The 41,905-nt window shown below is 59.7% G+C and carries 33 protein-coding genes and 6 pseudogenes; 15 read left to right on the forward strand and 24 right to left on the reverse strand.

Annotated elements, in window-relative coordinates:
* Positions 1–232 (forward strand): annotated as a pseudogene (locus HHL24_RS39225) (IS6 family transposase); the annotation flags it as partial.
* Between the two features lie 68 nt (positions 233–300).
* Here the strand turns inward: HHL24_RS39225 and HHL24_RS39230 are convergent.
* From HHL24_RS39230 to HHL24_RS39245, 4 genes and pseudogenes are all read right to left on the reverse strand, one after another.
* Positions 301–926 (reverse strand): annotated as a pseudogene (locus tag HHL24_RS39230) (CaiB/BaiF CoA transferase family protein); the annotation flags it as partial.
* A gap of 762 nt (positions 927–1,688) precedes the next feature.
* Complete coding sequence (locus HHL24_RS39235) at positions 1,689–3,005, reverse strand: MFS transporter (RefSeq protein WP_268966777.1); 1,317 nt, start codon at positions 3,003–3,005, stop codon at positions 1,689–1,691.
* Between the two features lie 289 nt (positions 3,006–3,294).
* On the reverse strand, positions 3,295–4,458 hold the full coding sequence (locus HHL24_RS39240; RefSeq protein ID WP_329606816.1) for a porin: 1,164 nt from the start codon (positions 4,456–4,458) through the stop codon (positions 3,295–3,297).
* A 518-nt stretch (positions 4,459–4,976) separates the two neighbouring features.
* Positions 4,977–5,936 carry a LysR family transcriptional regulator gene (locus HHL24_RS39245; RefSeq protein ID WP_169490672.1) on the reverse strand — a complete coding sequence of 320 codons (960 nt, stop codon included), beginning with the start codon at positions 5,934–5,936 and terminating at the stop codon, positions 4,977–4,979.
* A gap of 103 nt (positions 5,937–6,039) precedes the next feature.
* Between HHL24_RS39245 and HHL24_RS39250 the strand changes: the two genes are divergently transcribed.
* From HHL24_RS39250 to HHL24_RS39270, 5 genes are read left to right on the forward strand one after another with little or no spacing between them, the layout of a single operon-like run.
* Positions 6,040–6,939, forward strand: coding sequence for an SMP-30/gluconolactonase/LRE family protein (locus tag HHL24_RS39250; RefSeq protein ID WP_169490673.1), 900 nt, complete (start codon positions 6,040–6,042; stop codon positions 6,937–6,939).
* A gap of 33 nt (positions 6,940–6,972) precedes the next feature.
* Positions 6,973–8,625: an AMP-binding protein gene (locus tag HHL24_RS39255; RefSeq protein ID WP_169490674.1), complete on the forward strand. Its 1,653-nt coding sequence runs from the start codon at positions 6,973–6,975 to the stop codon at positions 8,623–8,625.
* Positions 8,622–9,761 carry a thiolase family protein gene (locus tag HHL24_RS39260; protein WP_169490675.1) on the forward strand — a complete coding sequence of 380 codons (1,140 nt, stop codon included), beginning with the start codon at positions 8,622–8,624 and terminating at the stop codon, positions 9,759–9,761. The genes HHL24_RS39255 and HHL24_RS39260 overlap by 4 nt, the downstream gene beginning before the upstream one ends.
* The gene (locus HHL24_RS39265) at positions 9,761–10,858 is read left to right on the forward strand and encodes a quinone oxidoreductase family protein (RefSeq protein WP_169490676.1); all 1,098 of its coding nucleotides are present in this window, start codon (positions 9,761–9,763) and stop codon (positions 10,856–10,858) included. The genes HHL24_RS39260 and HHL24_RS39265 overlap by 1 nt, the downstream gene beginning before the upstream one ends.
* Positions 10,818–11,858 (forward strand): zinc-dependent alcohol dehydrogenase family protein, encoded by a 1,041-nt coding sequence (locus HHL24_RS39270; RefSeq protein WP_230417759.1) that lies wholly within the window; start codon positions 10,818–10,820, stop codon positions 11,856–11,858. The genes HHL24_RS39265 and HHL24_RS39270 overlap by 41 nt, the downstream gene beginning before the upstream one ends.
* Before the next feature lie 22 nt (positions 11,859–11,880).
* Here the strand turns inward: HHL24_RS39270 and HHL24_RS39275 are convergent, their stop codons facing one another.
* The 9 genes and pseudogenes from HHL24_RS39275 to HHL24_RS39315 form a co-directional block, all read right to left on the reverse strand.
* Positions 11,881–12,771 carry an SMP-30/gluconolactonase/LRE family protein gene (locus HHL24_RS39275; RefSeq protein WP_169490678.1) on the reverse strand — a complete coding sequence of 297 codons (891 nt, stop codon included), beginning with the start codon at positions 12,769–12,771 and terminating at the stop codon, positions 11,881–11,883.
* Positions 12,772–12,835: 64 nt separating this feature from the next.
* On the reverse strand, positions 12,836–14,026 hold the full coding sequence (locus HHL24_RS39280) for a thiolase C-terminal domain-containing protein (protein WP_169490679.1): 1,191 nt from the start codon (positions 14,024–14,026) through the stop codon (positions 12,836–12,838).
* Positions 14,023–14,475 carry a Zn-ribbon domain-containing OB-fold protein gene (locus HHL24_RS39285; protein ID WP_169490680.1) on the reverse strand — a complete coding sequence of 151 codons (453 nt, stop codon included), beginning with the start codon at positions 14,473–14,475 and terminating at the stop codon, positions 14,023–14,025. The genes HHL24_RS39280 and HHL24_RS39285 overlap by 4 nt, the downstream gene beginning before the upstream one ends.
* 23 nt (positions 14,476–14,498) lie before the next feature.
* A complete protein-coding gene (locus HHL24_RS39290; protein WP_169490681.1) occupies positions 14,499–15,311 on the reverse strand; it encodes an HpcH/HpaI aldolase/citrate lyase family protein in 813 nt (270 codons plus the stop codon).
* 120 nt (positions 15,312–15,431) lie between these two features.
* Positions 15,432–16,595 (reverse strand): acyl-CoA dehydrogenase family protein, encoded by a 1,164-nt coding sequence (locus HHL24_RS39295; RefSeq protein WP_169490682.1) that lies wholly within the window; start codon positions 16,593–16,595, stop codon positions 15,432–15,434.
* A gap of 31 nt (positions 16,596–16,626) precedes the next feature.
* Positions 16,627–17,469: an FAS1-like dehydratase domain-containing protein gene (locus HHL24_RS39300; RefSeq protein WP_169490683.1), complete on the reverse strand. Its 843-nt coding sequence runs from the start codon at positions 17,467–17,469 to the stop codon at positions 16,627–16,629.
* A 94-nt stretch (positions 17,470–17,563) separates the two neighbouring features.
* Positions 17,564–17,977: a Zn-ribbon domain-containing OB-fold protein gene (locus tag HHL24_RS39305; protein WP_169490684.1), complete on the reverse strand. Its 414-nt coding sequence runs from the start codon at positions 17,975–17,977 to the stop codon at positions 17,564–17,566.
* A gap of 344 nt (positions 17,978–18,321) precedes the next feature.
* Positions 18,322–18,987, reverse strand: a pseudogene (locus HHL24_RS39310) (AAA family ATPase); the annotation flags it as partial.
* 154 nt (positions 18,988–19,141) lie between these two features.
* Complete coding sequence (locus tag HHL24_RS39315) at positions 19,142–20,614, reverse strand: Mu transposase C-terminal domain-containing protein (RefSeq protein ID WP_169490685.1); 1,473 nt, start codon at positions 20,612–20,614, stop codon at positions 19,142–19,144.
* Between the two features lie 174 nt (positions 20,615–20,788).
* On the opposite strand from HHL24_RS39315, the gene HHL24_RS39320 reads away from it, so the two are divergent.
* Positions 20,789–21,370 carry a recombinase family protein gene (locus HHL24_RS39320; RefSeq protein ID WP_169490686.1) on the forward strand — a complete coding sequence of 194 codons (582 nt, stop codon included), beginning with the start codon at positions 20,789–20,791 and terminating at the stop codon, positions 21,368–21,370.
* Positions 21,371–21,856: 486 nt separating this feature from the next.
* Here the strand turns inward: HHL24_RS39320 and HHL24_RS39325 are convergent, their stop codons facing one another.
* From HHL24_RS39325 to HHL24_RS39350, 6 genes are all read right to left on the reverse strand, one after another.
* Positions 21,857–23,203, reverse strand: a complete 1,347-nt coding sequence (locus HHL24_RS39325) for a PQQ-dependent sugar dehydrogenase (protein WP_169490687.1) — start codon at positions 23,201–23,203, stop codon at positions 21,857–21,859.
* A gap of 289 nt (positions 23,204–23,492) precedes the next feature.
* Complete coding sequence (locus HHL24_RS39330; protein ID WP_329606817.1) at positions 23,493–24,371, reverse strand: DUF748 domain-containing protein; 879 nt, start codon at positions 24,369–24,371, stop codon at positions 23,493–23,495.
* 485 nt (positions 24,372–24,856) lie between these two features.
* A complete protein-coding gene (locus HHL24_RS39335) occupies positions 24,857–25,996 on the reverse strand; it encodes a sensor histidine kinase (protein ID WP_206003217.1) in 1,140 nt (379 codons plus the stop codon).
* Between the two features lie 492 nt (positions 25,997–26,488).
* Complete coding sequence (locus tag HHL24_RS39340; protein ID WP_169490688.1) at positions 26,489–26,818, reverse strand: hypothetical protein; 330 nt, start codon at positions 26,816–26,818, stop codon at positions 26,489–26,491.
* An 849-nt stretch (positions 26,819–27,667) separates the two neighbouring features.
* Positions 27,668–27,862, reverse strand: coding sequence for a hypothetical protein (locus HHL24_RS39345; protein WP_169490689.1), 195 nt, complete (start codon positions 27,860–27,862; stop codon positions 27,668–27,670).
* The gene (locus HHL24_RS39350) at positions 27,859–28,674 is read right to left on the reverse strand and encodes a hypothetical protein (RefSeq protein ID WP_169490698.1); all 816 of its coding nucleotides are present in this window, start codon (positions 28,672–28,674) and stop codon (positions 27,859–27,861) included. The genes HHL24_RS39345 and HHL24_RS39350 overlap by 4 nt, the downstream gene beginning before the upstream one ends.
* A 1,446-nt stretch (positions 28,675–30,120) precedes the next feature.
* Here HHL24_RS39350 and HHL24_RS45225 point away from each other — a divergent pair.
* Positions 30,121–30,561, forward strand: coding sequence for an Abi family protein (locus HHL24_RS45225; protein ID WP_407947552.1), 441 nt, complete (start codon positions 30,121–30,123; stop codon positions 30,559–30,561).
* Here HHL24_RS45225 and HHL24_RS39360 read toward each other — a convergent pair.
* The 3 genes and pseudogenes from HHL24_RS39360 to HHL24_RS39370 form a co-directional block, all read right to left on the reverse strand.
* Positions 30,562–31,185: pseudogene (locus HHL24_RS39360) on the reverse strand (MFS transporter); the annotation flags it as partial.
* Positions 31,186–31,261: 76 nt separating this feature from the next.
* On the reverse strand, positions 31,262–32,449 hold the full coding sequence (locus HHL24_RS39365) for a porin (RefSeq protein WP_169490691.1): 1,188 nt from the start codon (positions 32,447–32,449) through the stop codon (positions 31,262–31,264).
* A gap of 38 nt (positions 32,450–32,487) precedes the next feature.
* The gene (locus HHL24_RS39370) at positions 32,488–33,627 is read right to left on the reverse strand and encodes a M20 aminoacylase family protein (protein ID WP_169490700.1); all 1,140 of its coding nucleotides are present in this window, start codon (positions 33,625–33,627) and stop codon (positions 32,488–32,490) included.
* A 193-nt stretch (positions 33,628–33,820) separates the two neighbouring features.
* On the opposite strand from HHL24_RS39370, the gene HHL24_RS39375 reads away from it, so the two are divergent.
* From HHL24_RS39375 to HHL24_RS39405, 7 genes and pseudogenes are all read left to right on the forward strand, one after another.
* Entirely contained in the window at positions 33,821–34,711 is an 891-nt protein-coding gene (locus tag HHL24_RS39375) for a LysR substrate-binding domain-containing protein (protein WP_169490692.1), read from the forward strand.
* Between the two features lie 254 nt (positions 34,712–34,965).
* Positions 34,966–35,322 (forward strand): annotated as a pseudogene (locus tag HHL24_RS39380) (IS110 family transposase); the annotation flags it as partial.
* Positions 35,323–35,752: 430 nt separating this feature from the next.
* Positions 35,753–36,388, forward strand: a complete 636-nt coding sequence (locus HHL24_RS39385; protein WP_120311689.1) for a hypothetical protein — start codon at positions 35,753–35,755, stop codon at positions 36,386–36,388.
* Positions 36,385–38,388, forward strand: a complete 2,004-nt coding sequence (locus HHL24_RS39390; RefSeq protein ID WP_169490693.1) for a helix-turn-helix domain-containing protein — start codon at positions 36,385–36,387, stop codon at positions 38,386–38,388. The genes HHL24_RS39385 and HHL24_RS39390 overlap by 4 nt, the downstream gene beginning before the upstream one ends.
* Positions 38,389–38,412: 24 nt before the next feature.
* Positions 38,413–39,390, forward strand: coding sequence for an ATP-binding protein (locus HHL24_RS39395; protein WP_097275960.1), 978 nt, complete (start codon positions 38,413–38,415; stop codon positions 39,388–39,390).
* Positions 39,377–40,081, forward strand: coding sequence for a hypothetical protein (locus tag HHL24_RS39400; protein WP_206003218.1), 705 nt, complete (start codon positions 39,377–39,379; stop codon positions 40,079–40,081). Before HHL24_RS39395 ends, HHL24_RS39400 begins: the two co-directional genes overlap by 14 nt.
* A 116-nt stretch (positions 40,082–40,197) precedes the next feature.
* Positions 40,198–40,452 (forward strand): annotated as a pseudogene (locus tag HHL24_RS39405) (ATP-binding protein); the annotation flags it as partial.
* 303 nt (positions 40,453–40,755) lie between these two features.
* Here the strand turns inward: HHL24_RS39405 and HHL24_RS39410 are convergent.
* Positions 40,756–41,217: a reverse transcriptase family protein gene (locus HHL24_RS39410; protein WP_230417764.1), complete on the reverse strand. Its 462-nt coding sequence runs from the start codon at positions 41,215–41,217 to the stop codon at positions 40,756–40,758.
* A gap of 385 nt (positions 41,218–41,602) precedes the next feature.
* A partial coding sequence (locus HHL24_RS39415) for a porin (protein WP_169490694.1) occupies positions 41,603–41,905 on the reverse strand: 303 nt, incomplete at its 5' end.

Raw genomic sequence — 41,905 nt, forward strand, 5'->3', positions numbered from 1 at the left:
ACGTGTGAACAACCGTGCCGAGAACAGCCACCAGCCGACCCGCAGGCGCGAACGCCAGATGTGCGGCTTTCGCGATGCGCGTCGCACGCAGGCATTCCTCTCATGCTTCGGCCCAATCCGGCAGCACTTCGCGTTGCCCAGACATCAAATGAACGCGGCATGTCATCGTGCCGTACTCAAAGAACGCTTCGCCACATGGCATGGTTGGACTGTTACTGCCGCAGTCAAGTAAGCTATCTGATAAGGATAACTACGCTTTAGCTACGCAGGTAGTCTACGCCCGCCAAGTTGACAGAGCCGGCCGCAGTCATCGAGCGCCATTTCGATTGAACGGCCACGACCGGGATTCGCCGCTGATACAGCGCTGCCAGAATGGCCTGTGCGGAGTACATACCGGTAAACAGATCGACCACGGCTACGCCAAACTTCAGCGGCGGCTGACCCGCTTCGCCGTTCATGCCCATCAGGCCTGTTTCGCCTTGCACAACCAGGTCGTAGCCGGGCCGCGTTGCCTCCGGTCCCGTTGGGTCGTAGCCGGAGATCGAGCAGTAGATCAGGTCGTCGCGACCGGCGCTCAGATCGCTGTAAGCCAGGCCGAGCCTGGCCGCGCCGCCGACCTTGAAATTCTGGATCACGACGTCGCATTTGCTGGCGAGGGCCCGGGCGATTTCTGCCCCTTCGGGCGATTGCAGATCCACGCCGACGGAACGCTTGTTGCGATTAACGCTGTTGAAATAGGCGGTTTCTGTCTGGCCGATGCGGATGCCCCAGTCGCGGGTGTCATCGCCACGTTCTGGATGTTCGATCTTGATGACCTCCGCACCGAGATCGGCCAGCACCATCGCACACCATGGTCCTGCGAGAATGCGGGACATATCCAGCACACGCACTCCCGCCAGAGGCAATGCGGTGTTATGGGGCTGCATCATATATTTCCGTAATGTATGTGAGTCGGCTAGTAGGCGCGCCGTCGCCGCTTGACCGCTAGGGTGAGTACCAACGCAGGAAAGCGCCTTAGATGACGAACTTTGTCCTCAAGCAGATGATTGATCACGCCATCACCCACGCGCCGCGTCGACCTTCATCGAGTTCATGCCAGAGCAGGCGCGGATGGGCTTGGTGGGGCTCACACAATGATTGGACACACTTGCCATCTCACCGTGGCGCTGCGCTGAACGATAAGCCCGTCAGGCTGCCGTTTGCCAACAGTGAAATTCTTTTGTGCTTTCCCTTGCGCGTCTTCAACGACACGCGGGTTCTACACGCCCCATGACCGCCACCCACGTCGAAATCATTGTTGCCGCGACGGTGACAGTTTTGACCTGGTCGACGGTTGCCGATCACGCGATTTCGGTATTCCCGAACGCCCCGCTTGCTTACGCAGGGCGCGACTTCCGCTGTCGGGGCGTCATAGCATAACTCCGCTTCGCCACCCGGATTGCGTCGTCGAAATTTTCTTCAGTAGCGACGTGCCTGTGGTCAACGCTTACGAGCCAGCCAGCGGCCGACTTACACCATCGTAGCCGGCCCTCCTCGAACAGGCCTGAAAACCAGCGCCAGACTGCGGCGTCTTCGGCGTTTGCCGCGTCAGCAGCCTGCCGCCGGATCTTTTCGATCCGAACGTCTGGCGACAAAAGGTTCATGAGGGTTTCCCTTAAGCGTAAAAACAGAAATCTATCCAGCGCTTCCTACCGCGCGGCTTTACGGCCGGACGGCTCCGCCAACGCGTCGGTGCCGCGCCGCGCCCCCGAATTTGCCGGAATCCCGAGTAAAACCAGAATGGTCCCGGCAACCATGATTGCTGCGATGAGATAGAGTCCGTTGGCGAGGCTGCCAGTCGCGGTCCTGATCAATCCCAACGCATACGGACTGACAACACCAGACAGATTGGACAGGCTGGTAATGATCGCGATTCCCGTGACACTCTCCCGCGCCGTTAGCCGGCTCGTCGCCATGGCCCAGAAAACCGGCAAGGCCCCGGAGATCCCGGCGTTCGCGAAGGCAAGCAATGTCAGCGAAAGCGCAAGGCTGTGGCCGGTCAGTGTCGTTGCGCACAGCGAGACAGCGGCCACCATCGCGGCTACTGCATAGTGCCAGCGGCGCTCGACGCGTGCGTCCGAATGCCTGCCATACAGGATCATCGCTACCGCACCGGCAGCGTTCGGAATCATCGAGTACAGTCCGACGTGCTGCAGGTTTCGGACGCCAAGGCCGTGGATCACTGTTGGAAGCCAGAAGAGCAAGGCATAGAGGCCGGACAGGATGCTGAACAGCGCAAAGCTCAACAGGTAGACTGTGGGATTGAAAAACGGATGCCGGGCGGGCTGCCCATCGCGGTCGGTGTGGGTCGCTGCCGCCGCAGCGGCGAGCTCTCCGCTCACGAGTTCTTTCTGCTCGCTGTCGAGCCAGGACGCGTCCGCCGGACGATCGGCCAGGCAAACATAAGCCAGGATCCCGACCAGGCAGCTCGGCACGCCTTCCAGCAGAAACATCCATTGCCAGCCTTGCCACCCGTGCACGCCGTTCATGTTTTGCAGGATCCAGCCAGAAAGGGCGCCGGCCACCACCCCCGCCACCACGCCTGCCACGAAGACGAACGAGACAATCCGCGCGCGCCGGGCAGGCGGATACCATAAGGTCAGATACAGTAAAACCCCGGGATAGAAGCCCGCCTCGAAGACTCCGAGCAGGAACCGTGCGATGTAGTATTCGGTCGGCGTACGGACGAACATGGTGCAAGCGGACGCCAGCCCCCATAGAAACATGATGCGGAGCAGCGTTTTGCGGGCGCCGACCCTGTTCAACAGCAGATTGCTCGGAATCTCGAATACGAAGTAGCCGATAAAGAAAATTGCTGCACCCAGCCCATAGATCGCGTCGCTGAAGTTGAGCATTTCTTTCATCTGCAACTGGGCGTAGCCGACATTCAACCGGTCCATGTAATTCAGCAACGCACAGACAAAAAGCAAAGGGGCTACGCGCAATGTGATCTTGCGGTACGCCATGTCCGCCAAGGGACTTGCAGCAGGGGGTGGGGAAGAGGAAAGCACAGTTGTCTCGTATGGTTATGTAGTTAAGTTACACACGGGGTTCGACGGAGCAAGCACGTTGCTCGCCAGACATCGACCCGGCCAACGGCAAAACTGCCGGAACTTCGCGTCGAAGATTCCGCCATGCCGACGGCGTACCCGGCATACGGCAAGTCCGGGTCAACCTTTTCCTGCTACTCTCCTGAGCGTGTACCGCGACAGGTTGCTGCCAGGAAGTCGTTCAGGTTATAGCTCATAAAGCAGATCAAAATCTGTGCCGCATCGCCAGGCGAACCGTCGCCTGACGGTTGGTCGACGACGGCGTAATCACATTGATCGCTGCGACCGCGGGCTTGCCGTCGGATTGCGTCCCCGAGGCCTGCTGATATACAGCGATGAGATAAAAATCCGTGCGTTTCGAGAGAAAATAGTCAGCGCCGAAGTCAAACTGGTTGTAGGTCGCGCCACTGGTTCCTTTGACCGAACCGCCGTGCAGGCGCTCGTATTGCGTGGCCAGTAGCAGACTCGGCGCCAATTGATATCTGAAATTCAAGGCAACGTTATTGAACGTTCCCGTCCCGCTTAGCCCGGCAGGATTTAACACGCTGGTAGCCCCACTTAATCCCTTGAACTGAACGTTCGAATACAGGGCAGAAAACGTAGCGCTTCCCAGTGTGTATGACACCGCGACGTCTGCGAGTTGCATGGTGTGCGCCGATGCGTAGCCGCGGTTCACGGGCGAAGGAAAATTATTGGTAGCCGCGGTCGCTCCTGCAGTACTGGTGGCGTAATAGGACGCATTGGGGTTGCGCGAATTGAGGTACGCGGCCCCTACGTTCCATGATCCATACGAATAAGCTGCGCCGATCGAGTAGAGCTGGTTCTGCGTCACGTCGCCCGCGACTCCGCCCAGCGAGTACAGACCGCCAAAAGTCAGCCCGGCCAATTGCGGACTGGCGTATTTGATCGAGTTGTTGGTATGCCTGCCCGCCGTGAAATTTTCCATGTCCGCTGGCGACGCGACAATGTAACCGCCCCACTGGTTCGCAGCCAGGGGACTCACGTAGTCGATGGATGAGTCGTATTGGCGACCGAGCGTGATCGTCCCGTAACGGTCGCTCGCCAGGCCGACGAATGCCTGGCGGCCAAACAGAAGGCCGCCTTGGCCCAGTGCGCCGCTGTTGATATCGAAGCCATTTTCCAGCGTGAAGATTGCGCGCAGTCCACCGCCCAGGTCTTCGGTGCCGCGGAACCCGAAACGGTTCCCGCTCACCACGCTCCCGACCATGTAGTACTGTCGGTGACCGCCAGCATTGCTGTTGAAATCGATCCCTTCGTCAAGAATGCCGTATAGCGTCACGCTATTTTGCGCGTGGGCCATCCCGCAGCACACGGCCAGAATTGAAAATACCAATGCCGACTTTTTCACGGACTATGTCTCCAAATGTATTGTCTTTTATCGTTTTATATCCTGCTGCACGGCCAGATCCCTCGGCACTACTGATCATGTGCCGCTCTGTCTGGCAGTCCATTGCCGTGACAGCGCGAACGGGGAAAGCCTGGGTCGCGACTGTGGCCATGAGCCCAGGGATCGCTATCCGGCTTTTCCTCGAATCAGTTCGAACATGTGACGAGGCATCAGCGCCTTAATCATAGGCAGAGCGCCTGGGCTTAACAATGCGAATACCACGCATAAGAGATATAACCCAAACGATTCGATTTTTTCACATGAGGAGGTCAGACAACGGCTGTTGGATCGCAGCCGCGCTCGATCCGGAGCGGGTGGCATGCGTTTCGGCAGGGGTGATCGTTAGCCGCTTCAACCGCGTCTCATCGTTGGCGCGACGCGTGGGCCACGCCGAAGATGGGGCCGTAAAAAGCGAGGGTTACCGCCAGGAAAGTCTGCAAGCCGGGACACCAGATGAATTCGACGTCTGACGCCCCCTGTCACAATGGGTCCAGCAGCGCTCCGCGCCATGAGCGATTGCGTACGCCTCGCTTAATCGCGGTCGAGATTTCCGTCATCATTGCCCGCGTCGCAAGCGTTTCCTGCTTGTGTGCCCGCACCGCGAGACTGAGCCGCCACGGCAATGCAGGCTCGCAAACAGGAACATAGCGAAGGGTGCCGCGCTCCACGTCGGCGTGAACGCCGCTGTAGGCCAGGAACATATAGCCCACGCCCTGGCTGACCAGCGTCCTGGTCAGCGAGATGCCGTCAATTTCCATCAGGATGTTGGGCGTCACCGCCTGTCTCAGGCACGCCTCTTCAATGAACCGTCGCAGATCCTGACTGCCTCCGGGCAGGATCAGCGGGAGAGTGGCCGCCCGTTCGAGCGAAATCGACTTCAAGCCCTTCACCGGATCAGCACGACCCGCCGGCCCCGCCGGCGGACAGACCAACCCCATCTCGAGGTCGATCACGCCCTTCATTTCAATATCCGGCACGCGCGGATTGCCGTACAGCAGCGCCACATCGAGCTCGCCGGCCCCCAGCTGGTTACACAGGTCTGAACCATAGCTTTGCACGAGATGCAAGGCGACTTGCGGGTACTTCTTCCGGTAGTTCTGCAAGACCTCCGGCATCAGGTAATCAGCCGTCGCCGTAGGAATACCCACGTTGAGGCGGCCGCTCGGCTGCTGAGCGGCAGGGCCGACCACGTGACCCAGCGCTTCTGTCTGGTCGACGATCTGCTGTGCATGTACACGCAAAGTCTTCCCCGCCTCGGTCAGCAGCGAGCGCCTGCCGTCCCTGACAAACAGTCTCACCTTGAGTGCGCGCTCAATCAGCAGGATCTGTCTGCTGACGGCGGGCTGGGTGATCTGCAGATGAAGCGCCGCCTGCGAGTAGCTTCCATGATGTGCAACCGCGAGGAAATAGCGCAACGACCGGACGTCGACGTCGTTCAAGGGTGTCTCCTTGTCCATACTTTTGGTTATTTATCATATGCCCTGTATGCGTATTGCGCCATCAAAACACGCTGCCTATGATGGTTCGACAACTTGAAAGGGCATGGCAATGAAGATGCGCGCTGAACTCATCTGGTCGTCCGCTGACCGGTGCGAGCTTGGAGAATGTCCGGTATGGAACGCTGCTGAAGCCGCGCTGTACTGGATCGACGTGGTTGCCCCGTCAGTGTACCGCTGGGAGGCTGCCACCGATCGTACGAGGCGTTTTGCTCTCCCGAAGCCACCGGCATCGATTTTCCTCGATAACTCAGATCGCCTTCTGGTTGCCATGCGTGGTTCTTTTGCCTGGCTGGATACGTCGACGGGCGAACTGGATAGTCTTGCTATGGATTCGCCACTCGGCACCGATCAACGCTTCAACGACGGCCGCTGCGACCGCCATGGCGATATCTGGATCAGCACGATGGATCGCGCGCTCAAGCACAACATCGGCTCGCTGATCTGCATCGATTCCGCCCTCAAAACTGGCGTCGTGACGACTGGGGCGAAACTCGGAAACGGTATCTGCTTCAGTCCCGATAATACGTCGCTCTACTTCTCCGACACCTTCGAGCGGACCATCTACCGATACCCGCTGTCGGCCGAACGGGGGGCCGGCATCGGATCACTCGGACCGCGCGAAGTGTTCGTGCGACTCGGTGACGACGCAGGTCGGCCCGACGGCTGTTCGGTCGACAGCGATGGTTGCCTGTGGAGTGCGCGCGTCGGCGGCAGCCGCATTGACCGCTATGCGCCTGACGGGCGTCTCGTGGACGTACTGGAATTGCCCGTGTCGCATCCGACGCACTGTGCGTTCGGAGGCCCAGATCTACGCACGCTGTTTGTCACCAGCTCCCGCCACCCGAAAGAGAACGTCGCGTTTGCCCGCGAAGCCTCCGCAGGCGCGGTACTCGCCTACGACGTCGGCGTGCAGGGACTTGCCGAGCATCGATGCGGGCTCTGATCGTAGCTGGTTCAATTCAACAAAGGAGACAAAGTGAGTGCACCCAGAATAGCCCTTGAAGACAGGGTATTAGGCAAGCTGATCGTCGAACAGGTCGAACGCAGTGCGGAGCGCGTCTATCTGAGCTACCAGCAGCGGCGGTGGACGTATGCCGAATTCTTCGCCGAGTCGCAGGCCCTCGCCAAGGGGCTGAAAAAAGCCGGTGTCCGCCCCCAAGAGCCGGTGATTCTGATGATGAACAACCGGCCCGAGTTCATGGTTGCCTATTGGGCGCTTGCATTCCTGAACGCGATTGTGGTGCCGGTCAACGCTGGTCTGAAAGGCGACTCGCTGGCTTACATCCTGCGCGACATCGGTGCGCGCGCTGTACTGGTCGAAGCGGACCTGGCTGGCAATGTTACTGCGCTCGATCAGGATGTGCTCGCGAAGATCGAGGTGCTGGCTGTGGTCGGCGGCGAACAGATCCAGCCGGGCGAGCGTCATAGTGCGGGCACACATCGCGTCACGTCTTACGCCGAGCTCATCGATATCGGCTCTGCTGCCGGCACGCTGTGCGAACCCGCACACTTCGACGACCTGCATCTGATTCCCTACACGTCCGGCACGACCGGCCCCTCGAAGGGGGTGATGGTGCCGTACGCCCAGACAATCCACACGTCGCTTGCCTGCATCGACGCAGTGGGCATCGAGCGCGAGGACATCATCTACGCGCCTTTGCCGCTCTTTCATGGCATGTCGCGCAGCATGGGCACGATCCCCGCATTGCTGGCCGGCGCGCAAGCCCATTTGTCACAACGATTCAGTGCGTCCCGGTTCTGGCAGGAGGTCGCCGATGCAAAGGCAACGGTTGCCGTCACAATCTTTACCATCCCGCCTACGCTCAAGGCATTCCCGCCGACGCCGCTCGATCGGTCGCACGGTTTGCGAGTCATGTTCAATGCACACCATGACCGGGAATTCGAAGAACGCTTTGGCGTGCAGATCGTCGAGGCGCATGGCATGACTGAACTCGGTCTGACCGTGTACAGTCCTTATCCCGAGCGGCGCGACGGTGCCGCGGGGCGCGCCGCGCCCGAGTGGGAAGTGCGCGTGGTGGATGGATTCGACCGCGACGTGCCGACGGGCGAAGCAGGCGAAATGGTAGTCAGACCACGCTTGTCCTCGATCATGATGAAGGGCTACTGGAACAAGCCGGCTGAAACTACCGCAGCACAGCGCAATCTGTGGTTCCACACAGGCGACTTCATGCGTATGGACAACGACGGCTTTCTGTACTTCGACGGTCGCAAAAAAGAACGGATCCGCTGTCGTGGAGAAAACGTCTCGGCCTATGAAGTCGAAACGGTCGTCGCGCAACATCCTGACGTTCTCGAATGCGCGGTCGTCGCATACCCGGCGGGCGACGGCGAAGACGAGGTGCGGCTCGTCGCCATCGTTGCTGAAGGTGCCACCCTGACAGGGGCGCAACTTGGCGAGTGGCTCGAGACACGACTGGCGAAATTCATGCTGCCGCGCTACATCGAGTTTCAGACCAGCCTGCCGAAGACGGCCACAGGCAAGGTTGAGAAATTCCGCATCATGGAAACCGGCTTGCCAGACATGCATTGGGACCGACGGGCAAACATGGCCCGATCGCCGGCTGCGGGTGCCAACGCCGAAACGTTTACCGCGGACAGCAAGCCATGAACTCCCAGTTACGAAGCAAGGCGATCGTCTCAGGCATCGGTGCGACGCCGTTCGGCGTTCTGCCGGACGAGGATGCCTACACGCTCGGTATGCAGGCACTGACGGCCGCGCTTGCGGACGCTGGTCTCGAACGCCACGATATCGACGCGCTGATCGTCGTACGGATCCCGGACTACCAGCGATTCTCCGAAGGCTACGGCATCGATCCGAAACTGGCTTTTGCGCTGCAGGGCCAAGGTCGCATGACCGGTGTCGCGATGGAACTCGGGGCATCGCTGATCGCGTCGGGCTCGGCGCGTACGGTCGCCATTGCTTATGGCAACGACGGCCGTTCACGCGGGGCGACATATGGGGGCAGCGCGGATGGGTACGGCAGCGGCAATGCGGCCCTCTGGTCAGCCTATGGCATGACGTCGCCCGGTGCCGTGCACGCGATGATGTTCGCACAGCACGCTCACCAGTACGGCACCGACCCGCTTGCATTGGCGGAAATTTCGGTGACGTTCCGGCATCACGCGTCGCTGAATCCGCAAGCGGTCATGCGCAATCCGATCACCGTGGCCGACCACCAGAATTCGCGTTTCATCGCGGAGCCACTGCGGCTGTTCGATTACTGCCTGATCAACGACGGCGGTGTTGCCGTGATTCTGTCGACCGCGGACGCCGCCGGGGATCAGCCGCATCCGCCGGTGTACGTGCGGGCGGTCGACACGCAAACCAGAATGGTCGGTTCGGGGTTCCCGCCGGCTGACTACTGGCGCGCGCCGATGCAGGCGCTCGCCCGGTCCACATACGCGAACGCTGGACTCGCGCCGGATGATATGGATGCGCTGATGATCTACGACAACTTCAGCCCTACTGTGCTTTTTTCGCTGGAAGGCTTCGGCTACTGCGAACCGGGTGAATCCGGCGCCTGGGTGTGGGAAGGCAACTTGCGGCTCGGCGGCCGGTTTCCGGCGAATACGAGCGGCGGCCACCTCTCGGAGAGCTACATGCAGGGTTGGGGCCTGGTCGTAGAGAGCGTGCGTCAAGTACGAAAATCGGCTGGGCCGCGCCAGGTCCCGAATGCTCACAACGTGCATTACATGTGTGCCGCGCCTGTTTGCAGTTCAATCATTTTTTCGGATACGCCGTGATGAGAGCGATCGTTCAGGAGCAAACCGGTGCCGCCGATGTACTGGCGTTGCAGGATATCCCGGAGCCGGAAGTGCGGCCGACCGACGTGCTGATCCGCGTGGCGGCCTGTGGTGTCTGCTATCACGATGTGGTCGTACGTAACGGTATTTTCCGGCGCAAGGTGCATCTGCCGCTGGTGCCGGGGCATGAGGTTGCCGGGATCGTCGAGAAGGTCGGGACGGCGACGCGTCTGTTCCGCGTTGGCGACCGGGTCTGTACAGCCCAGCGCCGTTCGGTGTGTGGTTATTGCCGGGAATGCCGCTCCGGGTTCGAAGTCAATTGCGCCAACAAGGAATTCATGGGCGACGCCCACCTGAATGGCGGTTACGCTGAACTCGTGGCGGTGAGCGAAGACTGCGTGGCGGCCGTGCCGTCTACGATCCCGCTGGATCAGGCATCCATCGTGGCCTGTGCGATCGGCACGGCGCTGAATGCGATTCGAGATGTGGGCAAGCTGCGTCTTGGCGAAAGCGTGCTGATCACCGGCGCGAGCGGTGGCCAGGGCGCGCACGGCGTTCAGCTCGCACGGGCAAGCGGCGCCCGTGTCGTGGCCGTAGTCTCGACCGAAGCCAAAGCGAAAGCGGTGCGCGATCTGGGCGCGCATGATGTTATCGTGACTCCGCACGGCGCGGACTTCTCCAACGATGTGCGGGCCGTCACCGGCGGCCGGGGCGTCGATGTCGTGATCGACAATGTGGGTGCGAAGATTTACGAGCCCGTACGGCGCAGTCTTGCCAAGCATGGACGCTGGGTGCTGGTTGGCGCACTGAGCGGGGAAACTGCGCCGTTCAATTCCGCCCAGCTATTTCTGCACGATATCTCGATGCTCAGCGCCGTCAGCTGCTCCCGCCGTCAGCTGGAAGATGCGCTAACGCTCGTGGAGCGCGGATTGGTCCGGCCGCTGGTAAGCCGTGTGCTGCCGCTCGCACTCGCCGCCAGCGCGCACGCTGATCTCGAACGTTCGGGCGTTATGGGCCGCATCATCCTGAAGCCGAACCCTGAAGAAGCCACTGTAAATGGATCGAACAGAGCTGCAGATGAAAGTCTATCGCGTTGACCGGGCTGGGAACCCCGACTATCTGACACAGCACGACGAACCTGTACCTCAACCGCAACGCGGCGAGGTGCTGGTACGTATCCGTGCGACATCGCTTAACTATCGCGATATCGCGATGCTCAACGGCACATACCCGCGTGGTCAGCGTGCGGGCCTGATCCCTACGAGCGACGCGGCCGGGGAGATCGTCGCGATCGGCGAAGGTATCGACATGTTCGAGGTCGGCAGCCGGGTTATCAACACCTTTCATCCGCGCTGGTACGGTGGCAGTCCGCCGGCGACCCTGAAAACCGATGGCTACGGCTGGTCCCGGGACGGCTGGCTCGCGGAATACAAGGTGGTCCATCAGGAGGCACTCGTCGCCGCACCGGCTCATCTGACCTTCGAAGAGGCGGCGACGTTGCCGTGCGCGGCGCTCACCGCCTGGACTGCGCTGACGGGTGGCTTACCTGTGCGCCCGGGACATACCGTATTGACGCAGGGAACCGGTGGCGTGTCTGTTTTTGCCATTCAGTTTGCGAAGCTGCTCGGCGCGCGGGTCATCGCCACAACATCGAGCGTCACGAAAGCAGACCGACTCAAGGCCCTGGGCGCGGACGAAGTGATCAATTATCTCGACTTGCCCGAATGGGGCAAAAAGACGCGAGAACTGACGGGTGGCCGTGGCGTTGACCGCGTAGTGGAGGTCGGTGGCTCGGGCACACTGCGTCAATCGATCGACGCGGTTGCCGCCGGGGGCGAGGTCGTCCTGATCGGGTTTCTCAATGGCGCCACGCCGGAAGTTGACTTCAAGGCATTGTTCAATAGCGCCGCAGTGTTTCGCCGCAGTTCTGCGGGCGATCGCTCAGCCCTTCTGAACATGCTGCAGGCGATGGAATATGCACGTCTGAAGCCTGTTGTTGATAGCGTATTTCCGTTTGAGCGGGCGATCGAAGCATGGCGTTTTTTTGAAAGGCGGCGGTTCTTCGGCAAGGTCGTCATTGCGAATGGTGGCGCTTAGTCTGGCCAACACGGCAGCGCCTTCACTCGCCATGGGCGTACCGGTGTTCCGGTAAGCCCGTGGCATTCACCTGAGCAGCGAATACGGCCCCCGCCAGCGGGTTGCTCTGCTCCCCCGACTCAACGCCCGCATAACGGGACGTGATGAATAGCACGTTATTCTCCCGGCCCCCAAAGCACACTGATGTCGGTTTCAGCACGGGCACGCGCACCACCTGATCGAGCTTCCCGTCCGGCGCGTAGCGTGCAATCCGGCCTCGGTCGACCTCGGCGACCCACAGACAACCATCGGTGTCGATCGCGCATCCGTCCGGCCTCGCACCGATGCCACTGTAGTCGACGACGAGCCGGCGTTTGCCCAGTGTGGCGTTACTCAGTTCGTACTCATAGGCCCAGAGCCGGGCGGGGGAAGTCTCCACGAAGTACATCGTTCTATTATCGGGGCTGAAACGGATGCCATTCGACAACATGACTCCCTCCGTCTTCGTCGATACGCGCCCGTGCTCGACGCAGTACAGGCAACCGATGGCCGATCTCAGCGTCGGATCGTAGGTGCCGGTCCAGAAACGACCCTGTGCGTCGCAGGCGCCATCGTTAATCCGGACTTCCTTCGGCAATGAAAAACCCGGCGTCAATGGCGCAAACGCTTGGCCATCGAAGGTACCTGACGCCAGACCGCGCGTGAACGAAACCAGCAGTCGACCATCGCTGCAATGGGTGACGCGTGATGCCTTGTACGGCAAGTTTCGCTCGACATATCTGCCGGTCGACGGATTGCCTTTGAAGAGCTTCTGGTTAATCAGGTCCGTCCAGTAAAGCGACTGTCCGGCGGGATCCCAGAGGGGTCCCTCTCCAAGGTCCATGCGCGTGGGAAACACCATCTCTGCGTCAACGGACGACACGTTTTCTGACATATTCCTGTTCCTTTTATCGGTCGGGCGGGATCCCGGCTTGCCGACTGGCAGCGGCAGCGACGTGTCAGGGCCGGCCCAGAATCAGCGCGCTCTTGTGGCCGGTGCCGCCGCCGCTGGTGACGAGGCTGTGCCGCGCGTTGGGCACCTGCATCGTTGAGTCGCCACGCGCCTGGCGTACCCCTTCGATGACCAGATTCAATCCGTGCAGATAAGCCTCAGAATGCAATCCGCCCGCCGTGTTGATCGGCAGCCTACCGCCCTGAGCAAGCGCTCCTGACTCGATGAATGACGCGACTTCGCTTCGTTCGCACAGGCCATAATCAGCAAGCCCCATCGGAATGAGTCCGGTGAAGGCGTCATAGATCTGCGCGACATCAATGTCGTTGGGCCTTAGCCCGGATTGCGTATAAATCGCTTTGGCGACTTCCATTGAATTCGTCGTCGCATAGTTTTCGATGGGCATATTGTGCGAACCCATGGGCCCGAGCGTCCAACGGGGACCGCTGGCCTGCGCGGCCGCCAGAATGGGCACTGCGGGTCTTTGCAGACGCCCGGCGAGCTCTTCGGTCGTCACGACAATCGCGCAAGCGCCGTCGGTTTCGAGACAACAGTCGTAAAGTCTGAACGGGTCGGCGATTATCCGGGACGAGAAATACGCATCGCGCGTCAGTATGTGACCGCGCATCACCGCGCGCGGATTGGCCTGCGCATTGGCGCGCAGGGTCAGGGCCAGTTCGGCAAGATGGTCGGCGGTTGTGCCACACTCGTGCATGAACCGCCGGTAAGTGAGCGCCACCATCAGTGCCGGTGACATCAACCCGAAAGGCGCGACGTAAGAGCCCCACATTGGGCGCGCGCGATACTGGCCGTAGCGCTCGTATTGTCCCTGGCAGAGAGACCGATACACGACGGCATAGCGGCACTGGCCGGTCGCGACCGCCATCGCGGCGTGCATCACCGCGCCCGAGCAACCGCCTCCGCCGCCGCCCCAGACGATCGACGCATGGCGCAGCAAGGGCGCTGCCAGTGCGGCTTGTACGATAGCCGGCTCATGGCGCTCGAACCCGAACGATGAAAAACCTTCAATTTCGCTCGCGGTAATACCTGCGTCGGCGGCGGCCGCATGGATCGCCTCAATGCACAACGCAAGCTCGGTGGTGTCGTTGAGGCCGCCGCGCTTTGCGTAGGCCGTCTCTCCGACACCGACGATGCAGGGACGGTATTTACGCGGCCAGTCGGGTGTTGGGAAGCTCATCGCGCGCTCCCCGTCGATTCGGATGATGGATTGCGGCGCCTGAATCGGGGCAGCAGCATGCCATTGCCCGCTGGTTCAAAACAGACGGTCACGGGCATGCCGATGGACAATTCCTCCGGCGGCACATCGATCACGTTGCTGACCAGTCTCACGTCGTCGACGTCGTCGAGCAGGATCACCGACACGTTATAGGGTCCGTGTCCCTTGAGCGCCGGGTGGACCGCGTGGTGCCCGATCGTGTAGGTGAAAACCGTCCCGTTACCGCTGACCTCTTTCCAGCCCAAATCCATCGAACCGCATCGAGGGCAACCCGGCATCGGCGGATGAAAATATCGCGTGCAATCGTGACAGAAGCGGATCTTCAGTGTCTTGTCCTGGCACGCCTGCCAGAAGGGGGCGTCTTCCGGCCCGGGCTCGGGTGCGGGCATGCCTGAAGGCAGGTAGGTCATTTTTTGTGTCCTTTACATCTGTGTCAGGCGCGGACGCCATCCATGATCCGGCGAGCTCTCAGAATGACCGGCAAATCGACCATCCTGCCGTCGACTGCGACGGCCGACCCGTTGTTCGTCTCCACTGCGCGCAAGACCCGCTCCGCCCACTGCCGTTCTGCATCGCTCCAAGTGTATGCGCGATGCACCGGCTCAAGCTGCTTCGGATGGATACAGAGCTTGCCGCCAAATCCGAAGCGCCGGCCACGTCGCGCATCATTCTCGACGAGATTGGCGTCGCTGATCGAGGTGGTCACGCCATCGACCGGTGCGCCAATGCCGGCGAGCCGCGACGCGAGAACGATCTGCGATCGGAACATATGCAGCTCATCGCCATCGCCATCGATGCCCAGATCGATCTGGAAATCGAGCGTCCCGAAGGCGATGCGCGTGACACGCGGTGCGTTGCACAGCGACGCTAGCTGCGCAAAACCGCGCGCCGTCTCGATCATCGGCAGGACCGAGAGCGCCGGATGTGCGTGCGCGAGAATCGCTTCCACCTGTTCACGCGTTTCGCCCTTCGGCAACACGAGTCCGGCGATCCCAGGATGTCCTGAAAGCACTGCGACGTCGTCAGCGAACCATTGGGTGTCGGAGCCGTTGATGCGCACCCATGCGGGCCGCGCTGTTTTGGCTGCAGCGAGCACAGCCGCACGCGCCTCCAGTTTCTGATCAGGCTGCACGGCATCTTCAAGGTCGAGGATGACTACATCAGCGCCTGCGGCGTACGCCTTCTCAAAACGCTCCGGCCGGTTGCCGGGCAAGAACAGGTACGAGCAGGGCAATGCGGCGCTCATGCGCTCACCTTTCCAGATACCGCGAGTTGCGGCGCGCGTCGTGAGCCGTCTGCGGTTAGCCGCAGGGACTCTGGTCGCTTCATACTGCGATAGTGTCGCGATCTCATCAAATGCTTCCTCTCAAAAGGAACGCGGCAGACCAAGAATATGCTCGGCCACGTAGGAGAGAATCAGGTTCGTCGAAATCGGGGCAACCTGGTAAAGGCGCGTCTCGCGGAACTTGCGCTCGACGTCGTATTCGCAGGCAAAGCCGAAGCCTCCATGAAACTGCAGACAGGCGTTCGCCGCTTCCCAGGACGCATCGGCAGCGAGCAGCTTCGCCATGTTCGCCTGCGCACCGCACGGCTCGTGTGCATCGAAACGGCGCGCCGCTTCGAAACGCATCAGGCTGGCCGCTTCGACGTTGATGAATGAACGCGCGATCGGGAACTGCACGCCTTGGTTCTGGCCGATCGGGCGGCCGAACACCACGCGCTGTTTCGCGTATTCCGTGACCTTGTCGACGAACCAGTAACCATCGCCGATACATTCCGCAGCGATCAGCGTGCGCTCCGCATTCAGGCCGTCGAGGATGTATCTGAAGCCCTGGCCTTCTTCGCCGATCAGATTCTCAGCAGGGATTTCGAGATTGTCGAAGAACAGTTCATTGGTCTCGTGATTGACCATGTTCAAGATTGGTTGGACGGTCATGCCGTGGCCAATCGCCTCGTGCAAGTCAACGATGAAAATCGACATGCCTTCGGATTTTTTCTTTACCTCCGCAAGCGGTGTGGTGCGCGCGAGCAGGATCATCAAATCCGAATGTTGCACACGCGAGATCCAGACCTTCTGGCCGTTGATCACGTAACGGTCGCCGCGTCGCTCGGCCGTGGTCTTAATTTTCGTCGTATCAGTGCCGGTGCTCGGCTCGGTCACGCCCATCGCCTGCAGACGCAGATCGCCGCTCGCAATCTTCGGCAAATACTTGCGCTTCTGCTCTTCGGAACCATGGCGCAACAGTGTGCCCATGTTGTACATCTGCCCGTGGCACGCGCCCGAGTTGCCACCGGCGCGATTGATCTCTTCCATGATGACCGACGCTTCCGTGAGCCCCAGCCCCGAGCCGCCGAAGTCTTGTGGAACCAGCGCGGCAAGCCAACCAGCCCTGGTCAGCGCTTCGACAAATGCTTCCGGATAGCCGCGGGCTTCGTCGATCTTTCGGAAGTATTCGCCGGAAAACTGCTGGCACAGATCGCGGACCGCTTCGCGAATGTCCTGAAAGGAGTCCTGCTGCGTCGTTTGCATGAGATTGAATCCAGATGAAAGTCGGTGGGGGTCAGGCCAGAACGGCGGTCGCGCGCATCGTCAGGTAACCTTCGTGATCTTTGGCCCACAGGTCAATGGTCTTGCCATCGGTGGAGGGTTTGCCGCAGACCGTGAATGACTGATCGGCGAAGGTCGGGCGCAGCGCCCTGAACGCGAAGCTCTTCAGCGTCGCATCGGGACGTTCGCGGCGCACCAGATCGACCAGCAATGTCGCAATCAGCGGACCGTGGACGATCAGCCCCGGGTAATCCTCGACCTGGGTCACATACGGATAGTCGTAGTGGATGCGATGGCTGTTGAAGGTCAGCGCCGAGTAGCGAAACAGCGTCACGGCGTCCGCGTTCATGGTGCGCCGCCACGTTTCACTTTCCGGCGCGGGCACCGGTTTCGCCGACGCCTGGCCAAGTTGCGGCGCATCGCGGTAGACGATGTCGTGCTCTTCCTCGATCTTCAACTCACCGCCCGCCTCGATCGTGTGCTGCACGGTAACGAACACGAGGCGGCCCGAGCGGCCGGTCTTGTCTTCGATGTTGGCGATGGTCGAGGTGCGCCTCGCGTGTTCGCCGACCTTGAGCGGCGCATGAAAGGTCAGACGTCCACCGGCCCACATGCGGCGAGGCAACGGCACCGGCGGCAGGAAGCCGCCGCGCTTCGGGTGACCGTCCGATCCTACTTCGGACATCGGCGCAACCGGCAGGAAATAAAACCAGTGCCACAGCGGCGGCACCGTATCGCCGCTCTCAGCCTGATCGAGTGTGGCGGCCATAGCTGCCAGCGGAAAAGCTGTGATGTCGTCGGCCTGCACGGCGTGACGGCCGATGTATTCGTTAAGGGCATAGCCAGGTTCGCGCACGCTATCTGTCTCCTGATTCGCCTGTCAGGCAGGCGATACAACCGGTGTCTGTGGACGGCCTTCTTTTTTGGCTTCAATGTGAGGGCAGGCCTTTTCAGGCGGCCTGCATTTCAAACAGGATCAGGCCGCCTTGATCGCCAAAGGGTTTTAGAACGGCCCGAACTGGTGTGCCGGGCGTCGGCAGCGTGCCAGGCTCATTGACCAGATTGCTATACAGCATGGGGCCTTCCTTCAGATGCACCAGCACTACGGTGTACGGGACTGCGGCGACCAGTTCCTTGAAATAGGCACGGTGAAACCGGCATGCGGTTACGATCACGCCTTCGCCCGACAAAGTGACCGACTCGTATTCGCTGGACAGGCACGCTGCGCATCGGTCCGCCGGCAGCAGGCGGACTTCACCGCATTGTCTGCACTTCTGTCCAACCAGCCGGCCGCCTCGAATGCATGACCAGAATGCACGATCTCCTTCCTGCACCGGCGGGGTGGGCCGCAACTCTTCAATCATGTTCTGCTCCGGACCGGGTATTTGCGCTACGAACGCGTTTACAGACCAGCAATCGTTGAGGTCGGTTCAAGGCGCTGCGCACGCTTTGGACTCCGCGCCTGAGGCAAGCCTCGAGGCAGAGTTGTTAGAGGAGAGAATAGGTTTTCGATGCGCGCTGTTCAATCCGCGTTCGGGGCATATGATATATAACCAAATGTATCAGTCGAGCAGCAGTTCCGATAACGCGTCCGATCAGGCTCACAGGCGGGTCGTGATTGCCGTGATCGCAGTATTTAGCGGTTCGCCGTAGCCGCGCGTGTGATCTTCAGCGATAAATGGCGGGAAAATTCCAGCGCTATTTGTCGCTATGTGACACCGATTACGAGGGTGCTGCGCGCGGCCTCGACAACATCCTCGGTAATCACCTTCAGGTCATTGATGCGCAGGATGCGGTCGATCTGCACGAACAGTCGATGGAGCAAACGGAAGTTCCCAGCGGTGATGCGCGCGATTGCTGCAATCGCCTGGCTGTCAGTGAAATCCGCCTGATCCAGGGTGAGGCCGAGTCGCCGCCAATGCCGTGTCAGGACGAAAGACAGTTCGTCGTTTAAGAGCGGGCGATAGTGATGAGCGAATCCCACACGACTGAACAATTGAGGGTAGCGCGCCATACGTTTCTCGATACCCGGCATGCCCACGAGGATGAGGCCAATATTTGTCCGGTCGAACAGATCGCGAGCATATTCAAGGGCCGAGGTTGATAGGCGCTCGGCCTCATCAACGATTAACAACTCGATGCCTGCGGCATCTCGATCGCAGTGACCTTTCTTTGCAGCTTGATTGGCCTCTTCAATGCAAATGCTCGCTCGGCTGCTGAGCAGCTTGACCTCTTTGCGAAACTCGTTCAACGGACCGCTTACAGTGGGCGTGTAAAAAATGGTGCGCGCGCGGGCCACTGCCGAATAGACTTTGGCGTCGGATGGGTCACGTGGCCCCCACGAAAGGAGCAACGGCTCGGCCAGGTCCCAATGGGCATAACGACGAGCAGAGTTTTACCGATGCCGGCAGCTCCATAACACAGGCCAATGTAGCGGTGACGGCGCACAGTGTCTGCAAATTCCGTAAATCGCCGGTGCTCTTTCGTAACGATGAAGTTTTGGGCTCGACGGCCAGCGGAACTGGTCGTCATGATTTGTCTTCCCTGTAGGTATGCAGCTTCACATGGCGCTTGCGATGCTCGACCTCGGGTTGGCGATCAGATTCTCGGGCACGGTCAGGCAGGAAATCGACGACCCGAGTGATCCGCTCATTGATCTGGCTTCGCAGCGACCTTCGATGGTTGGTGCGGGCGGTTTGAATGTCTTTGAGCGTGACGGTCTCGGCTTCGTGTTCGGGGCTTACCGCACGGCAGAGGAAGCGGTTCCGATGAAACACCCGTATTTCGGCCAGATCGCGAGGGTCATACCGGATCGTGATCGGTTCGCCAACGTAAGCCGCAAGCGTCGGGGCAAGATAGCGCAGGCCCTGGAAGTGGATGCCGTCGCGATGGATGACGCGGGACTTCGCCACCATCACCAGCAGCATGTCCAAGTCCTCAAGACTATCGGGCATTCGGGGCAGCCAGCCATTGCCAACCCATGACCGAATTGGCGTCGTACCGGTTTCACTATGCACGCGCGTGTTGTAGGTTCCGATGATAAAAGCGCCGACTGCTGCGTCCAGCTCGGACAGCGATAATTTCGGTGGTGTGGCGGGCTTGCCGCCTCTCAGGTGTCCCGGAAGCTCGGGCAGAAGCTCCGTGTTCAACGTGCCGAATAGCCGCTCCACTTTGCCCCGACCTTGCGGCCGGGCGACAGCCGAGTACACGATTTGGAAGTGCAGGTCCGCTGCAACCTGTTCAAGATGAGTGCTGGTGAAATCGCTGCCGTGATCGATATAGAGCACGTCAGGGATGCCGCTAACGGGCCATTGCGAATCCGACTTTCTCCAGATCGCCTGCCGCAAAGCGAGCGACGTTTGTAATGATGAAGGCGCGCCGAGAAACACCATGTATCCAGCGACGGCCCGCGAATGATCGTCAATGACAGTTGTCAGCCAGGGGCGGACAGGCGCGCCATTCGAGTCGAGGATCAGGATGTCGAATTCGGTGTGATCGGCCTGCCAGATCGCATTCGGGATCTCGGCGCGGTGCCGATAAACCATCTCGAATCGGTTGCGAAATGCGGCGTGACCTTCGTGCGCGAGCGTGACAAGTGCCGGGTCCAGTGCGGCGACGATCGAGTGAATACTGCTGTAAGACGGTGGCGACCATCCCTGCTGTTGTGCGACTTCGACTATGCGGCGATGAAGCGTCGCCGCCGATGGTCGGGGTTTTCGCAGCGCCATGCCTTCGATCAGGCCGACCATCTCAGCGCTTAATTTCCGCGATCCGCGATCGGATCGTGCCGACCGGGCGAGGCCCACCAGTCCGCCGCCCAGGTATCGGGTGAGCCAGCGCTCGGCGGTTCGGATCGAGATATCGGCGTCGGCCGCTGCTCGTGACAGGGGAACACCATCTTCAAGATGCGGCCTGAGCACAGCGAACCGGGTCATCGACTCTTTAAGCCGGACGGCCGCTAATCCGGTCAGATCGGATTTGCCTCCACTGCCTGAAGTCATGTTGAACACTCCATGCTGAACCGGATGCCGCCTCGCCAATGTGTCCGTAAGAGGATCGTTCAACGGACACTCAACACCCACGGCGCGAGCTGATGGAAATCGCGGCTCTGAGCGTCTCACTTAGATGGTACGATGAATTTATCATTCAACGGCCCTTTAACGTACACTTTCTGCATGACGAAGACACTCATCGGCTACGCTCGCTGTTCCACCGACAAACAGGATCTGAGCGCCCAACAGTGCGCGCTCGTCGAACTCGGCGTCGCGCCAGATCGGATCTATACGGATCGTGGATTGACCGGCACCAACCGGTCGCGGCCAGGGCTGGATCAGGCCCTGGCCGCCGTTCGTCGCGGTGACACACTCGTTGTCCCGAAACTCGATCGGCTAGCCCGGTCGGTACCGGATGCCCGTGATATTGCTGATTCCCTGATCGCACGCGGTGTGAAACTAGCCCTTGGTTCAAGCGTGTACGACCCGACTGACCCGATGGGCAAAATGTTTTTCAACATCCTTGCCACCTTCGCCGAGTTCGAAGCCGACCTGATTCGTATGCGCACGCGCGAGGGAATGGCTATCGCGCGCGCCAAAGGTAAACTTCGGGGGAAGCAGCCCAAACTCTCCCTCAAACAACAGAAAGAGTTGCGCCGGATGCATGACGGCGGCAACCATTCCATCAGTGACCTGGCCGAGCTGTTTTCGGTTTCGCGTCCGACCGTATACCGAACTCTCGCTCGGCAACCAGGCAGCGCATAGCGCGCAGAAGTCACCGTCATTTATGGAGAAATTGCAGCCATGGTGCCCACCATATATCGCAGGTTTCGCGATATATGCGACACGGAGCTGCGCGCTCGGCGCCTGCCTGAAAGGCACAGACCGGCCACGAAGAGTCACTGAATGGGGTTTCGGGAACGGCCGACAATCGTTCAGTAACCGCCTCTTGAAATTCCGGTGACGTCGGGGTTGACGGGAGCAATTGTTCCGATCAACTTTCGCAAACTGACTTCGGCCAGACAAAAGTAGCAATCGGCGGCGCATGTGAAAATGTCGTCGTAGGTAATGGCGCCCCTCCTGTCGAATCACGTTTCGGCTTGACGTTGTGAGGCCGCGGCGTGATCGGCTGACCGGTCACGTATCCCGGGGGACGGTCGCAGGCGCGCTGCTTTGGCAGAGCGAGCAGCGCTCATCGGCAAGACAACCTTGCGTCCGCCCGGCTTTCGAGCGAAACGGCCAAGGGCAATGTCATTTCCCTGCCGGCGCAATGTCTGCCGATTTAACGTTGTCACGCGGCGCTACTCGCCAGACAGCGTTGCCCACGTCGTCAGCGACGAGCAATGCCCCGTGCGCGTCCAGCGCCACGCCGACGGGTCGACCAACGGCGTGGCCGTCAGCCGTCAGAAAACCGCTCAGGAAATCCTCAGGTGCGCCGACAGGTTTCCCATCCACAAATGCCACGAACACGACCTTGTAACCGGTGCGCGGCTTGCGATTCCATGAGCCGTGCTGGCCGACAAATGCGCCGCCCCGGTAATGCGGTGGGAACAACGTCTGGTCGTAAAAGACAAGACCTAGCGACGCCGTGTGATTGCCGAGGGCATAGTCGGGCGCGATGGCCTTCGCAACCATATCGGGGCGTTGAGGTTTGACGCGAGTGTCGATGTGCCGGCCGTAGTAGCTGTATGGGAAGCCATAGAACGCGCCCTCTTTTACTGCTGTCATGTAGTCGGGCACAAGGTCGTTGCCGAGGTCGTCCCGCTCGTTCACGGTCGTCCACAAGGCGCCGCTCTCCGGTTGCCATGAGAGGCCGTTGGCATTGCGCAATCCTGTTGCATAGGGCCGCAAGCGGCCGCTTTCCACGTCGAACTCGAGGATTCGCGCTCGGCCTTCTTCGGCGTCGACTCCATTTTCCCCAGCGTTGCTGTTCGATCCCACCGTGATATACAGATGTTTGCCGGAGCGGTCGGCGAGGATATTTTTTGTCCAGTGATGGTTGATCGGGCCCGCCGGTAAGTCGGCAACCTTGACACCGGGGCTTGCGATCGAGGTAGCCCCTGTCACGTAGTCGAAACGCAGCAGGGCGTCCGTATCGGCAACGTAGAGTTGATTGCCAATCAGCGCCATTCCGAACGGCGAGTGCAGGCCACGGAGAAACACAGTTTGCATTTGAGCGACTCCGCTGCCGTTCGCATCGCGCAAGAGCACGATGCGATCAGGGCTCGGCACACCGGCGCCTGCGCGCAGCATGACCTGCCGCCTGATCCAGCCGAATATGCCACTTCCTTCATCGTGTTCTTTAGGCGCGTCGCTTTCCGCCACCAGTACGTCACCGTTGGGCAACGTGTAAAGCCAGCGCGGATGTGCGAGCCCACTGGCGAATTCGGTGACAGCAAAACCGCGGGGAGCGGTGGGCAGAGAACCGGCAGCGCGCGCCTGGACGGGCGCGATGTTGACCATTGGAATCAAGGTCGATTGCGGAGCCGGTATGGCGGGCGACGCGCCGAAGCCCGTATCGCTTGAACTTGATGGCCCGATCGCGCAGGAGGCCAGCGGCAAAACCAGTGCAACAGCCAGACGATTCAACAGGCGCATGTGGGTTACCAGCGATGAGCGTTGGTTAATGATGTTTGGGAGGAATAGCAAGAAACCGGCCTGAGACGTTGCGCACCAAGCTGCAAACTGCTCCATGGCTTCGATCGAAAGACCTCGGCTGCCCGGCTTTCTGGTCTTGTTGGACGTTACCTTGGCGGCTGTAACGAAACAACAGCGGCTCGAACGTCTGGAGGAACGCGGGCGCATTGGCGCACCGTCTGCGCGCGGCCGAGTTGCCTGCTTTTATCCTTCAGACGTAGCACAACAAGGCAACGCGATAATGCGGACATCATCTAGGAAGTAGATTGAGTAAGGCATTGCCTATTCCTTCCATGGTCTCGCCGGCCCCTTTCGCGACACCGGCCGCGCTGGCGCCGAGCGCATTCGCGAAGCCAGCAGCCAGGTGCTCGCTCAGGCTTTCGTTCAGCGAAAATTTCGGATCGCGCACGTTGCCGTCCAGTTCAAATTTCAATCTGATTTGCCCTTGGTGGTCCGTCAGCGCGGCAACCGCGGCCTTGCCAGGAATCGAGAGGAGCTTGTCAACTGGATTCCCGTTGCTGTTCTCGGCCAGCTGAAAATGGTTCAACGTCAACGTCCCCGGCGCATGTATATGGTAATTGCGAACTGCTGCATCAAGTGTCAGATCGATCGTGCTACTTCGTGCTTTCCCTTTCGAACTGGCCTCTTTCGGCAGGTACGGATCGAGTTCGGAAATATCCACATTGCGCAGGGTGGCGTGCGTCTGCGAATCACTACTGGCAATCTTGATCCAGCCTGCGACCGACACGCCCCCTGTGTGCGATGGGCCCTTGATCAAGCCGGTCAGGTCAAACGTGGACGTGTCCGTGAGGTCGGGGAAATGCAGATGGTCGATCGTTGCGCGCACATCCGTAATCAGGATTCGATAGGCCGGCTTCTGCACTGTCTGATCGAAGAACTCGATCGTTCCGTGCCCCAGTGCGACGTGGTCGATGAGCTTGTCGCCGCTTGCGCGCGTGGCGGCTGCTACGGATTGGCCATTGGCTTCTCGCGCCGACTGGCTCAGGTTGGCCAGCAGACGCATGTGACCGTCTGCCGACCGTACAGCCGAGAGGTAATAGCCCTCGGCTCTAACATTGAGAACGTGGACCCGATCTGACAGAAGCGCACGCATGTCGAGGTCGAACACGACGCGCTCGGCCCGAAAAACGTCAGCCGCCGGCCAGTTTTGCGACGCTCGCAGATGGACGCGTGTAAGCGTAATGCGGTTGAAGCTGACGTCGATGCGCTCGGCAGTCCCGAGTGGGCCGAGCATTTCCAGAACTCGCTGCTTCAGTTCATGAACGACGAAGAGCCAACCGCCCATACCCGCAAGCACGATCATGGCGATCGTTCCACCGACTCGGAATATCGTCCGTCCGCTTTTCGATCCGGACATGTCGTGTTCTCCTTGTCGCGCCGAGCGGGGTGGCCGATGCGATAATTGGCGCAATTTTTATGCCTTCGTTTTCTATCAATTAGCGGTACCGTGGGTCCCACATTCTGGCGAAGCCCTTAAGACACCTAGCCATTCCGCTTTCGCTCGCGACGCGCTGTCGGGGGGGCATTGGGGCACGGCTTTCACGTTCGTCGCAATCGCGTGGTAGGCGTCGGTCGACCTGGCAGCAGCGATGGTCAGCTTGCCGCTGGTGTTGCATATCTGGGCAGGCTGATCGTGAAGACGCACCCGATGCCAGGTAAGTCCCGAACGCTCAGAACCCCGTTATTTGCCTCGACGCTACGTCGTGCGATCGAAAGTCCTAGGCCCAGACCTGTTCTGTCCTCGCCATTCTGGGTGAAGGGCAGGAACATCCGTTCCGCATTCCCGGGCGGAAGACCTCCGCAGTGATCCTTCACGTCGATCAGGATGCGATCCGACACGGCGTACGCGTCCAGCGTTACCTCGCTGTGAGGATGCGTGAACTTGAAAGCGTTCTGCATCAGGTTGCCTAACGCAGCATAAATCTGGTCACGGTCCCCGCTGACGGCCAGTCGTGGGTCCACGGCGGACACCGTCAATTCGCAGCCACAGACCTGGGCCGCAAGTTCAGCGGCACGTTTGACTTCCGCGATAAAGGCGGCAACCGGAAACATTCTGGTTTGCGCGGAAATGCCAGATGACGCCCGAACCTCTTCCAGCGAATGGGCGATCAGATCGCGCAGTCCGTCCAGGCTTCGTTCGAGCACCGCCCCGGTCGCGCCGGACAGACTTAGATTTCCGGTTTTGGCGGCGGCGAACGCAAGCGTGGCAGTCTGAAGAAAGTTGCGCAGCTCGTGCGCGAAGAATCCGAGCTGTTCATGCAGCTCAATCGCCTGCCTGTCTGCCGCGGCAAAATCGCGCTGGTAGCTGAACTCGGTGACCGCATCGGCAATGGCATTGTCCAGGCAGCGGTTAAGGGTTCGAAACTCGTCTACCAGAAACGGCGCATCGCGCTCGTACGCGAGGTCTGTAATGGCCTGGCACAGGTCCCCGTAGTCGTGGACGACCTGGTCAACCGAGAACCCGAGCTTCAACAACTCCCGCCCGTGCTGCGCCGCTGACTCGCCGATTTCGGATAAAGACGCCCCGCCCCCCGAGGGACCTGAAATCTTGCGGCTGTCCAGGGGCTCCGACGTCTGTTCCATTCGAAGCGTCCTGATGAGCTGATCCAGGAACAGCGGCACACCGTTCTGAAGCTGCTGCGCGGTTGCCCCGCGCGCGGGCCTCTGTGCCACCTTCGCCCGACACCGTTCTATCAGTGCATTGCGGTTGCTTGCCAGAAAAACGTGCATCATGAGGCGCCCCCTGGATGTTGGTTTCGTCTTTCTATGAGTGGCGCCAGCGGCACAGCCGCGCTACCCACGGCGACGTGGAATTTGCTCACTGGCACGTGTCGGCCAACGATGTCGAAGCACCATGGCGTGGCGCTCACGTTCAGAAAAACGATGGGCCGGCTTCCTGGGACCGCGATACACGCCTGCCGCGACAAATGCCCTTGACGCCCGACATGTGAGACCGCAGTCCCTTTCAAGTAATAACTACCGCTATAGACCATATTACGCGCTCTGCACGTTCGGGTATTTTTTTCGGCGAATGCGGGGCGAGTGGCCTGTCGTACCCGTGAGGAACCCCACTGAGCCCTCCATGCCGCGGCGGCATGGCTTAGGCGCACATTCACCGGACGCAGCCAGGCGAGCCCCCGCACCACTTGTGGCCGGTCACCGCTAGTCGCATAGTTCGCATACGGACCCGGCAAGCTGCTACCGATGCCAAAAACGAGGATCGCCTCACAGCAATTTCGCGATTGCATCACGCGCATCGACGGCGAAAATTCTGCCCCCTTGAATGTGACTGCGATCGATCTCAAAATTCGGGTCAGCGATGTCGCCGGGAGGAATCGTTTCTGCAATCGAATGGCCAACAGTGACAGCGTGCCGCAGATGGCCGATCTGGGTCGCCAGGTCCTGCTGGACAACGTCCCAAAGTGGGAAAGACGCGAGCATTGCCCGAAGCTCGGTCCATTCGCCAGTGACACCGAGATGCATGTAGTCACGCATACCGGAATCCGTTTTCATCGCTTCGGCCAGGTGTTCGAGCAGGGCGGCAATGCTGATCAAGCCCTGTAGACTCGACTGATCGCGACCGAAACATGCGTAAACTTTCCGAATCCGCCATGAGATCGGGTACTCGAGTTCCTGTTGCCTTCCCTTTTCCGGGCTGATCCAGGTGTCGCCGGCTCCGATGGAGCGGGCGATTGTCTATACGTTGCGGTGAGATAGTCAGGATGGCTTCGGCAACCTGCTTCTCATGGAGTCTTTATCGGCCGCGATCTCATACGCCACTTCACTGGCCGCTCGATTTCCCAATTTCGGCTTTGTCGCTGCAGTGTTTCTACGACACTACGGTGGTAGCCGCTGGTCCGCAGTGTCGGCTTTCAAGAACTAGCAGACGTCCCAATACCGCACCACAACGGCCATTCGAGCCGGTAGGTCGAATGTCGGCGATGGGCCGTGAACTGCCCTTAGATCATCGCGTCGAAGCCGTCCACGGCACACTCGTTATCGGCGTCACATCGCGCTCGAACTTCCCCGCCATGTATCGCTGGAAGTCGCAGATCTAGCCGAGCTGTTTTCGGTTTCCCGCCCAACCGTGTACCGAACTCTCGCTCATCAGCCAGAATGGACATAGCGCGGCCTCGATAGGTCATTGCCCCCGACCTCTACGTCAGGCGAGTTCGCCGGACTTAACTGACTTCCCTGTTCCATTGCTCCCCACACCCCGTGACTTCGCGAGCCGGTAACGCGGTGGTTGATGGACGATGGCTTTCACGGGACGGCAGGTTTCATGCCAATAAAAGCACGATCGTTCAATTGTTGTTAATTAACATTATGTCAAATTGAATGCGACGCGGCACGTCTCGCGGACAATTCATGCGGGAAATAAAAAAGGGCCCGAAGGCCCTTTTTCTACTTCGACTCGGCTTTGCGCCATTCCGGCAACTCGGGAAGACGGCGCTTCCCGGGATTGCGGGCGGCTGCCCGCAGCTTCGCCTTGCCGTCCTTTGTCAATGCGGGAATGGACGCGAGCGACAGCCGCACGCCCTTGCGCGTGCCCGCAGCAGCGACATCCGGCTGCGCCTTCGATTTCAGGGCATGGCTCATATCAACTCCTTCTCGTCGAGATAGTCTAGCAGCTTTTGCCAGCTGGTACTTTCCTCGCGGAGGTCAAACTCCATCAGCCGCTGACTCCCGTTTGCGCTCCACCAAGCCGCGTCGCGGGCAATGACGTCCTGCACCGTACGGCACGTTACGAGGTGCGGCACTCCAGCCGTCTCACCGTCAAAGAGTTCCGCGTCAAACCCGACCTTCGGCCAGTAACGGTAACCGATCATCTGTGCATTGTAGCCGCGACCACCTCCAGCGATCAGCGAGATCGAAGCGAAGCCGAGGTTGTGTGCAGTCATTGCGCACAGCGCAAATGAAATGGTGCCCAGGAAATGCGGCGCGTCATCGGCGAGATAATGATGATCGACGTGCAGCCCTTGCAGGTAGTCCGTTTCGCCACCTGGCGCCAGATTGCCCTCATTGGGTTGAGGCTCCTCCAGATTCTCGACGAAAAGTCCCTGCTCAGCTTCGTCAATCCGGATCAGTCCAATGCGATTCTTGTGACCTTGATGAATGACCTGCCGGTTCACTGACGTAAAGTAGATGCCGGGCGGAGACATGTCGGGACCGAAGTCCAACTGGTTCTGCGCGTGAACCCGACCTCCGTCGAAAATCATCAGGAGGCGGGCAAACTCCTCGCTCTGGAGGACCCGGCCTTCGACGAATTCTATGGGTTCTCCGGTAGCAAAGTCGTCACCGTCCAGCCGGAAGGTTCCCGACAACCAGCGACGGGCGGTTTCCGTCTGCACCAGCGCACCGTAGGCTCGCTCCAGGTATTGGCGAAAGAATGGTGTAAGAGATATGGGCATCTTGTACAAAAAGGAGCAGCTCCCGCCGGGCCGCGCACGTGCATTCCAGGTTCGTTCACGCAGCGGTCAGGCTTCCCGATTCTGGCCAACGCATTTTCGATTGAGCTCGCCGTGGTTTCGCTGAAGAAAATCCCGGCTGCCACACGTCGCGTGGCGGCAGCGACAGGCCCCTGACGCCGGCCGCTTCAGCGCCGCGCGTGCGTCGGAACCGTACCACGCCACCCCGCTCGATGGCGAGTATCGCGCAGCGATTCCCGTCTTGCCGTGCCAACAGGTCATGGCGCCGGAGACTGAAAAGCCGCAACAGCTCGCCGCGGAACTCAGAGATGTCTAGGACATGCTGCGCGCAAGCGCCTCCTTCGCAGTCTCTGCTTGCCGCGTGGGGGGCAGGCCTGGTTTGTTTCGATTGCTCGACTCCCGGTCCTGCGCACCTTCGTTTTCGCTTCGCGCAGCCCATCCTGACTCGCGCTATCGGACGAAAGGCCCGACGGGAGTTCGTCGCCCTTGCCAACGAATTCGATCGGATTATGTTCGTTACCGCCCCTTATCCCGCGCGACCCAGCGCTAAGGTCACTCTGCAACAGTGGGGCACGCCCGGCATGACGTGCTCTCTGGTGGTTGCAATCAGCCAAAAGCCGGTATAGATTCACCAGTCCTGTGTTTTTATACAGTATTTCGGGAGGCATCGATGGAGCATCTGGTCAGGGTCCATAACCGTCGGTTTGCATAAAACTGTTCCCGCTTCTTGCAGAAACCTGTTCATCCTAGCCTCTAGGCGTGAAACAAGCGCCCCGCGCTACCAAAAGCTCAACCTCCCCCTCACCGCACGGGGTAACCTCAAGCAGGAGCGCTTTCATCGGAATTCAAAATCGGCAACGTGCGGGAGGCGTCAGGAAAGTTACAAGATTGCCTCAAACGCTCGTCGGAGGAACCATTTTTTTTGCAAAGCTTCCTGAACCAAACTTGTTCCCGGCGCCTCTGCGAGCCCCACTTCGACTGGCCGCACGCAGGAACAGATTTATGCAAACCAACGGCGGCGAGCCAGAGCTAACAACTGTCCAGAAGCCGGTCTGCTTCTTACGCACATTTGCGTTGCGCGCAACAGGAATCGTTGATACCATGCGCCGCAATATGTCCCTCACCTCTGGGCCCGGTGAAAACCGGCAACTCATGTGGGGGATTTCCTTTTGTAGCTTCATACAAGCCGCCATGGTAGCAGTGCCACAGCCGCCGTATTCCCCGCTGAAGCTACATCTTCCTTACGCCGAACAAATCAGCCTGCTCAAGCGCAGAAACTTGGGGATCAACGACGAAGGTGCCGCGCTTGCTATATTGCAGCGAATCGGCTATTACCGCTTGGTCGGCTACTGGTTCCCATAGCGCAAGCCCGATCCGAACAACGGCGCGGCATGCCTGGACGATTTCCAGGATGGCGCGACGTTCCGGCTGGCCGTTGACTTCTACGACTTCGACCGCGCCCTGCGCTTGCTCGTGTTGGATGCCATTGAGCGCATTGAAGTTGCCGTCCGGGTAGACGTGGCGCATCTCCTTGGCAGGCGTCACCGCCTCGCCCACGAATGCGCGGTTCTGCTGGACGCTCGCTTTCAACACGCGGAACGGTTGAAGCGATACAACGACGGCGTGCAAAAGAAGGCCAAAGAAGACTTCGTCGCGCATCATATCCAGCGGTACGCTGGCAGGATGCCAATTTGGGTAGCCACCGAGACGTGGGATTTCGGGCTGCTTTCGAAGTTCTACGCGGGCATGAAGTACGGGGATCAAGGGCGCATCGCGCAATGCTATGGCGTCGACGGTCCGACGCTGGAATCTCGGTTGCGCGCATTGAACTTCGTGCGCAACGTCTCAGCACACCACTCTCGGCTTTGAAATCGGAACAGGCACACGCCATCCCCAGCTTTCGAGCGAGTCTACGGATAGAGTATGGGTCAGCACGAAGCCACACAGTGCCCCCGCAAGTGCTGAGGCGCCCTGACTTGCCATTTGCCAACTGACCAGATAGCCACGCGTACCTGGAGCGGCTGACTCCATCAGGAACGTAGTTGAGACCCCGACCTCACCACCCGCCGAGAAACCCTGAAGCAGGCGGGCACCCAGAATCAGAAGCGGCGCGGCAAGACCGATCTGCGCGTAGGTCGGCGTCAGGCCAATGATAGCTGTGCCAAGCGCCATCAATAGTATGGTTGGCATCATCGCAGCCTTGCGGCCCCGACGATCGGCGTAGGCACCGAGCACAATGCCGCCAATCGGCCGTATCACAAAGCCGACCCCAAAGGTTGCGAATGACAGGAGAAGCGAGCCATGCCGGCCGTCAACCGGGAAAAAAAGTTTGCCAATAAGTGCGGCAAAAAAACTGTATACCGTGAAATCGAATATTTCGAGGGCATTGCCTAGCGCTGTTGCCACGATGACCCGCCGTTGCATGGCTGCATTGGCCGCGCCGACGGGTACCTCTACGTACGGTAGTGCATCGGTAGAACAGGGAGTCTTCATATGAAACCTGGAGATCGCGCTGGAGCGGCGCCCATATAGAGGGCGCTGACTCAGCGTGGGATTGTTGTGTTCGAGTTCAGAACTTGTGATACATGCCGAGAGATACGGTCAACGGTGTCGTACCCTGCTCAGGGGCTGCGGAGCCCGGTTGTGTGGGTAGCGGCGTTCCGTTCAGGATGACGGATGAAATACCGTAGTTCCGGATCAAACCCGCACGGGCATACAATCCGGTGCGCTTTGACAGGTTGTAGTCGTAACCAAGCATCACACCCAGCGCCGAATCTTTTGCCGGTAGCCCTGCGTCGTCACGAACACCGGAGGTGTCGCGATAGACGAACGACGCTCGCAGCGCATGAGGCCCAAATGGCAGAATTCCCCCCAACATATACGAACGCGCAATACCGTTGCCCGCGAGATGCGGCGCCACCTGATCGAACGCGGCCGACAACACAAATGTGCCGACATCGTAGATAGCCGAAACGCCATATATGTCGTTACGCACGGTTTGCGTTCCTGACGCCGTCGCAACAGGCGTGCTCCACACCTGGTTATAAGCCGCCGCAAGATACAGAGAGGCGTTCGTCCATGAGGCTACGACACCTTCATTCAAAGCATACGGGGCGACGCCCTGTGTACCGTTGAATGCATACAGGAATGTGGCTCCCAGGCCTGCGACGCGAGGGGTCGTCCAGCTTACTGCATTGCTCTCGCGGACCAGCACCTGGCTCGACCCTGGCCCAAGGTCGGCGTTGTAGCCGATACCCTTTCTAGTCTGAACCGCGCCGCCAGCGAGCCAGGTCACGACGGAGTTGGTGACGACCTCTCCATACGGGTCGGCCACGTCCGGCAGGTTTGCGCTCGGCTGACGTCCAACGCGCAGATCACCCCATGTCGTCGAACTAAGGCCGACCCACGCCTCACGATCAAACAACGTCTGGCTCATCTCCAGACTTCCGTTGTTAAGCTCGAAGCCGCTTTCCAGGTTGAATACGGCCTTCAGACCGCCGCCCAGATCTTCCCGACCAAAAAAACCGAACTGCGATGTATGCACGCCACCACTCTGCATCTGCCAGAGCGATTTTCCCCCAACGCTCTGGTAATTGAGGCCCACGTCGACGACACCATAGAGCGAAATACCATTGCTCAGGAGAGCGGTGTTGTATTGCGGTAACGTGGACAAGTTGGATTGGATAAACGAGTCTGCGTAAGCCGCGTGAGAGAACCATACGATCCCCGCAACACAGACGGTCTTTATATATTTCATCTCAGGTCTTGATTCTAGTAGGGAGTCTGCAGCTGACGTCAGGCGGTCAGATACTGTTCGACCAGGCGGGCCCAATAGCTGACGCCGACCGGCAACGCTTCATCGTTAAAGTCATAACCCGGGTTATGAATCATGCAGCTGCCATGGCCCTTCGCGCCATTGCCGAGTGCGACATAGCAGCCGGGTACTTTATCGAGCATCCATGAGAAGTCTTCGCTGCCCATTCTTCCAGGGGGTACCGGCAAGATGTTTTCAGCACCCACCACCGCTGTAATTACCTCCCGGGCCAACGCGGTTTCTTTCGGCGTATTCACCAGGACGCCCGAGATCGCCTTGTAGTTGATTTCCGCATCGACACCCAGGCTGCGAGCCTGGAACTCGACGATCTCACGCAGGCGTGATTCGATCAGCGTCTGAACCGCTCTGTTGAGGGTTCGCACCGTGACGAGGATTTTTGCCGTCGACGGCACGACGTTATGAGCGGTGCCAGCCTGGATTGCACCCACGGTTACGACCGCCGCGTCTGCCGTCGAGATGTTTCGCGAGACAATGGTCTGAAGCGCCATGACAATGCTTGCGGCTGCTACGACCGGGTCCCGCGCAAAGTGCGGCATGGCGCCGTGACTGCCCTTGCCCGTCAGCGTGATCGTTACCGAGTCTGACGAAGCCGCCACGGCCCCGCTTTGCACGACAAATTGCCCAACGGGCAATCCGGGCGCGTTATGGAGGGCGTATACCCCGTCGCAAGGAAACCGCTCGAACAGGCCGTCCGCGATCATCCGCAGCGCCCCGCCCAGACCCTCTTCAGCTGGTTGAAAAATAAGGTTCAAGGTGCCCCTGAACCGACGTGTACGCGCCAGGTAGTGGGCAGCCGCCAACAGAATCGCGGTATGACCATCATGACCGCATGCGTGCATCTTGCCGTGCACCTGACTGGCATAAGGTAGCCCGGTATTCTCGATGATCGGCAACGCGTCCATGTCAGCGCGGATGCCGATCCTGCGTGAGCCATCGCCGACCTTCAGTTGCCCGACCACGCCGGTACCGCCCACGCCTTCGGTTACGTCATATCCCCACTCCTGCAGCTTCTGCGCAACTAGCTGACTCGTTTCGGTCTCTTCGAAACCGAGTTCAGGACGGGAATGAATACGCTGACGCAATTCGACAAATTCCGCCATGTGCTCGCGGATATCAGGATGAATATCTACAGTTCGGGACAACGCCAGCTCCTCAGACAGGTTTGCAATGTCGCGCTGAATCAGACACAGCGCGGATCGAAGGGCAGTCTAAGGCTGTGGATATGAACAAAAAAATGATAAAGTATGATGCCTATAACCAAGGGTTATAGAATTGTGTGGGAGACTTGCGGACATGAAACTCCATCAACTCCGTGCACTGGTAGCGGTCGCAGATCAGGGCAGCATCATCGGAGCATCGCGGGCGCTATTTGTCAGTCAACCGGCTATTACCAAAGCCATTCGCGAACTCGAGTCTGATATCGGCATTACGCTTCTTGCCCGCAGCGTGAGCGGCGTGACGCTGACGTCCACTGGAGCTTCTCTGTTACGACGTGCACGCCTGATCGTTGGCGAGTTCGCACGGGCCGAGGAGCAGATGGCGATGGAGCGCGGTGCGCTTGAAGGGACTGTCACGGTTGGCGTGACGCCGATAAGCGCGCTAACCCTGCTGCCGGGTGCTTATGAGCGGTTTCGGCAGGACATGCCACACATCAGGGTGCGTTTCCTGGAACAACCACCTTCGACGTTGCTCGACAGCCTGCGCCAAGGTACGCTCGACTTTGCGCTAGCCACGTCTTCAGAAGTCGTCTCTGATCCGTCTATCCAATGCGTCGAAATAGCGACGTTCCCGATGGCATTTGCAGTGCGGCAAAACGGTCTGCTGGCGGATGCAACATCATTGAAAGATCTGTGCGACGCCGAGTGGCTATATTCGGACACTACCAGTGCGTATCCAGCGTACCTCGCTGAATTGTTCGGACAGCACGGCTTGCCAGCGCCGCGCCGCATGACCCTCTGTACATCTCAAGCGCTTCTTTACAGCCTCGCGGCCACGGTTGATGCGGTCGTTGCGTGGTCGTCTCACGCGCTTGGCTCTGTCAATGTGCGCGGACAGTTCTGCAAGCTCGAATTCATACAAACATCGCGCGACTCGAAACTGCGACTTATGCAACGCGAAAGCGCGATCCTCACGCGCCCGTCTGAGTATTTCATTCGTTGCATCACGGACGCAGCGAATGCGTGAGGCCCCGCGGCGACGTTCGCGAGGCGTGACGCAAAGTTGGCCATCGTGACTCAGCCTGTAGCCATTCCGGTTCAAGCCGAATGGCACAAACCAACCTGCGCATAGTTCGAAATTGAAACGTCCGTTAGCACATGACCTCGGCCATCCGCTAATGGACACGGAATGATGATCATATAGCCGGCCTCCTCGCCGCGGTTATGCGACGAGGGTTAAAGTCAGTTTGCGAGACGCACTTTGACCCTGCGGAGACCGACATGAACTATTGTGGCATAGACCTTCATTCGAACAACTGCGTCGTGATCGTCAGCGACGATAGCGACCGCATCGTGTACCAGAAGCGCCTGCCAAACGAGCTTGCGCAGCTTGCGGCGGCGCTTGAGCCGTACCAGCACGAACTGACGGGTGTGGTCGTAGAGAGCACGTACAACTGGTACTGGCTGGTGGACGGACTGATGGATTCAGGTTACCGGGTCCACCTGGCCCACCCCGCCGCCATCAGGAAATACGACGGACTCAAGCACAGCGGAGATTTCGCCGACGCGGCGTATCTGGCGCAGTTGCTGAGGCTCGGGTTGCTGCCCGAGGGCTATGTCTATCCGCGCGAGAACCGTGCGCCAACGTGCTGCCCGGCGATGTGCTCATGCATCTGATCAGTCCGTGCGTTAATCCGTCCATCGGCGTAGCACCTTTCCGCAACGGTATCGAACTTGCACGCCTGTGCCGCGTACTCCGACTCCCTGAAGGCACGTTGCGGACATCTTTGCTTGATGCAGCAGTTCCCGCGCGGCCTTCCCCGGCTTTCCGATATTGCAGACTGTGCGCTGCGCATGGCTACCACAGCGTGCTATATCAACTTGAGGATGACGTAGGCCAAATTAAATGTGTCACCGACGGAGCCTCGAAATATCGGGCCGATGCGCCGTTGAAGTGACATTTTTGCTTACAGTCCGAACGAAATAAAAGCGTCAATTCGCATAAGTCCGTATTAAATTCGTCACCTCGCCTCCTACACTTCGAATCCCGTCCGTAAGGCCCTGACTTATGGAAAATTCTCTGTATATTCCGGAGCCAGTCGCGCTCGCCCGTCCACGCGGCGGTCACCGGCTCGAAGCATTCAGCCCGAAGCTTGCGCGCCGCGTCATGTTTTACCGGCGTCCGCTGCTCGACCAATGGCTGCTCCTTGAGACGAATCCCAAAGTGATTGCGTTTTGCGAACGCCCAGGCTATGTGATGATCAACGGGTCCCGTCGTCTCGCTGACTTCTGGGTCCATTACGTCGATCTGCGAGAATTAGTTATCCTCATAGAATCTGAAATTGATGGATCGGTTACAGCATTCCCCTGCGACGATGAGGAAAACGAGTTACTGATCCGGTTTGTCGCGCCGGCTGAACTAGCCGCTGCGCGTGTATGGCTCGACAACTGGCAGCGGATGCTCCCCTACCTTGTCACCAACCGCGGTCTCATTCCGTCAACGCTGTCCGGAACGATCGCCCGTTTCCTGAAGCAATCTCAACGATTGCTCGATATCGAGCGGGAATTCTCGTCCACCGATCCTGTTCTGGTTCGCGCTGCCTTGTTTGGTCTGCTTCATGACGGCCGGGTCAGCTCACACGAGCTTCAAACGCAACCCCTGTCCCTGCTCACCCCATTCGTGGCTACGGAGGCAACCTTATGAATCGCCGCAAACCAGATCTGCAGGCGATCGACGTTAGCGCCTGGCCCACTGTCGCCTATACCGAGTTTGACCAGGCGACGAGGAACATGTTCGAGAAGCGCCAACAGGCCATATTGCGCTACGTCGCCGGGGAATCGATCAGGGAAATTGAGAAGTCCGCCGGTATCAATCGCCGTCAACTGTACCGCTGGCTCGAACGCGCGCAGGAACAGCATCCTGACGGGCGTCCTTTCGGCTTTCGGGGACTTATCCGCTACATACGCATCGCAGAGTATGAGCGAGTGCGCGACGTACAGGTACACGGCGAACGCGGCAGTCGAGGCGCCGCTGGCGCTCTGGCGCAACTCTTTGAACGCTATCCGGCGCTTGCAGGGTGGCTGCTTCTTCAGGTCAAACGTCGCAGGGTACTGCTTGAGCAGATACATACCGACGGTCACTTACGAACTCGCCTGCGCGGTCTGCAATCTCTACACGATGACTTCCTGCACCAATGTCGGTCGGTAGGGTTGACGGCAGGTGACTATCCGTTCAACACAGCCGACCGTGCACTCCGTTCGCTGTCACGACGCTTAAAGGTGGAGATGTTGCGCACGTTCGGGACGGCGGCCCGCTCAGCCGGAGCGTCGCACCTCAAGGGCTTGCCTCGCCTCGACGCAGCAGGTACGCCCGCGGCGACGCGTCCGTATCAGGTCGTCGAATTCGACGGCCACCGGCTCGACATCCGGCTCAAGGTTGTCGTACGCGATCCACTCGGCTTTGCACACGAGTTCGAGATGGAGAGGGTTTGGCTCCTTGCAATCATAGACGTGTGTACGCGCGCCGTGCTCGGTTTCCACATCGCGTTAGCCAGAGAATACAGCCGCTACGACGTCATCAAGACAATCGAGAATGCACTCGAACCTCATCACGCGCGGGCGTTCACGATAGCTGGCCTCGCCCGTGGAACGCAGGACGGCTTTCCGTCGGAGCGCCTACCCGAACTGGCGTATGCAACCTGGGAATGGATGAAGCTCGACAACGCGAAGGCAAATCTCGCGAATGAGACCTTGACGGCGCTATGCGAGTTCGTTGGCTGCGTGGCTGACGCCGGACCGAAATACAGTCCCGACGAACGGCCTTATATCGAGCGGTTCTTCGGCACGATCGCCAGTCGCCTCTCATCTCGGTTACCCGGCTACACCGGTTCTCATCCACGAGACCTGCGTCGGGCACTCGCTGATCCTAAAGGCGACCTGCGCCTCTACGTCTCCCTTGACGAATTGGGTGAACTGGTTGAGTACGCCATCTCAAGTTACAACGGTACGCCCCACACCGGCCTCAACAACGCGACGCCGCTGGAAGCCATGGAGTACTTCGTGCGTGGCAGGCAAACGCTGCTGGCGTGGCTCGCTGAACAGCGTCGCCGAACGCTCTGTCTGATGCAATCGGCAAGGCAGTGCCGCGTTCGGGCCTATATCGGGCAGGGTGTGCGTCCGCACATCAACCTTTACCGCGTCCGTTACACAAACCGTGTGCTTGCTGCCAGTACGCATCTGATCGGCCAGCGTCTGCTGATCTACATGAACGCGGACGATCTTCGCTCCGTACGGGCCTTTCTCGCGGATGGCACGGAGTTGGGCGTACTTGACGCTCAGGGCGCGTGGCAGTTGGTGCCGCACAACCTCAAGCTACGTCAGGAGATCTGCAAACAGTCAGGCAAGCGCCAGCGATTCTCTGACGCCGGCATGAATCCGATCGAAGCCTACGTTCAGGAGAAGTTCACACAGGCGAAGAAGACGCGCAAGGCGGCGACCGATCTTGCCCGTACGAAGCAGTCGCTGGCGTCGGCATCGACCGTACGCACGCCGCTCGGGCCGAGCCGTCCCGCCGAGAGCGAAACTGCAGTTACAGCGCGCACGCAATCATCGACGCAATCGCAAACCGACGGGCTCGCCTCACTTCCGCCACCCACGCCGGTGCGTCCACGAAAGCTCTCGATTGGTACCGGCCAAGTCTTTTAACTTCTTCATTTTAGGGAGTGTGTCATGTCGCTTAAGATACCGCGTCCGGTCGATCCATCGCTGCATCCACTCGTCACTGGCAATTACCGTCTCGCTACACCCGCGATCGAAGGCTTCTACGAACTCGTCACGCGCTGTCTTCGCTATCGGATCATGGGTGCGCTCATCTATGGCCCGTCGCGGGTTGGCAAGACCCGCGCCATCGAATACGTGCGGCTTCTACTCGCACGCGAATACCCGAAGATCACCACGTACCATGCGCAGTGCGAGCACAAGCCGCGGCACGCCGAGGGCCCGTTCTTCGCAACGCTGCTTGAGGCGGTCGGCGACACTTGTCCGAATGCCGGCACAACGTCGACCAAACGAACGCGACTCTCGTTGCGCATTCGCGAGGCTGCCGCCAGGGCCGGAAGTGGCACCGTGATCCTGTTCTGCGACGAGGCGCAGAGACTGAATGACCACGAGTACGAATGGCTGCGGGACGTGCACGACGCGCTCGATCGTCAGCAAATCAAACTTTTCACGTTTCTCGTTGGACAGGAGGAACTGCTTGCACAGAAGACGGCACTCCAGGTTGCGCACAAGACGCAGATTGTCGCGCGTCTCATGGTCGAAGAACTTGCCTTCTCCGGCATCCGCAACGCCGAGGATGTCGCAACGTGCCTTAATGGTTACGACCAGACCGCCTATCCCGAGCGGACCCCTTGGAGCTTCACGCGCTTCTATGTGCCTCAGTCCTTCGACGCCGGCTATCGACTGACCAGCGACGCCACCGTTCTGTGGCAGGCGTTCGAGGCCGCACACCACAAGGCGAGCTTGCCAGGGATCCTGGACTTGCCCATGGAATCATTCGCACGCGCTGTCGAGATCGTGCTCAAGGACAGCGAGCTCAAGGACGCACCAGGCTACTGCCCCGACGCGGCTTTGTGGACTCACTCGGTACGTCACTGCGGTTACGTTCAGTCTCGACATGCCACCGGACGCGTGCTTGCGACGGCGTAACCCGGCGGCGCTTAAGCCGCCTCGTTTCCCGATTCTGGCGTTTGACGAGCGCGAACTCCGTCTGGCGCTCGGGAGCGTCTTCAATCTCAAATGGCTAGTACCGGGAGAATCACTGGTCTCGATTCTGTGGAAGTTCGGCTGCGCAAACGCACTCGCTGCCGATTTCCTTGTTCAACTGATAGACCCCGATATTGACCCGTCTGTAGGCGTGGCTCCTGTGCGCGAGGTCGTCAACCTCATGCGCCTTCGTCGTCTGTTGCGCCTGCCCGAGAACGTGCTGCACGCATCGCTGCTCGACGCGGCGGTCCCTGGTCGCTACCACCCCGCTTTCCGGTATTGCCGACAGTGCGCGGCACATGGCTACCACAGTGTGCTGTATCAACTCAACGATGAAGACCGTTGTCCTGCGCATCGGCAATCGCTCGAAACGCGATGCCTGCACTGTGGGGAAGAGACGCCCTACATCGTCAACACCAGCCTCGTCGAAGCACCGTTCCGATGCGTCTCGTGCCACTCGCACTTCAGCTACGGGCGCCTTTCGCTACTTTCGACAACCCCGGCAATGCGCAGGCGGGACCGCGCTGCCATCAGTCATCGATTGCGTGTTCGCTCGGACGACAATATGGACGTCCCTCGTCCTGAGCAACGTCCACGGTCGCCGGCTGACGACTTACGCGCCATGAGGCGGTGACACTTTTAATTCGCGTCCGACAACCTGTTGAATTCTCGTGATTTTTCTCGCCGCCGGCGCTGCATTTAGGCGAATTGACAGATTTACTAGCGAACTTGTGACAGATTTATTTCGGTCTACGCATAACGGCCAACCAGCCGTTTGGCGAATGGGACAAGGTTTTCCCCGACCGGGCCATGACGGTGGCCGCTGTCGACCGGCTGGTCCATCACTCGACCATCTTTGAGCTGAACGTCGAAAGCTACCGTCGCCGTACTGCCCTGCAGCGCAAGCAGCAGGGACCTGGACGCCCGGCCAGTCGAGCGACACCAAAGAACGTTGGCGTGCCACCGACACAGGAGGATCAGCACGGCATCGACCTCACCGAATGACCCGCTGTTCTCATCCTGATTGACGCGCGGCTCGCAGGCAAAGCTAGCCGGCGTCAATCAACCCCGGATTCACCTTCCACGCCACCACATTCTTATCTGATTGTCGTGCAGCCAGAATACCTGCGGCGTCACCATTACACAGCAATCCTCATCGACTGATCGCTTCAGCTTGATTGTCGCGCGACACCCACTCGCCCGCGTCAATCAACGCCGCACGTCAATCAATAAACGCTTGCCAGCGTCAATCAACATCGGCATCATCATTTCTGCCGCGACATTCTCAACTTGATTGTCGCGCGTCTCTCATCCAGATTGTCGCGCCACAAACGGGCGCTGTTTCCCATCCGACTTGGGTATGTACTGCCGCCGGACAGGCAGTGCCCGGTACGCACCACTTTGTACTTGCGCGTGCAGACGCTGAAGGTCGTCCTCCAGCTTCGCTTCGAAGTACCGCCATGTCATGCCGTCCACGCCCGGAGCCGCATTGCGCTTGAGCGCATGGAACGATTCCCTGAGCCGGTCGATCGAGACATGGTGCAGCAGTGTGGTGAACCGCTCCTTCTTCCGCTGCCTTGCAGCTTGCCGTACACGTTCCAGTCCCTGTGGCACGCTTGCCCGGTTCTGCGCCCGGCACGTGTTGGACTGATCCGTGTTCCCCGTGGTCCCCGCCCTTCGCTCCACCTGCTCCGCAGCCGGTTCCCCGGCGTTGTTCGCAGGCTTCATCGCTAATATGGCGGAGTCTGACTTCTCCCGTCCGTTCATCATCGGCTACGGCTCCTCGCCTTCCCGATGCGGACCTGCCCATGCTGCAACAGGCCAGACCGGAGACCTCCCGGTTCCCGAACAAGGAGCGTGCGTGCGTGCCAGGGTCTTCGACCACGCCGAGCCGACGGAGTGCTCGCAATTATCGCGCTCCGTCGTGTTGCCTTCCGCAGTGTCAACGGCGTCGGCGCTCGGGACAATTAAACTATCGCGGCTCAATGGCTGCCCCGCACGTACCCCTGTCAACGCTTCGCCGCATGTCTCGCGACACACTGCGCATGACTCGGGGACAACGTGGTTTGCTAGACCTTCGTTGTAAGAGACTTGCACTCTTTACTTCTTGCCGGTCTCCCGGCGCACTGACACATTTAATGCGGCCTACGCCATCCTAGAATGTGTGCCGGATGCCAACGGCAAATGTGTTGCCGGTGGGGTGGGCGCTCAGCTTGTCGAAAGAGTAAATCGCGTAAATGTCCGTCCGCTTGGACAGAAGATGGTCGTAGCCGAGAGAGGCAGTGTTGCGAAGGCTGTTGGCCGCAGTGGTAGGCCCGGACCGTTGCGTACGCGCCCACTCTGCAAGCAGGAAGTCGGCAGGTGAGAAGGGGATCGACAAACCCGCCTGGTAGGTATGGCTGCCTGTAGGGGTACTGACGTCACTTGTCATCGCCCACGCCCCGTAGAGCGTCACGAC

Source organism: Paraburkholderia polaris (genome assembly GCF_012927345.1).
In the GTDB taxonomy this organism is placed as follows: domain Bacteria; phylum Pseudomonadota; class Gammaproteobacteria; order Burkholderiales; family Burkholderiaceae; genus Paraburkholderia; species Paraburkholderia polaris.

Excerpts from the sequence above, each read along its gene's own strand:
- HHL24_RS39235 (WP_268966777.1), bottom strand. The coding sequence starts at position 3,005 with ATGGCGTACCGCAAGATCACATTGCGCGTAGCCCCTTTGCTTTTTGTC.
- HHL24_RS39250 (WP_169490673.1), top strand. The coding sequence starts at position 6,040 with ATGGCAATGAAGATGCGCGCTGAACTCATCTGGTCGTCCGCTGACCGG.
- HHL24_RS39260 (WP_169490675.1), top strand. The coding sequence starts at position 8,622 with ATGAACTCCCAGTTACGAAGCAAGGCGATCGTCTCAGGCATCGGTGCG.
- HHL24_RS39265 (WP_169490676.1), top strand. The coding sequence starts at position 9,761 with ATGAGAGCGATCGTTCAGGAGCAAACCGGTGCCGCCGATGTACTGGCG.
- HHL24_RS39270 (WP_230417759.1), top strand. The coding sequence starts at position 10,818 with ATGGATCGAACAGAGCTGCAGATGAAAGTCTATCGCGTTGACCGGGCT.
- HHL24_RS39275 (WP_169490678.1), bottom strand. The coding sequence starts at position 12,771 with ATGTCAGAAAACGTGTCGTCCGTTGACGCAGAGATGGTGTTTCCCACG.
- HHL24_RS39280 (WP_169490679.1), bottom strand. The coding sequence starts at position 14,026 with ATGAGCTTCCCAACACCCGACTGGCCGCGTAAATACCGTCCCTGCATC.
- HHL24_RS39285 (WP_169490680.1), bottom strand. The coding sequence starts at position 14,475 with ATGACCTACCTGCCTTCAGGCATGCCCGCACCCGAGCCCGGGCCGGAA.
- HHL24_RS39290 (WP_169490681.1), bottom strand. The coding sequence starts at position 15,311 with ATGAGCGCCGCATTGCCCTGCTCGTACCTGTTCTTGCCCGGCAACCGG.
- HHL24_RS39295 (WP_169490682.1), bottom strand. The coding sequence starts at position 16,595 with ATGCAAACGACGCAGCAGGACTCCTTTCAGGACATTCGCGAAGCGGTC.
- HHL24_RS39305 (WP_169490684.1), bottom strand. The coding sequence starts at position 17,977 with ATGATTGAAGAGTTGCGGCCCACCCCGCCGGTGCAGGAAGGAGATCGT.
- HHL24_RS39315 (WP_169490685.1), bottom strand. The coding sequence starts at position 20,614 with ATGACTTCAGGCAGTGGAGGCAAATCCGATCTGACCGGATTAGCGGCC.
- HHL24_RS39320 (WP_169490686.1), top strand. The coding sequence starts at position 20,789 with ATGACGAAGACACTCATCGGCTACGCTCGCTGTTCCACCGACAAACAG.
- HHL24_RS39325 (WP_169490687.1), bottom strand. The coding sequence starts at position 23,203 with ATGCGCCTGTTGAATCGTCTGGCTGTTGCACTGGTTTTGCCGCTGGCC.
- HHL24_RS39335 (WP_206003217.1), bottom strand. The coding sequence starts at position 25,996 with ATGATGCACGTTTTTCTGGCAAGCAACCGCAATGCACTGATAGAACGG.
- HHL24_RS39345 (WP_169490689.1), bottom strand. The coding sequence starts at position 27,862 with ATGAGCCATGCCCTGAAATCGAAGGCGCAGCCGGATGTCGCTGCTGCG.
- HHL24_RS39350 (WP_169490698.1), bottom strand. The coding sequence starts at position 28,674 with ATGCCCATATCTCTTACACCATTCTTTCGCCAATACCTGGAGCGAGCC.
- HHL24_RS39365 (WP_169490691.1), bottom strand. The coding sequence starts at position 32,449 with ATGAAATATATAAAGACCGTCTGTGTTGCGGGGATCGTATGGTTCTCT.
- HHL24_RS39370 (WP_169490700.1), bottom strand. The coding sequence starts at position 33,627 with ATGGCGGAATTTGTCGAATTGCGTCAGCGTATTCATTCCCGTCCTGAA.
- HHL24_RS39375 (WP_169490692.1), top strand. The coding sequence starts at position 33,821 with ATGAAACTCCATCAACTCCGTGCACTGGTAGCGGTCGCAGATCAGGGC.
- HHL24_RS39385 (WP_120311689.1), top strand. The coding sequence starts at position 35,753 with ATGGAAAATTCTCTGTATATTCCGGAGCCAGTCGCGCTCGCCCGTCCA.
- HHL24_RS39390 (WP_169490693.1), top strand. The coding sequence starts at position 36,385 with ATGAATCGCCGCAAACCAGATCTGCAGGCGATCGACGTTAGCGCCTGG.
- HHL24_RS39395 (WP_097275960.1), top strand. The coding sequence starts at position 38,413 with ATGTCGCTTAAGATACCGCGTCCGGTCGATCCATCGCTGCATCCACTC.
- HHL24_RS39410 (WP_230417764.1), bottom strand. The coding sequence starts at position 41,217 with ATGATGAACGGACGGGAGAAGTCAGACTCCGCCATATTAGCGATGAAG.